The 57,194-nt window shown below is 61.6% G+C and carries 49 protein-coding genes, 1 pseudogene, 2 riboswitches and 1 other annotated feature; of the genes and pseudogenes, 30 read left to right on the top strand and 20 right to left on the bottom strand.

The features are described from left to right. Positions 1 to 472: pseudogene (locus EVC45_RS10495) on the bottom strand (transposase); the annotation flags it as partial. Then, positions 75 to 191, bottom strand: a sequence feature (AL1L pseudoknot). It overlaps the preceding pseudogene by 117 nt. 90 nt (positions 473 to 562) lie before the next feature. Here EVC45_RS10495 and EVC45_RS10490 point away from each other — a divergent pair. From EVC45_RS10490 to EVC45_RS10480, 3 genes are read left to right on the top strand one after another with little or no spacing between them, the layout of a single operon-like run. Beyond that, positions 563 to 2,299, top strand: a complete 1,737-nt coding sequence (locus EVC45_RS10490; RefSeq protein ID WP_129957922.1) for a protease pro-enzyme activation domain-containing protein — start codon at positions 563 to 565, stop codon at positions 2,297 to 2,299. Between the two features lie 58 nt (positions 2,300 to 2,357). After that, a complete protein-coding gene (locus EVC45_RS10485) occupies positions 2,358 to 5,768 on the top strand; it encodes a LodA/GoxA family CTQ-dependent oxidase (protein WP_129957921.1) in 3,411 nt (1,136 codons plus the stop codon). Further along, on the top strand, positions 5,755 to 6,888 hold the full coding sequence (locus EVC45_RS10480) for an NAD(P)/FAD-dependent oxidoreductase (RefSeq protein WP_129957920.1): 1,134 nt from the start codon (positions 5,755 to 5,757) through the stop codon (positions 6,886 to 6,888). The genes EVC45_RS10485 and EVC45_RS10480 overlap by 14 nt, the downstream gene beginning before the upstream one ends. A gap of 99 nt (positions 6,889 to 6,987) precedes the next feature. Here EVC45_RS10480 and EVC45_RS10475 read toward each other — a convergent pair whose 3' ends face one another. Continuing rightward, complete coding sequence (locus tag EVC45_RS10475) at positions 6,988 to 8,187, bottom strand: heme-binding protein (protein WP_211193399.1); 1,200 nt, start codon at positions 8,185 to 8,187, stop codon at positions 6,988 to 6,990. A gap of 625 nt (positions 8,188 to 8,812) precedes the next feature. Between EVC45_RS10475 and EVC45_RS46155 the strand changes: the two genes are divergently transcribed. From EVC45_RS46155 to EVC45_RS10450, 4 genes are all read left to right on the top strand, one after another. Beyond that, positions 8,813 to 9,379 carry a hypothetical protein gene (locus EVC45_RS46155; RefSeq protein ID WP_211193398.1) on the top strand — a complete coding sequence of 189 codons (567 nt, stop codon included), beginning with the start codon at positions 8,813 to 8,815 and terminating at the stop codon, positions 9,377 to 9,379. Positions 9,380 to 9,427: 48 nt separating this feature from the next. Beyond that, positions 9,428 to 10,603, top strand: coding sequence for a hypothetical protein (locus EVC45_RS10460; protein ID WP_129957919.1), 1,176 nt, complete (start codon positions 9,428 to 9,430; stop codon positions 10,601 to 10,603). Positions 10,604 to 10,736: 133 nt separating this feature from the next. Then, positions 10,737 to 12,182 (top strand): hypothetical protein, encoded by a 1,446-nt coding sequence (locus EVC45_RS10455; RefSeq protein WP_129957918.1) that lies wholly within the window; start codon positions 10,737 to 10,739, stop codon positions 12,180 to 12,182. A gap of 54 nt (positions 12,183 to 12,236) precedes the next feature. Then, positions 12,237 to 12,599, top strand: coding sequence for a cytochrome c family protein (locus tag EVC45_RS10450; protein WP_129957917.1), 363 nt, complete (start codon positions 12,237 to 12,239; stop codon positions 12,597 to 12,599). Between the two features lie 564 nt (positions 12,600 to 13,163). Here the strand turns inward: EVC45_RS10450 and EVC45_RS10445 are convergent. The 7 genes from EVC45_RS10445 to EVC45_RS10415 form a co-directional block, all read right to left on the bottom strand. After that, positions 13,164 to 13,733, bottom strand: a complete 570-nt coding sequence (locus EVC45_RS10445) for an OmpA family protein (protein ID WP_129957916.1) — start codon at positions 13,731 to 13,733, stop codon at positions 13,164 to 13,166. A 648-nt stretch (positions 13,734 to 14,381) separates the two neighbouring features. Next, complete coding sequence (locus EVC45_RS10440) at positions 14,382 to 14,945, bottom strand: hypothetical protein (RefSeq protein ID WP_129957915.1); 564 nt, start codon at positions 14,943 to 14,945, stop codon at positions 14,382 to 14,384. Between the two features lie 310 nt (positions 14,946 to 15,255). Beyond that, positions 15,256 to 15,504 carry a hypothetical protein gene (locus EVC45_RS10435; protein WP_129957914.1) on the bottom strand — a complete coding sequence of 83 codons (249 nt, stop codon included), beginning with the start codon at positions 15,502 to 15,504 and terminating at the stop codon, positions 15,256 to 15,258. Between the two features lie 312 nt (positions 15,505 to 15,816). Further along, the gene (locus EVC45_RS10430; RefSeq protein ID WP_168991439.1) at positions 15,817 to 16,278 is read right to left on the bottom strand and encodes a hypothetical protein; all 462 of its coding nucleotides are present in this window, start codon (positions 16,276 to 16,278) and stop codon (positions 15,817 to 15,819) included. Between the two features lie 174 nt (positions 16,279 to 16,452). After that, positions 16,453 to 16,890: a hypothetical protein gene (locus EVC45_RS10425; RefSeq protein WP_129957912.1), complete on the bottom strand. Its 438-nt coding sequence runs from the start codon at positions 16,888 to 16,890 to the stop codon at positions 16,453 to 16,455. Positions 16,891 to 16,901: 11 nt separating this feature from the next. Then, positions 16,902 to 17,453, bottom strand: coding sequence for a hypothetical protein (locus tag EVC45_RS10420; RefSeq protein WP_129957911.1), 552 nt, complete (start codon positions 17,451 to 17,453; stop codon positions 16,902 to 16,904). 1,301 nt (positions 17,454 to 18,754) lie between these two features. Beyond that, a complete protein-coding gene (locus EVC45_RS10415) occupies positions 18,755 to 19,966 on the bottom strand; it encodes an MFS transporter (protein WP_129957910.1) in 1,212 nt (403 codons plus the stop codon). Positions 19,967 to 20,263: 297 nt separating this feature from the next. Beyond that, positions 20,264 to 20,363: riboswitch (guanidine-I (ykkC/yxkD leader) on the top strand. Between the two features lie 57 nt (positions 20,364 to 20,420). Between EVC45_RS10415 and EVC45_RS10410 the strand changes: the two genes are divergently transcribed. The 8 genes from EVC45_RS10410 to EVC45_RS10375 all read left to right on the top strand — a co-directional run bounded on the left by EVC45_RS10410 (position 20,421) and on the right by EVC45_RS10375 (position 30,578). Then, entirely contained in the window at positions 20,421 to 21,491 is a 1,071-nt protein-coding gene (locus EVC45_RS10410) for a putative urea ABC transporter substrate-binding protein (RefSeq protein WP_129957909.1), read from the top strand. A 76-nt stretch (positions 21,492 to 21,567) separates the two neighbouring features. Further along, on the top strand, positions 21,568 to 22,380 hold the full coding sequence (locus EVC45_RS10405) for an ABC transporter permease (RefSeq protein ID WP_129957908.1): 813 nt from the start codon (positions 21,568 to 21,570) through the stop codon (positions 22,378 to 22,380). Then, positions 22,377 to 23,168, top strand: a complete 792-nt coding sequence (locus tag EVC45_RS10400) for an ABC transporter ATP-binding protein (protein WP_129957907.1) — start codon at positions 22,377 to 22,379, stop codon at positions 23,166 to 23,168. The genes EVC45_RS10405 and EVC45_RS10400 overlap by 4 nt, the downstream gene beginning before the upstream one ends. A 13-nt stretch (positions 23,169 to 23,181) precedes the next feature. Continuing rightward, the gene (locus EVC45_RS10395) at positions 23,182 to 23,898 is read left to right on the top strand and encodes an urea amidolyase associated protein UAAP1 (RefSeq protein WP_129957906.1); all 717 of its coding nucleotides are present in this window, start codon (positions 23,182 to 23,184) and stop codon (positions 23,896 to 23,898) included. Positions 23,899 to 23,913: 15 nt separating this feature from the next. Further along, a complete protein-coding gene (locus EVC45_RS10390) occupies positions 23,914 to 24,555 on the top strand; it encodes an urea amidolyase associated protein UAAP2 (RefSeq protein ID WP_129957905.1) in 642 nt (213 codons plus the stop codon). Between the two features lie 172 nt (positions 24,556 to 24,727). Next, on the top strand, positions 24,728 to 28,327 hold the full coding sequence (gene uca / locus EVC45_RS10385; protein ID WP_129957904.1) for an urea carboxylase: 3,600 nt from the start codon (positions 24,728 to 24,730) through the stop codon (positions 28,325 to 28,327). A 17-nt stretch (positions 28,328 to 28,344) separates the two neighbouring features. Next, on the top strand, positions 28,345 to 30,186 hold the full coding sequence (gene atzF / locus EVC45_RS10380) for an allophanate hydrolase (protein WP_129957903.1): 1,842 nt from the start codon (positions 28,345 to 28,347) through the stop codon (positions 30,184 to 30,186). A gap of 65 nt (positions 30,187 to 30,251) precedes the next feature. Then, positions 30,252 to 30,578, top strand: coding sequence for a hypothetical protein (locus tag EVC45_RS10375; protein WP_129957902.1), 327 nt, complete (start codon positions 30,252 to 30,254; stop codon positions 30,576 to 30,578). Positions 30,579 to 30,654: 76 nt separating this feature from the next. Here EVC45_RS10375 and EVC45_RS10370 read toward each other — a convergent pair whose 3' ends face one another. Further along, entirely contained in the window at positions 30,655 to 31,098 is a 444-nt protein-coding gene (locus EVC45_RS10370) for a MarR family winged helix-turn-helix transcriptional regulator (protein ID WP_129957901.1), read from the bottom strand. A gap of 136 nt (positions 31,099 to 31,234) precedes the next feature. Here EVC45_RS10370 and EVC45_RS10365 point away from each other — a divergent pair, with 136 nt between their 5' ends. After that, positions 31,235 to 32,770, top strand: coding sequence for a DHA2 family efflux MFS transporter permease subunit (locus EVC45_RS10365; RefSeq protein ID WP_211193397.1), 1,536 nt, complete (start codon positions 31,235 to 31,237; stop codon positions 32,768 to 32,770). Between the two features lie 23 nt (positions 32,771 to 32,793). Here EVC45_RS10365 and EVC45_RS10360 read toward each other — a convergent pair whose 3' ends face one another. Continuing rightward, positions 32,794 to 33,537 carry a FadR/GntR family transcriptional regulator gene (locus EVC45_RS10360; RefSeq protein WP_373683011.1) on the bottom strand — a complete coding sequence of 248 codons (744 nt, stop codon included), beginning with the start codon at positions 33,535 to 33,537 and terminating at the stop codon, positions 32,794 to 32,796. A 181-nt stretch (positions 33,538 to 33,718) separates the two neighbouring features. On the opposite strand from EVC45_RS10360, the gene dgoD reads away from it, so the two are divergent. The 4 genes from dgoD to EVC45_RS47610 all read left to right on the top strand — a co-directional run bounded on the left by dgoD (position 33,719) and on the right by EVC45_RS47610 (position 36,183). Next, positions 33,719 to 34,867: a galactonate dehydratase gene (gene dgoD / locus EVC45_RS10355; RefSeq protein ID WP_129957900.1), complete on the top strand. Its 1,149-nt coding sequence runs from the start codon at positions 33,719 to 33,721 to the stop codon at positions 34,865 to 34,867. A gap of 126 nt (positions 34,868 to 34,993) precedes the next feature. Next, positions 34,994 to 35,380 carry an MFS transporter gene (locus EVC45_RS10350; protein ID WP_129957899.1) on the top strand — a complete coding sequence of 129 codons (387 nt, stop codon included), beginning with the start codon at positions 34,994 to 34,996 and terminating at the stop codon, positions 35,378 to 35,380. 239 nt (positions 35,381 to 35,619) lie between these two features. Continuing rightward, positions 35,620 to 35,922 (top strand): hypothetical protein, encoded by a 303-nt coding sequence (locus EVC45_RS10345; RefSeq protein WP_129957898.1) that lies wholly within the window; start codon positions 35,620 to 35,622, stop codon positions 35,920 to 35,922. 24 nt (positions 35,923 to 35,946) lie between these two features. Then, positions 35,947 to 36,183, top strand: a complete 237-nt coding sequence (locus tag EVC45_RS47610; protein WP_129957897.1) for a YodC family protein — start codon at positions 35,947 to 35,949, stop codon at positions 36,181 to 36,183. A 204-nt stretch (positions 36,184 to 36,387) separates the two neighbouring features. Here EVC45_RS47610 and EVC45_RS10335 read toward each other — a convergent pair whose 3' ends face one another. Together EVC45_RS10335 and copC are read right to left on the bottom strand one after the other, a co-directional pair. After that, on the bottom strand, positions 36,388 to 37,317 hold the full coding sequence (locus EVC45_RS10335; protein ID WP_129957896.1) for a CopD family protein: 930 nt from the start codon (positions 37,315 to 37,317) through the stop codon (positions 36,388 to 36,390). Further along, the gene (copC, locus tag EVC45_RS10330) at positions 37,314 to 37,688 is read right to left on the bottom strand and encodes a copper homeostasis periplasmic binding protein CopC (protein ID WP_129957895.1); all 375 of its coding nucleotides are present in this window, start codon (positions 37,686 to 37,688) and stop codon (positions 37,314 to 37,316) included. Before copC ends, EVC45_RS10335 begins: the two co-directional genes overlap by 4 nt. Before the next feature lie 397 nt (positions 37,689 to 38,085). Between copC and EVC45_RS10325 the strand changes: the two genes are divergently transcribed. The 4 genes from EVC45_RS10325 to EVC45_RS10310 all read left to right on the top strand — a co-directional run bounded on the left by EVC45_RS10325 (position 38,086) and on the right by EVC45_RS10310 (position 42,707). Continuing rightward, entirely contained in the window at positions 38,086 to 38,817 is a 732-nt protein-coding gene (locus tag EVC45_RS10325) for a c-type cytochrome (protein WP_129957894.1), read from the top strand. 21 nt (positions 38,818 to 38,838) lie between these two features. Continuing rightward, entirely contained in the window at positions 38,839 to 40,140 is a 1,302-nt protein-coding gene (locus tag EVC45_RS10320; RefSeq protein WP_129957893.1) for a cytochrome c, read from the top strand. Between the two features lie 132 nt (positions 40,141 to 40,272). Then, on the top strand, positions 40,273 to 40,893 hold the full coding sequence (locus EVC45_RS10315; RefSeq protein WP_129957892.1) for a hemolysin III family protein: 621 nt from the start codon (positions 40,273 to 40,275) through the stop codon (positions 40,891 to 40,893). Between the two features lie 224 nt (positions 40,894 to 41,117). Next, on the top strand, positions 41,118 to 42,707 hold the full coding sequence (locus tag EVC45_RS10310) for a DEAD/DEAH box helicase (RefSeq protein WP_129957891.1): 1,590 nt from the start codon (positions 41,118 to 41,120) through the stop codon (positions 42,705 to 42,707). A 59-nt stretch (positions 42,708 to 42,766) separates the two neighbouring features. Here EVC45_RS10310 and EVC45_RS10305 read toward each other — a convergent pair whose 3' ends face one another. The 4 genes from EVC45_RS10305 to ggt all read right to left on the bottom strand — a co-directional run bounded on the left by EVC45_RS10305 (position 42,767) and on the right by ggt (position 47,825). Continuing rightward, positions 42,767 to 43,300 (bottom strand): hypothetical protein, encoded by a 534-nt coding sequence (locus EVC45_RS10305; RefSeq protein ID WP_168991438.1) that lies wholly within the window; start codon positions 43,298 to 43,300, stop codon positions 42,767 to 42,769. A gap of 111 nt (positions 43,301 to 43,411) precedes the next feature. Next, entirely contained in the window at positions 43,412 to 44,239 is an 828-nt protein-coding gene (locus EVC45_RS10300) for a ferritin-like domain-containing protein (RefSeq protein WP_129957889.1), read from the bottom strand. Positions 44,240 to 44,626: 387 nt separating this feature from the next. Then, on the bottom strand, positions 44,627 to 45,997 hold the full coding sequence (locus EVC45_RS10295; RefSeq protein WP_129957888.1) for an MFS transporter: 1,371 nt from the start codon (positions 45,995 to 45,997) through the stop codon (positions 44,627 to 44,629). A 187-nt stretch (positions 45,998 to 46,184) separates the two neighbouring features. Then, entirely contained in the window at positions 46,185 to 47,825 is a 1,641-nt protein-coding gene (gene ggt, locus EVC45_RS10290) for a gamma-glutamyltransferase (protein ID WP_129957887.1), read from the bottom strand. 340 nt (positions 47,826 to 48,165) lie between these two features. Here ggt and EVC45_RS10285 point away from each other — a divergent pair, with 340 nt between their 5' ends. The 3 genes from EVC45_RS10285 (at position 48,166) to EVC45_RS10275 (ending at position 50,293) form a co-directional block, all read left to right on the top strand. Further along, positions 48,166 to 48,945 (top strand): DeoR/GlpR family DNA-binding transcription regulator, encoded by a 780-nt coding sequence (locus tag EVC45_RS10285; protein WP_008919600.1) that lies wholly within the window; start codon positions 48,166 to 48,168, stop codon positions 48,943 to 48,945. Positions 48,946 to 49,253: 308 nt separating this feature from the next. Continuing rightward, positions 49,254 to 49,451 (top strand): hypothetical protein, encoded by a 198-nt coding sequence (locus tag EVC45_RS10280; RefSeq protein WP_168991437.1) that lies wholly within the window; start codon positions 49,254 to 49,256, stop codon positions 49,449 to 49,451. A 188-nt stretch (positions 49,452 to 49,639) separates the two neighbouring features. After that, positions 49,640 to 50,293, top strand: coding sequence for a TetR/AcrR family transcriptional regulator (locus tag EVC45_RS10275; protein WP_129957885.1), 654 nt, complete (start codon positions 49,640 to 49,642; stop codon positions 50,291 to 50,293). Positions 50,294 to 50,354: 61 nt separating this feature from the next. On the opposite strand, the gene EVC45_RS10270 is transcribed toward EVC45_RS10275, so the two are convergent. After that, positions 50,355 to 50,729 (bottom strand): hypothetical protein, encoded by a 375-nt coding sequence (locus tag EVC45_RS10270; RefSeq protein WP_211193396.1) that lies wholly within the window; start codon positions 50,727 to 50,729, stop codon positions 50,355 to 50,357. Between the two features lie 182 nt (positions 50,730 to 50,911). On the opposite strand from EVC45_RS10270, the gene glpD reads away from it, so the two are divergent. From glpD to EVC45_RS10255, 3 genes are all read left to right on the top strand, one after another. Then, positions 50,912 to 52,459: a glycerol-3-phosphate dehydrogenase gene (glpD, locus tag EVC45_RS10265; protein ID WP_373683010.1), complete on the top strand. Its 1,548-nt coding sequence runs from the start codon at positions 50,912 to 50,914 to the stop codon at positions 52,457 to 52,459. A 259-nt stretch (positions 52,460 to 52,718) separates the two neighbouring features. Continuing rightward, the gene (gene glpK / locus EVC45_RS10260; protein WP_129957884.1) at positions 52,719 to 54,218 is read left to right on the top strand and encodes a glycerol kinase GlpK; all 1,500 of its coding nucleotides are present in this window, start codon (positions 52,719 to 52,721) and stop codon (positions 54,216 to 54,218) included. Between the two features lie 131 nt (positions 54,219 to 54,349). Then, the gene (locus EVC45_RS10255; RefSeq protein WP_129957883.1) at positions 54,350 to 55,036 is read left to right on the top strand and encodes an HAD family phosphatase; all 687 of its coding nucleotides are present in this window, start codon (positions 54,350 to 54,352) and stop codon (positions 55,034 to 55,036) included. A 93-nt stretch (positions 55,037 to 55,129) separates the two neighbouring features. On the opposite strand, the gene ribB is transcribed toward EVC45_RS10255, so the two are convergent. Both ribB and EVC45_RS10245 read right to left on the bottom strand, forming a co-directional pair. Further along, on the bottom strand, positions 55,130 to 55,849 hold the full coding sequence (gene ribB / locus EVC45_RS10250; RefSeq protein WP_211193395.1) for a 3,4-dihydroxy-2-butanone-4-phosphate synthase: 720 nt from the start codon (positions 55,847 to 55,849) through the stop codon (positions 55,130 to 55,132). 148 nt (positions 55,850 to 55,997) lie between these two features. Next, a riboswitch (FMN riboswitch) is annotated at positions 55,998 to 56,179 on the bottom strand. 138 nt (positions 56,180 to 56,317) lie between these two features. Continuing rightward, positions 56,318 to 57,025, bottom strand: coding sequence for a helix-turn-helix domain-containing protein (locus EVC45_RS10245; RefSeq protein ID WP_129957881.1), 708 nt, complete (start codon positions 57,023 to 57,025; stop codon positions 56,318 to 56,320). Positions 57,026 to 57,194: the final 169 nt, after the last annotated feature.

The following is a 57,194-nucleotide window of genomic DNA, read 5'->3' as shown; positions in this document are numbered from 1 at the left end:
CGTTCATCGCGGATTGCGCGAACAGAGCGCCGCGACGGATCACGAAGCTGCGCGGCATGGCGTCGGTAACCCGACGGGGCAATCCGCAAGACCTTGCAGATCGGCTCGACCCCGAAGGTGTCGCGATGCTGATCGATGAAGGCCTTCACGACTTGAAACGGCGGTCGAGCTCCGCCTGGGCGAAAAACGCGCTCGCGACCTTGAGAATCTCGTTGGCACGACGCAACTCCTTGACTTCGCGCTCCAGGGCCTTAAGGCGCTCGCGCTCGTCTGTGGTCACGCCATCGCGCTCACCGTGGTCGACCTGGTCGCGCTTGACCCACTCGTGCAGTGTCTGCGGTGTGCAGCCGATCATCGGCGCAATCGATTCGATCGCCGCCCACATCGACGGATGTTCGCTACGCTGCTCGCGCACCAAGCGCACCGCGCGCTCTCGGACTTCCGGGGAAAACTTGGTTACCTTCTTGTTCATGGCTCCATTCTCTCAAGAGTTGGAGCCTCCACAAAATCCGGGGCGGTTCAATGATGCGGCCAGGTCGCCGATTTGGCGCGAAGGAAAACCATGGACAAGACTGCAGAACAACCGTCTGGCCGGATTGCCATTCGTGGAAGCAATCGTGCGGCTGTGCCCGACGCCACGAAGCTGAAGAGCCCCGACCCTAATGCCAAGATTCGGCTTAGCATCTTCGCCCGCCGAAACCCTCGTCCCTCACCGCAGGCCTTGAAGAAGGTCAACGCGCTGGACACTCAAGCTGTCACAACGCGTGCTTACCTCCAGGACGAAGAGTTCAACCAAGTTTACGGGGCATCGGCAGACGACCTTGCCGCGATTGAGAAGTTTGCCCAAACCGCCGGCTTGAGCGTGATTGACGCCAGCATCCCGAGGCGACGGGTCCTCGTTGAAGGCACGATCGCTGACATCGAGAAGGCCTTCGGTGTCGAATTGGGCGAATTCGAACACCCGGAGCTTGGTCACTTCCGGGGACGAGAGGGCAAGGTCTACGTTCCCGATGAGATGTATACGATCATCGCGACCGTGGAAGGTCTGGATACGCGACCAGTCGGCCGACCGAGGCGCGTCTGCACGCACTTCGCCCCCAATCTCCCGGCGTTGGACGCCGCCCCAGCGCTGACGAACCAGTGGCCGGGAACGTTCTTCCCGGGCCAAATAGCCACTTTGTACGACTTTCCTAACGAATACGCTGGCGAGGGCCAGAACATCGCAGTGTTCGCGTTCAATGGCCGAGACAGCACTGACCCAAACTCTGACCCACGCGGGGGCTATAGCGGGGCTGCGCTGGAAACCTACTTTACGAAGGCGCTTGGCGGCCAAATGCCTTCCATTACCCCTGTCGTTGTGCAGGGACCGGGCAACGCCCCAGGCCCTGACTCACCGCAATCGTCACAGCGGGGCGATTCGACCGGAGAGGTGATGCTGGATCTGTGCGTCGTCGGCGCACTGGTGCCTGCCGCGAAGATCTTTGTCTACTTCACCGAATTCAGCGCGCAGGGTTGGGCGGAAGCGATCTCTCAGGCCATCACGGACGGGAACCAGATTTCTGTTATCTCGATTAGTTACGGAAACCCCGAGAGTGGTCCGTTGGGCCGGTGGACCGACGCGAGCATCAAGGTTGTGAATGAGGCTCTCGAGGCGGCACGTGGCAAAGGCATTACTGTCTGCGTGGCCTCGGGCGACGACGGCTCGCGGGACGATGAGTCATCGGGGGCGCACGCCGACTTTCCTGCTTCGAGCCCGTGGGTACTCGGTGTCGGCGGGACGACCTTAAAGGTGACGAACGGGACCGTGCCACGTATCGCAAGTGAAGTCGTCTGGAATGACTATGCTCGCGTACCGTCCGGTGGCGCGGGAGGTGGTGGTATCAGTTCAATCTTCGGGCTGCCGCCGTATCAGCAGGGTGTGGGGGTGCCCGTCTGCGCGAACCCACCCCACAACATCGGCCGCGGCATCCCCGATGTGGCGGCAGTCGCCGACCCCTACACTGGCATTGTCGTGATGCACGTAAGTGGCAAGCATGTCGAACCCATCGGCGGCACGAGTGCATCCGCACCGCTGTGGGCCAGCCTGATTGTCAGGATCAACCAAGCGCTCGGCACGCGAGTCGGCTTCCTCAACCCGACGCTCTACGCCAGCTGTGCTAGTGGTGTTCTCAACGATATCACGGTGGGTAACAACGGCGCCTACGCGGCAGGCGTGGGCTGGGATGCCTGCACCGGTCTGGGGACACCGTCGGGAAACAAGTTGCTCCACGCACTGAAGACCGCCCCAGCACCGGCCTGAGCGCGTAAATTTCTCGAGCTTGCACTACGCCAGCGAATCGCGGCGAAGGGACTTTGGCATGCCCAAAATCAAGAAAAATGAAGGAAAAAGCATGGACACAATGTCGCAAGTCTGCAAGGTCATCATCGCACCATCCATTGGTATCGCGAGACTGGGCAACAGCACGGAGGAATATTTCCTTGGTCCAGAATCGGTTGGCCAACCGCCGCGGCCAGCAGGCGGATTCAAGGACAAACACGGCAGAATCAAGCGCCAGGGTGCCCGATTCCGGATCTATGGACTCGACGAAAATGGCGAGGTGGTTGCCGAGCTCACCGCTGACGATGCCCAGATCGAATGGACAGTGGAACTTGCAAACACGAAAGCGTCCTTTTTTGAGTTTCTTGGACGCTTTGGCCGCTTGGACCTGCCGCGGAACCGCGAGGTCACGGATCGCGACTCGCTGGAAATCAGACCCGGTTCTCGTTCGATTGTCGGGCGCAGTGTACGCGGACCGGCTTATCGCTTTGATAACGGCCAGTTTCGCGGCACTAGCGTTCCACTGGGCGAATTACTGACGGACGAAGACGGCCGTCTCGTCGTCCTCGGTGGCTTCGGCCATTCAGCCTCCGTGCCGGAAGGAAAGCTCATCGGAAACTACGCCAACAACAACGACTGGCACGACGACACATCCGATGGCCCCGTTTCGGCGAAAGTACGACTGCCTGATGGTCGGGACTTCGTCGCCGAACCGGCCCGCGTGCTCTGCGTCCCACCGAAGTACACGCCGGAGCTCGAAAATATCGTCACGCTCTACGATGTGATGGAATACGCGTGGGATCCAGTAGGGGCAATACCCCAAGAGGTTTCATTCACCAGGCATGTCTACCCGATTCTCAAGCGTCTTAGCGGATATCCGTGGGTGAACGGCTTGGCCTATCGAGGCCACGGCGCCGGCAAAGGTGGAGATTTCTTCAACAGCAGAAGCCTTGCGGTCCTGTCGACCAATACTGTGGAATCTAAAGAGATTCGTCAGTCCATTTTCGCGCACGTCCGAGATCCTAATTTGCCGCTCGAAAGCCAAGACGCCAAGGACCAGGCAAACTACCAGTTCATGCCTGCGCTCGCCGGCGACAACAACGGACCCACCGAGGGTGATCCAAAGCAATGGCTGCGCTTGCGACCATCGCAGCACGCGATACTCAAGGCGTGGGCGAATGGCAACTTCGTCGCTGACTGGCAAGGGCCTCCGGCTGCGGCGTTCCTGAACGAGCTGAAGCTCTCCGAACGACCAGCTGCACTCACAAGGGCAGCGCTCGAACCCTGCGTCGGTGGCGCGTTCTATCCAGGCATCGAAATGACCTACATCGCCGAAGACAAGGCCATGTACATTGAGCCTTTCCGCCTGAACCCGAACATCGCCGCAGGCGGCATCACCTGCTATATGGCATGCCCCTGGCAGGCTGACTTCTACGAATGCAATACTGCCTGGTGGCCGATCGCCCGACCCGACGACGTGGTCACCGAAGCTGAGTTTGAGCGCGTCATTCGCGATGCAGCGGGTCCCGATCGAAAAAGTCTTCATCCTGACAAAGGCGAATGGTCCGTGGATCCGCAAGAGCTCATGGCCGACAGACTCTCCCTTCGCCAGCCTTGGGCCCGGGGACTTGTCGAATATCCCTCAGCTGCGAAGGATGGCTGGGAGGGTGACGCTGGAATGGTCGAGCTTTGGAGCGGTCTTGGCTTTGTCGTCAGCATGCCAACTCATGTCTCGACACACGAGCGCGTTTTTATCGAAACCGAGCGCGACCCCTATCTGGGGATGGATTACCGGCGTTTTTACTACTATCTGTCGAATATCGACAAGTATCCGGATTTCCTGCCGAAGGCTCGCCAGATCGCGCAAGATTTTCTCGACCGTGCCTGGAAAATGCAGGAGTCGCAGGACTTTGCCGATACAAACAGGTTTTTTGACTACTCGGAAGAAGCTTTCGAGGCCAGGCTCAACGAAATCTACACCGAGCTGGTCGAGGCAAACGATGCCTATGATCCAGGAACAGATGAGTTGTATCGAACGCGGGAAGATGTCCGGTACCGGATACTTCAGATGGCGCCATTCAACCAGAACGACGGAGCGTGGATACACTCCATCACCCCGCCGGGCCCACTCGATGAGGTCGACGCTTGTCTCTTCGAAATCTGGAGCGACGAGGCGGGCAATGGCAACGTGGCGCATAGTCATTGCAATCTCTATACCGATCTCATGCGTCAGGAAGGCATTTACCTTCCGGATCCGCGTTCGCTCGAATACGCTCTGGACCCACGTCTGCTCGACTCGGCATTCACCGTGCCTCTTATGGAGCTTGCCCTTGCGCAATTCCCTCGCCTCTTTTATCCCGAGCTGCTCGGGTTCACCCTCCAGCTCGAGTGGACGGTGGTCAGCCTCAAACCGGGGATCAGGCGGCTGCAGTATTTCGGAATTGATCCACACTTTTATGTGCTTCACGTCGGTATAGACAACGCCGCATCGGGGCACGGGGCGAAAGCCAAGCAGGCGGTGAAGATATACCTCGACAAGGTTCTCCAGCTTGGGGGGCCGGTTGCGATGCAGCAAGCATGGAAACGGATCTGGACGGGGTTCATTGCATTTGGCAACATCGGTGACTTGGGTAGCGACATCAATGCGCGACTCAAGTCGCCGGAGTCGACCGCGAACCAGATCGAAGACCTCATCGTCCAGAAAAAGACCTACGCCTCGCAAAATCACGGTTCACGCAAGTTGGGCGATAACTACATCAACGATTGGTTCGAGCAGCCGGCGGATTTCATGAAAGCGCTCGTCGACGGCGGCTTTTTCGTTCCGGGGCGTGCCGAACAGAGTTCGTTCTTTCGTCGAACCTCCTTCGAGGGCCCAATGTTTAAGGTGTTCACCGACGACGAGCTGGCAATCTGGCGTCAATGGACTCAGGATGGCTGCCCCATGCCTGACAAGCAGAGGCGTTCCCGGCCGACCGTACCTGTTCAGGTCCTGATGGCGGAGACGATTGAGTCCCTGCAGTCTCGCCAGGTCAACGCTGAAGCGCACAAAACTAGGACGCTCGTCGGAATCGATTTAGACGGGCAGCGCGTAGACTGGTCGGTCGCCAAGTGGTTTCAGCATGTCCACGACGATGGGTCTGTGGCAGTCATCGAGTTCATGAAGGCAATTTCAGATCCTGACAACAAGCTCGTCATCAAGGGTGACCCGTCGACTAGTCCGTTCGTGACCACTCTTCTTGCACCGAACGGCACAATGGGACAGGCCTTCGAGGAGATAGCGCCGCACTCTGGCGGAGCGACGCATCGCCAGGTCACTATCGATTGGATCACAGCTGGTTGCCCGCTGCCCCAACTCAACACTGAACGTGGCAAGCGGGTCACGGCCGACCTCCTCCCGGACCCGGCGCTCTATCCGCGGGCTCGCCTGAGGGGCAACGGTGCCGCGCACTGACGACGGCGCGTGGGACGTGCTGGTCGTCGGCCGTGGACCGGCTGGTCTTGCCGCGGCCATTACGTCGCGCCGGGCTGGTCTGTCTGTCGCTGTGGCCGGCTTGGCCGACGCCGTGCCCCGCTGGGGCGAGACGCTATCCGCTTCGTGCCATCCGTTACTCTGCCGGCTTGGCATCGGTGACGAACTCCGTAGCGAGCATCACCTGTCTTTGCGAGGGGTCCGGTCAGCGTGGGGAATGGGCGCCGCCCAGGAGCGCAGCAGCATCTTCCATCCCTATGGCGAAAGCGCAATTCTGGATCGTGCGAGGTTCGATCGACGGCTGGAGAGCGTGTTCCAGAGCGACGGCGGTATTGTCATGGAAGGACGGATGCAGAGTGTCCGCTTCGACGGTGCGCTGCACGTCCTCACGCTTAGAGACGGGCAGTGCGGGAAGCAGCTCAAAGCCAAGGGCATCATTGACGCCACAGGGATTGCCGCGCATGTCGCAAGGCGGCTGGGGGCGAGGCGAATTACGCAGACCCGACAGGTCGCAATTGGCTGTTGCTTCGAAGCGCCACCGGGAATCACAGACCATCCAACGACCGCAATCGTTGAAGGCGTCGAACTCGGATGGCTTTTTGCCGTTCCGGTTCCGATGGGCGGAGTTGCGGTCTGGCTCGTCTGTGATCCTGCTCAGGCAGCACAGGACGGTGCGATGAAGCGGGCTTTACGCGCCTCGCAAGAGGTGTCCCGGTGGCTACGAAGTCTCCAGTTGCAGCTGAGAAGCAAGCTCGTGCTGCGCAATGCCTCCGTCGGGAAACTTGACCGGGTTACGGGCGCGGGTTGGATTGCAGTCGGAGATGCGGCTCTCAGCCTCGATCCGATGTCATCCTCCGGTGTCACGCTGGCGATGCTGTCAGGATTACACGGCGGAGCTGCAATTGCCGCGTGGTTATCCGGCGACTCAGATCAGCTGGCCGGTTATGCTCAAACTCTTCAAAACGCCGCGGAACATCACGTAGAACTGCGCCAGCGGCTCTATCGCGCTGAGCGCCGCTGGCCCAGAGCGGATTTTTGGATGCCTCGCCAAAATCTTGGGTTCACTGCCGAAGATGATTACGACAGTCTGGGCCGATACTGATGTTTGATAGCGGCTCTCGAACAAGCCAATGTCTCTCGTCATTCCGCCTCAATAACAGCCAGACTCAAACTTCAACTGGTGGAAATCGGTAAGCGCAGGTCACCGCGACGGCAAACTCTCCATTAATGATTCCGTCCTCGCTGCGGCCTCGACACGCTCCAACGTATTAATGGATATGTGAGGCCACCTCGCTCTGCCCGGATGTCCGTCCGGTCGGTTGATAAAATCCAAGATGACGTTTTGAGCGTATTGAAGGAAGTATCTCAAGGCTCCGGTTTTTGAGTCCTCTATCTCATATATAGAAAACGTGCAATTCATCGCTGTGGTGTCGGCTTGTCGGGCTATGAATGGCGTGTTTCCGATGCTAGGGTTTATTACCCTATTGATGCCGGAATGATCAATTGTGCTATCAACCCGAAGAGTTGTTACTTGCTTGATGGTTCCTATTTTTTTTAGAAAATTGTCGAAACTTTGTCTCAAAAGAAGAGTGGGATCGACCGGCTCAAATCCGCTAAACCCATTTATTTCCGGATTCTTCCCCTTGAATGGATTCTGATGGAAATATCTGTACGGAGCAAAATAATCCCCATTAATGATATCACCTGCAGAATTTCTTATTGGGTCGAGTGCGCGTTCAGCAGGATTAGATCCGCCACCAACGACTACTCCATTTATGCGAGGAATAGGAGGCCTCTTTTGCTTTTCGTCAAGCTGCTCCCAATTTGATGTGCTTGCAGACCCAACGGCGATAAAGCTATTTCCGTGTGGAATACTCCCCATGCGTGCCACGGACAATTCGACACCGCTTTCATCAGAAATATTTTGATCTGTCATGCAAATCCATAGGCCAGGTTCGTGATGTATCCCTTGGCCGTTGAATTTGTCCGATATATCGGTCTTGCCTAGTGTTGAGTCAGGACCGTTGACGCTCACAAGATAAGAGTCCTCATGTGACCTTTGAGTAATGATTTGACTGTAACTCAACGCAACGGCGGTCTGATCGGTTTGCACCGATGTTCCATCTGGCAGTTGCTTCACCCCACGGTTTGGCACCCCGACATCCGCCACTATAAAGTTCAATACCTCATCATATTGATTCATTTGCAATCTGTATCCATTTGGCGACGTGCTAAACGGAAGTGAAATAATATTGAATCCATGGCCCTCTAGCTCCGAGGTGTTTTTCCATGTGCCCGGCAGCCAGCGCAACGGCCCAAGTTTTGGGTCATGCTCTTCGGCCAGATATATTTTCCGGCCAGCGTCGGCCATTTCTCTGATTAATTTCTTGTCCACTGACATTCTGATTTCCCTTTGGCTGTGATTAGCTATGTACGCTCGGCGCAATACGTATCGAGAAAATCTATCGCTCCAGACCTCTTCCGTCCTGTTCGATCAACTGCACGACTACGGAATTGTTGAGACTGGTACTCCAACATAACGGAAAAGCCGCCGCATGAGAGGGTGGGATCTCGTGCTGCTCAGGAATATGCTTGATCGCCCATGTTTATTGTTCAAATTGGGAGCGTGCGGGAAAGATCGGGTTGTTGAATCGTAGTTGAGCCGGACAGAAACGAAAGCACATCGTAAATCGGACTGTGCGGAAGCGCACACAACATTGCTACCCGACTAAACAACGGCCTCGCGAGACTCCACCGCTCCTCTGGAGCCAACTGCGCGCGGGCGCGGGCTTGGATAAAAGTCGGCAACGCGACGGATTGCTAGTTTGCACACCGTTAACGTTTACCTATACTCCATCGAAATGTGCCGCTGCGGGATTAGAGGGCTCGGACGCTGGCGCTTTAGATCCATCAGCGTGATCCGCCCGAAGCTAGAGTTAGCGTAGGAAAATTCGTTTCATCAAACTTGGGCTTCGAGTCCAGGTCGATCTGTGGTTCTCAATAAAAAGCAAAAAAGGAGCGGTCGAATGAACACAGCCTTTCCTGCGGCAGGGCATCGTTATTTGGTAGATTTCGGTGCGTTTCGAGTAGAATTGTTTTTCACTTCAGCAAGTTCTCTTACTTACACCGATATTCTTTCGGACGGCGAGCGTGGTCAGTCAGAAACCGTAGACATTCGGGTCATACCAATTGGAGACCTCCTTTTTCTAGTCACATGGCAGGAGGCCGACAAAACCACAGTCGTTCACGTCGAGGATTTTAAAAATAGCACGATTATAACAAACATTACAAATCCTGATTTGTCTTTCAACCAATTTAACGGCACCTTTACTGAATCAGCCGGTTCCGCTTTCGCTCAAAATGTCGTCTTGACTTACAGCAAAGACATTCTCCCACTCTTTAGAAATACTGATATACAGTGCATGACCCGCCGAGGTGTTCCACTTAGCGACTCATCGTGGATGTGCAATCCAGACCATGCCAAGAAAGTTTACGCAAAACTATCTTCTGGCGAAATGCCACCCGACGCGCCGTGGCCTCCACAACAAATCGAGCTGTTTAACCAGTGGATAGCTGAAGGTTGCCAAGCCTAGGTTTTTGAGTGAACGATCCCGCCATGTTCGTGGCCTGCGGAGCCGACAATGAAAAGAATTCTGTTGCTTATAGGTGCAGGGGCCCTATGCCTGCAGATCCCGTTTGCCTATTGCCAAGGAACCATACTGCCATGGGGGCAATCGTCCGACCAACTTGCTTGGCAAACCTTCGTGCAAGTCACTGCTCCGTCAGGGAACCCAAATTCGTCTCAAGTTGAGTTCGAGACATGGGCTTCTGATAACGACATTTATCACACGTCACCCCCCCGCTGGCCCGCACCCGGAACTCCCAAGAGACTTCAAGCCAGCTTGTTGGGAACCGCTCATCGGATCGCCGTACAAAAACCGTTAATCATCTCTCCTTCGGAATGCAATCCTCCGTCAAATACAGATCCGAAGCTCGGCTTGCCGGCGAACGTATGCATCGGGGAAGAAGTGCGTCGGAATTGGGCCTCATATCAATATATAGTTTCGAACAATCTATACAACGCGCAAGGGCTAGCGACAGCTTATGCAAATAAGTTGGCAGTTAACCTGCCAACAGACGCTGTTGAGTTCAAGGGGGATTGGATGAAGGTTGCAGACCTAATTGCGTGGCTTAAAAAAACGGAAGGCCTCACTCTGACCGAAGCCGATATTCGTCATAATTTTTACGTAAACACCGCGACAGATGGAAAGACTAATGCGGACTTTGCCCTCCTTTCGTTTCATTTTAGTACTAAGCAAATAAAACAGTGGGTTTGGTCTGATTTCGAAAACAAAATGAACCCCGGGAGATGCGATGATACCGGTTGTCACGACTCGTTTGGCGCCGTGTCATCGAATACACCTCCGAATGGTCTTGCCAACCAGAACTACGGCGATTGTAAGAAATCCGAATCCCTCTTGGCCATGTTTAAAAATGCAGCTATTGACCCGGTCTGGCAAAATTATTGTCTGAAAGGCTCTCAGACAGACTACATAGAAGCAAACAGCAGCACGCCGACGATACTTGGGAACTCCGTCATCGAGCGAATCACAGCGAATGTACCGATCCTTCGATCATCTTGCATTAGTTGCCATGCGTACGCCTCCTTTGATAAAGACGGTAACCACGGGCTTGATCAGATCGTGCTTGATCCGAAGAAATATCCTGTTGGGCCCATCGATTCAAAGATACTAGTTCCCGGTGAATATGTTCAAAATGATTTTATTTGGGGGATTATTGCTGTACCTTCCAAGTGACGCAACATAGATGCCGTAGCTTTTCCTGCGCTACTCTTTGTTTTCAGATTCGCTAAGGGGCCGCTTTTTCGCGACACGTTGTAAGGATGCCGTTGAGAGCGGCAGTTGAATAAAGAATATTTTGGGAGAGGAAATGAATACCAACCCCTGTATCCCTGTGCCGTCGCCCACCGAAATCGGAATGAAATTGTTCCCCAACGGTCGCCTGCAACCCCCTACGCTCGCAAACGCCTGGACTGCAACGGTATTGCTAACTCCACCTGGCGGCCAAGTTGGTCCAGTTAAGCCAAGTGATCAGTTAGCGGTAGCTTACGTCACTTACAAAGAAACCGATCCCAGCAACCGCCAAATTCGATATCAGATATTTTTGCTGGAAAGTTTAAAATATTTTGACGTCCTTTTTCGGACTGAAGGCGATGTAACCAGTTGGTGGAGCTTGGTTTCCACACCTGACCAGCTCGGCGGAGTGCCGAGCAATGCGTTTGGTCCGTTCAGCACATCGGTGGTTGTCCCGGGAGCCAATTTCCTCGCTGATTACGGATTTACGCACGTAGGCTCTTGGAACGTGATTGGGCGAAGCAGGGATGCATTTGTTCTTAAAAATAAGATCCCACCGGCAGATAAGAATAATGGTCCCGGGGGCACGTGGGTTTGGTGTGACACCGCATCAAACGCGTTGGCGCGAGTGATGACGACAAGGCAAGATAATGAGGCGTTAATCCCGATTTTCGGCGCCTATTATCTGTCTGATTTTTGTGAGATCTCCAACAACGCCAATACCGATTGGCCAGGAATATTACAAGTCTGTGATCGCGCGAAGAGCGTCGGCTCGGTGACGAGTACGATGCTGACACTTGTTGACCTCTTGCAAGGTATGTCCGAGGTGCCGCAGGAGGCGTTTACCAGTTGTGTGTTCGGCGATATCCAAAGATTGATACCCGGAATCCTTCCGGATTTGAATGGAATACCCGTGCCAACGTGGACCAACCAGGTTAATAGCGAATGTATTATGATGGGACAAGAGTTGGCACCGTTGTATTGTCAGCTTTGGTACGACTGGGACAAAGGGGCGCAGGTTACCGTTTTTGTGTCTCCCGACGATGAGGGGTCTTATACGAGCCGCTTTGACGAAATGCTACCTAAGGGACACGTTGGTCCAGAAAATGACTACGTTTGGGATGGCATCCAATGGAAATTAAGATGTTATAAAAAGTCCCGCGGATTCGTACCAATGCCTGTACCAAACTTCGTTGCTGCTGGCCAGGGACGCTGTCGGGCCGCATTCAAAAATGACCCTTATTTTTCGAGTAGTTCCATCTGGAGCGTTCCACTGAATGCCGCCGAGGATGTAGCGAATTTTTGGTATGTGTTCAGTGATCAGCAAAAGGGCGTAATTTTCTCGTTGTCTCCAGCTGCCAGCTTAACTCTCATTGATTATCAAACATTTGTGCAGAATGCACAAATACAAGATTGTGTTTTCTATGATCCGCAGGGAAATATTCCAATGTGCCCGGATGAGAAGATGTCAACGATTAAAAACATCGGATTTTTGCCAGGAAATACCGGCATAGATAAGTGAGGCGTATTTTAATTTTGCAAATAGGCCAAACAAGTGACGAACTAGGAGGCAATAATGTTAAAATTGATCAGCTTACTCGTCGCGAGTGGAATTTGTGGCGCTCTTCCAGTTCAAACGTCGGCCCAGACCAATGGGAAATCCGTGTTTCAAGCCGAATGTGTAAAATGCCATCAGAGTGGTCCGACTCCAAATAATTCTATGGCACCTTCTCTTTCGGGCGTATATGGCCGGAAAATCGCAAGTACGCATTATCCGTATTCGAATGCTTTAAAAAGGAAGCCAGGCGTGTGGGATGATCAGGCGCTTAATGACTATCTAGAAAATCCGCAGAAATATGTGCCCGGAGGAAAAATGACGGAGGCTGTGCCCGACGCCAGTAACCGTGCTGCTATCGTTCAGTATCTGAAAAGCCAGTAGCTAGCTACCGTCTGTTGATCAACGCACCCCTTCTTGAATTAGGTGTAGCGCCGGGCAAATGCGTCCGCTGCGATCCCTAACCGGCCATTCGGCGATCGACACGTCTAACGGCTGCTTGGGGTCGGTTTGATGCATTCGCCGACGGCCCGGTGGCGGCCAGGTGCCAGCGTTCGCCATTAGGCAGAACCCGGCCATAAATGGTCGTTCCAAGTCGCATGGCAGACGTCTGCCGATACGCGACGCACTGCCATTTGGTCAAGCGCCGAGCTGCCGGTAGTACGTCCGACGAGCCTGCTTGGTTTATCTAGCGCCGTGTACGACGGCTCAGATTTGAATGGCGATTCCGGCCGTTGACGCCTTTGTCTGGAACAATTCGTCCCCTTTGCTGGGGGTGCGCCGCACATCGCGTAAGACTGAAATCACTTCAGCCAGTCGCAGAAATTACTTCCCTCTGAACCAACGGCGGGGATGGTGAGAGAACGACAAGGCAGAGCACAGTTGCCGCGCCTGTCGCACTTAAAATTCGTTGACCGTGGCTGCGCGACGAACCGATACAGCAAGCTGTTATGGCGGGTTCTGGTTGGTCTGGGGTCTATACCATATTTCGACGCGTCGATTTGGCTTTTCGCAGTCTTTCCTTTTCTCTGGATTGGATTCCCTAGTGCACTGCTCCGCGCCTGTTATCGGATTGTCGGCCCCGATTCCAATGGCCTGCACGTCTTCCTTCTTGAACCCTGCCACCTCAATGATTTTGTCACGGACTGCAATTGCGCGCTTCTTAGAAAGCTGCAAGTTGTATTCGGCAGACCCGATTGAATCGGCGTGTCCAATCACAAGAATCGAGGTATGCTCCCCGGTTTTTTTAAGCTTTGTCGCAATAGACGATATCAGCTGTATCGCGTCGTCTCTTAATATGGGCGAATCGAAATCGAAAAGGGAATCGCTAGGAATTTCATAATGTGAGGAGTATTTTGCTGTTTCGACATAGACAACATTGTCAGGGCGAGGCGGATCGATGGGGAGGAAAAACGAGGCAGCCACGACAGATGCCACGACGACGCCAACTGTCCACACGGGCAGGTACTTGGTGCCAGAATCATAGACATCTACGTTGTTTGCATTGAAGATCGCCATATGGACTCCCCTCTCGGCCCTGAAGACTGACGAGGATGCGCAACAAGATCGGAATCAACTAAGTAACACTCGCTCCACCGGATCCTCTCGAATCCGCCGCCCCACTCGTTCCGCCAGATCCTCCCGCGTCTGCCGTCCCGCTCGTTTTGCCGGCTCCCATAGCGGCGGCGGATTGCGCTGTTCGAGAGCCAAAGTAGAATCCCACAACAGAGGACAGCAGAGTGACGATGGGCCCGACAAGCACGTCAAGAACCCCCTTCAGATTCTGGAAAGCATCTTTGGGATCGGTATGAAGACGGTCGATCAAAAAAAGCGCAACGAAAGTAAGTGCCACTATGGTACAAAGGAGCCCGACAAGCCAAAGAGCGATCCATTCCCTGGTCCGGCCTTGTGATGGCGGTTCGGCCCCTGTAGCTTCACCAATGGGACTAACCTTATCTTGAAATACCCTGGAACTTCCGATTGGTTCGAGTGGTGGCGGAACCTCGACCTTTTTGTCATTTGCCATCGGTCTGCCTCATCCGGAATGAGCCAGAGAGGCTGGGTTACTACCTCTCAGAGCGAAATCACGTAATAATTTCTCGCCTTGAGGGCGCAAACCCAGCGTGGATTCATTCGTCCCTTACCTCGCGTGGATTCATTCGTCCCTTAACCCTTCTCCTTGAGAAACGTTGGCGCAGGAAGGTTCGGAGTCGAAATCTGGACAAAAGTGTCCAGACTTGAATCCGTAGCGACGACCGTCTTACCCTTCGCCGTTTGATCCACAACCCATTTGTAGACCGCAAGGGCGTCACGACCGATGTCGGTCGCCGAGAGCTCCTTTCCGGTGCCACCAGTGATATTTTTTTGAGCTATCTTAAGTTCATCATTAATTGCGGAGATAACGTCTGAAGGAATGTTAAGTCGAAGTTCAGGCATGCTGCCTCCATCAGGTAACGTAAAGGCGGACCGCTGGGACTCTGGCAGGTCCACGGTTACTCCAATATTAGTCCACTTTTGATCCATTCCCAAGGCGTTATTTCCGAGATAGCCGGCAGACCTTGTGCAACTGCGTTTGGCATGGCGCTTGTTCTCGCCCCGATAACAGTCAAAGATACAGGTGCATGAACCGGCGAGGTCCGACGCCGGCGGTGTGGGGCCGCTTTCGAGCGAGGCTGTGACATTCGGAGAAACTGACTCAACGACGGGAATGGGTCGATCAGCGACGCTCACGGTGCACTCCGTGAGCGCCTGGCGTACGAAAAAATCCCTTTATTGACGGCACCCCGATTTCTGCTCGAGCGGTTGCACAGCGGGCCACCCTTCGCCGGCAGAGGGCGCGGTCAGATCGCATTGCGCGAACATGTCGTTCTGTGCGATTTTTCTGCGTGTCCTTGGGAAGCCGTCACGCTGTCAAGCGCTTGTATTGCCGCATCGAGCCTGCGACGTTCCGATCTTGAAAAGGCGATACGCACGAGCCACAAGGCCGCCCCAATGGCGGTCGCCAGGTGGATTAGCCTGCGTTCGATCATGGGCGCCCCTATCACTTGTCGTCGGATGCGCTCTTCCACCGGTCGGGTGATACGCTGGTATGCAACCCGAGCTGCTTGGCCGTTGCGACCGGCAGGCGCAGCACAACATCCGCGCCACCTTGCTCCCGCGTGTGCAGTTCGACGCTGACACCCTGCAGCTCCAGATACACCACGCCCGCTTCGAACACTTCTTCATAGAAGTGCCAGGATGGTTCACCAGTCTCGGAACGATGATGTGCGAGAGTCGCTTTGGTGCTCATAGCGTGCCAGTGACTGTCAGGGGTACAGCGAGCAGTGTAGCGTGCCAGGCAGCGATTGTGTGCCACTAGCCTTTGTATAAAGCGATTTGAGTATAGGTGCCAACATGTCGCTTTCGGTGCCAGTTCGCCAAGGAGACCCTGGCTGAGGGGTACGTTACTGGTGCGTGACGGATATGCCGACTGTCGCGACGGCAATGCGCGGCGATCGGATTGCGCGCGACGCGATGGGAAATCAACAGCTAACCTTCAGTTAGCCGTTGCAGTTCCGAATTGATGCTGACCGACTCTTGCTGCTGTTCTAGCGACGGTACGTCAGCGTTTTAAGAGCCCCAGCATGTATTGGCGAAGTGGATCCTTTACGCCGAGGCGATAAAGCCTGATGAAGTCATCGTACGGCCTCGGCGGCCTTTCATCCATCGGCCACTTTTTAGGCCAAAAATTCATCGCGGCAAAAAAGCACCAGACGACAAATCTTTGCATGTGGCCGTTTCCGTTGGCATACGGGTGAATCGCCAAAAAATCGACCATCCTGTCAAGGACAACGTCTAGCCGACTTACGAGCGCTTCGGCAGGGGGCAAGTTCGATGGTGCTCGCACTGCCGTCAGGTCTTCCTGAATCTGCGTTGCAAGTTTCGCCATTGCTACGGCGACATTCGACGAGGGCTCCGTGCTTGCGTTGCCCACGTGCACCTCGTAGTTAACAAGGCAGTCGCGTGAGCCCCGGTACTGCCCAGCGAAATACGGGCAGTCCGGGTGCGTCAGATTCTTGAACATGGCCGCGTGAATAGGACGAGTATCTACCGCCGCGCTTGGCGACAATCGCTTCGTCCGCAAATTCACAAGAAGATCAAAACATCGCGTCTTGACCGTGGCGCCTTTGTCGTACTTATCGTAGTCCCAGTCGTTACATGCGCAACTGGCACATGCGCCAGTGTGTGATGCGTGCATTTAGCTGAACATGCCCTCGACCAAGGAACGCGCCCACGCGTCAATATCGTCGTGCTCGTCATTTTTCTGGTCGGAAATAACTTGGAGCGCGAGAGCTCGCACATCATCCGACATGGTCGGCGCGATACCGGCTTTAAGCAGATCGCTCGCGCTCGCATGCCATTCATTAGTGAGCAGCGACACCATCCGCCGTGCACCCGTTGCCTGTGTGGCATCGGCAGATCTGAGCAACTGCAGATCTTCGGCAGTTCCGCCCTGAGCATTGCCGCCTGCCATAGCCAGCGTTGAGGTAGCCGTGGCGGTCGCCATCAAGACAGACGCAACAATTTTCCACGAGCCTGAGCGACGCTTAGGCTTCGTCTCTTGAATGTGCTTCGGTTGCGTGGTAAGCCCACTTTCGGTCCACGCGCTAACACTAAATTTTTCGAAACCAAACATTTCCTGTCTCCCTAGGCGGCGACGTTAGCCTGAGATTCAATCCGCTCAAGCTCGTCGATCATCGCCATGAGCAGCGATAAGCGGATGTCAACCCGAACGACAGGCTCGACGCTCAACTTCTTACTGAGATGCACAGAGCGCAATGCGAACGGGGAGGCGTGGTAGAAATCCAAGCAAGCCTCCGCGCCAACAATTGCCGCAGCTACGAAGTTCGCGGCAAACGACACTGCTTGATCAGGCTCAACCAAATCAACAGACAGTTTTTCGGACTCAACACCGACTGTTCCCGCGATGTCCGTAAGCGAGGGGCTCATCGCGACAAACGACTGCAAGCACTGCTTGGCACCAAGCTCCGACATCTGGACGATCAGCATAGAGCGAAGCGATGACGTTCCAATGCGCTCCTGTCCGAAAATCAACTTCACTTCACCGCGCGACTGAACCACGCATCCTACGTCCGCAATGTAGCGACGCGAGGGCACAGGCACCTCGTTAAGGTCAAGCCCGAACTGGAAAGAACCGTCCGACGAATCTGTTCCAGGTCTGTGAACCACATCGATCACGACGCCATCTCCTTTGCGGGGAGCGGGGACCTTCGCTGGGTGTTGCGAGCCTTTTGCCATCAAGTTTTAGCTTTCGTGAATCCGTGCGACGCCGCTACGCACATTGTCTGCTTCTCTCGCAAATAACATTGTGCGCCACACTGCATTAATTAACGCAGGTCACTGAAAATTCAATGACTACTGCGGCCCACTTTGCAGTCACGCGGCGAAATGGTTGCCGGTCTAACGGCACTTCAGCGCAAAAATTGAGCCGAAACCGACAAATTATAGTTAGCTGAAATCGTGACACGATTGAAAATACCTATCGCGTTCCGCTGCGGAGCAACAAGAATTCCGGTTACATGGCGGTTACACAAGCGTCAGAAAAGAAAAAGAGTTACAGACCTAAACTGGTAACCCTTTGATTTCTTTGGCCGGAGCGATCGGATTCGAAGCAACCACAAATTCCCAACAAATCAATAACTTAGCTTTCTGCAGGGCTCCCAAGTTACGAAGAGGCCTACCTAGGCGCCTGCGCGAATTCTACCCGCTCCGCTGCTCGCGGACGCTGTAAGCCGCATCCGCGTTCCCGGCCTGACGCGGCCTAGCTCTGCGCAGTTCCCTACCGACCTAGGCACGACATTGGAGACGTGGAGTCATCGACATGGCGCGCTTCGAGCAATGGGCTCGCGATCCTCGCCGGACGTGCGAAGATCTCGAAAACATGAAAAATAGCGCCCTTTCAAAGGGGCAGCGCGACTTTGCGAGGATGCTCCGAGGACCTAGAAAACACGGGCAGAGTGATGGCAGTCGGTCGCCAGCAGACGTTCGTCGACAAAGTGCGAGGGACATTCTTGGCCGTATTCGGTCCAATGACGACAGGCGGAACGCGGCCCCTTTGGTTCATCCCTCGGGGCTGGAGACGGCCTCTCCTAAATGGTCCAGCGGTCATCCACGTACATGAGGTCGCGGCGCTCGTTCGGTCTTACGGTCAGCCGGATATTTCGTGGTGCGCGCCTTGCGGCCTCCAGCTTTTCGGTGCAGCGGCAGTACAGTGCTCAGCTTTTCTGACCTGACCGAAATTACGCTAAACTACTGATGCTAAACAACTTTCTATTTGTCTTGTTTACGGTTAGATAGTCTTAAATTTCAACGACTTACCGCGTTCCACGCCGAATCATAATCCGCAGGTCCGGGGTTCGAATCCCTGATTCGCCACCAGCTTCAAGAAAAAGCCGCTGTCCCACAAGGACAGCGGCTTTTTTGTTTTGCAGCAGCCTCCGCCGTCCGCGTGCAACGCGCCACTACCCGGATAGGCCACGTCAGCCGAACTCGTCACCAGATTCGCCCGGTGTCGGATGAAAGAGCAGCAGCACCACGGTCATCAGACCGAAGACTGCGCCCGCATAAAACGTCGTAGCCGCTCCCAGACGTTCCCACAACTGCCCTGCGATAACGCTCGAAACCAGCGTCACGATGCCGCTCAGCAGGTTGAAGAAACCAAACGCAGTCCCGCGCAGATGCGCAGGCGCCGTGTGCGCGACCATCGTGGAAAGCAGGCCTTGCGTCATCCCCATGTGCAGCCCCCAGAGCGCTACGCCCACGACGACGATGCTCCAGTGGGTGCCGTGCGCAAGCACGAGGTCGGCGCCGATCAATACGACGAGACCACCTATCAGCAGCCGCGTATGACGCATCGTGTCCGCGAGCTTCCCGAAGGGATACGCGGCCAGCGCGTAGACGACATTCATCACCACCATGACCAGCGGAACGAGCGCAATCGGTACGCCGCTGCCCATCGCGCGAAGAACCAGAAAGGCCTCGCTGAATCGCGCCAACGCGAAAACAGCGCCGATCCCGACGACCCACCAGTAGTCCGATCCAAGGTCCCTGAGACTTTGCCACCGCACAGGTTTGCTTCTTTTGGCGTGAGACTCGTGCTGAGGCTCGGTGATACCCAACGTCAACAGCGCGACCGCGAGCACACCGGGAATGACGGCAAGCCAGAACGCAAACCGAAAATTGTCCGCCCACACCAGCATGATCAGAACGGCCAGCAGCGGTCCGAGGAACGCACCGACCGTATCGAGCGACTGGCGCAAGCCGAAGGCCGCGCCACGCAGATGCTGCGGCGTGACATCCGCGATCAGTGCATCACGAGGCGCACCGCGAATCCCCTTGCCGACCCGGTCGATGATGCGCGCCGTCACCACGACGCCCACCGACGACGCAATGGCAAAAAGCGGCTTGCTCATCGCACCGAGCGAATACCCGGCGACTGCCAGCCACTTCCGGTTGCCGAGATAGTCACTGAGCGTTCCCGAAAACACCTTGACGATTTGGGCAGTGGCCTCCGCGATGCCTTCGATGAGCCCAATCGCGCCGGCACCGGCACCAAGGCCTGCGAGCAGAAACATCGGCAGCAGGCTGTGGATGATTTCGGATGAGATGTCCATGCAAAGACTCACCCATCCCAGCACCCACACGCTGCGCGGAATCTGCCGGACGACATTGACTTGCGATTCGTTTCGCATTCGATAGCGATGGCATCAAATAACACGTTCGAACGGCGCGGCCGCACGCGAGCGCCAATACGGCGTGCTGCGACCGCTACATCTTATCCGGCATCGCCGGGTCGGATACCTGTCCTCCGCGCCCGAATCGAGTGCACGCGCTGACACACATCAGTGCACACGCTCCCCGCCCCAGGGCAATAACTTCCCCTTCGCCGCACCAAGCCCCGACCAATCCAGGACATCTCACCTGGCACGCTTCCCGCTTTAAAGAGCGTGCAAGGAGCCGGCGCAACCTCCGGTTCGACGAACAATCTGGAAATGGACGGCTAGGGTTCCGGCCTGCTTCACGCAGGTGCTGGTCCGAGAGCTGTCGACCTCTGGCGAGGTTACACGGCGGGACAAAAGCCCGGGAGAGAACGCGATGTTTGCGCTGCTCCCTGCCGTCGCTAACCGTCCCCTCCGAGGTCAACCCATGTTCAAGCTCGTTCGCTGTCTTGGCATCGCCGCCGTCTCCCTCGCCACCTTCGCCTCGAGCCCCACGTTCGCCGCGGGCCGCAACGACTTCAAGGTCTGCTGGACCATCTACGCCGGCTGGATGCCGTGGGGTGAAGCGAAAACCCAGGGCATCGTGTCCAAATGGGCCAAGAAATACGGCATCAATGTCGATGTCGTGCAACTGAACGACTACGTCGAATCGATCAATCAATACACCGCCGGCAAGTTCGACGGCTGCGCGATGACCAACATGGATGCGCTGACGATTCCCGCCACCGGCGGCGTGGATTCGACGGCCCTGATCGTCAGCGACTATTCGAACGGCAACGACGGCGTGCTGATGAAGGGCAAGGGCAAGCAGATCGCCGACCTGAAGGGACAGCAGGTCAACCTCGTGCAGTTCTCCGTCTCCCACTACCTGCTGGCACGCGCACTCGAAAGCGCGCATCTGAGCGAGCGCGACCTCAAGGTCGTGAACACCTCGGATGCCGACATCTCCGGCGCATTCGCAACCCCCACAGTTCGCAACGCGGTCACCTGGAATCCGATGCTCGCCGATCTGAAGTCGCAGCCGAACGTCAGCGAAGTGTTCGACTCGAGCAAGATCCCCGGCGAAATCATGGACATGATGGTCGTCAACACGAAGACGCTGCAGCAGAACCCCGCCCTCGGCAAAGCGCTGACCGGCGCATGGTTCGAAATGGTCGCGCTGATGCACACCGACTCCGCGGCCAGCACGACCGCGTTGACTGCAATGGCGAAGGCCTCGGGCACCGATCTCGCCAACTTCAAGGGCCAACTGTCGACAACCGCCCTGTTCTATTCGCCGCAAGCCGCGCTCGACTTCGTCACCAGCGCCGACATGCCGAAGATCATGACGCGCGTCGCGAAGTTCTCGTTCGATCACGGCCTGCTAGGCCAGGACGCGAAGAGCGCGGACGCGGTCGGCATGGCGTTCGACAAGGGCGTCGTGGTCGGCAACAAGAGCAACGTCAAGCTGCGTTTCGATCCGACCTACGTCGCGATGGCGGCCGCGGGCAAGCTCTGACACGGACCAGCCTGCCACTCGCCGCGGGCTCGCTAGCGCGGGCTCGCATTCCCAGGTTTCCAACCGGGCGCTCACCATGCGACTGATCAATCGACATCCGAGCCGGATCGGCGGCTTGATGCTGCTCCTGCTGCCATTCGTCGTGCTGTTCGCGGTCTACTTCACCGGATCCTCGATGCGGCTCTCCATCAATCCCGATGACAAGCTGCTGCCGAGCGCGGCGCAAATGAGCGACGCGGTGAAGCTGGCCGCCTTCACCGAGGACAAGCGCACCGGCGAATATCTGTTGTGGACCGACACGCTGTCGAGCTTGCGGCGGCTCGGCATCGGCCTCGTCGTGAGCGCGGTGATCGCGCTGGTCGCCGCGATCGCGACCGGTTCGTTTCCGCTCGTCAGCGCGACGCTGTCGCCGTTCATCACCGTGATCTCGATGGTGCCGCCGCTGGCGGTGCTGCCGATCCTGTTCATCGTGTTCGGGCTCGACGAGCTGTCGAAGGTCGTGCTGATCGTGGTCGGCATCACGCCGGTGATCATTCGCGATCTGCATGCCCGTACCCGCGAGATTCCGGTCGAGCTGTGGGTCAAGGCGCAGACGCTCGGCGCCACCAGCTGGACCTTGATTCTGCGTCTGGTGCTGCCGCAACTGCTGCCGCGTCTGCTGGTGGCGACGCGTCTGTCTCTCGGCGCGGCGTGGCTCTTTCTGATCGCCGCCGAAGCCATCGCGTCGACCGATGGCCTCGGCTATCGCATCTTTCTCGTGCGCCGCTATCTGTCGATGGACCTGATCCTGCCGTACGTCGCGTGGATCACGCTGCTCGCGTGGCTCACCGACGAGCTGCTGCGCCGGATCACACAGTGGTGCTTCCCGTGGTACGGAGGCGCGCGATGATCGAAGTCCGCAACGTCTGGAAAGAGTATGGCGACCAGGTCGTGCTCGAACGTTTGAATCTGACCGTCAAGGAAGGCGAGTTCTGTTCGATGGTGGGCGCATCCGGCTGCGGCAAGTCGACGTTTCTGCGGCTGCTGCTCGGCCAGGAGCGCGCGACGCGCGGCGAGATCCTGCTGGACGGCAAGCCGCTGCCCAGCGAACCGGACCGGCATCGCGGCGTGGTGTTTCAACGCTACTCGGTGTTCGACCATCTGAGCGTCTTGCGCAACGTGATGCTGGGGCTTGAGCTTCCCCACGCGAAGTTCACCGGCCGGCTGTTCGGTGCCCGTCGGCGCGTGGCGCGTGACGAGGCCGCGGCGATGCTCGAGCGCGTCGGACTGGGCGCTGCGTTGAACAAGTTCCCGCAGCAACTGTCGGGCGGCATGCAGCAACGCCTCGCGATCGCGCAGGCGCTGATGATGAAGCCTCGCGTGCTGCTGCTCGACGAACCGTTCGGCGCGCTCGACCCCGGTATTCGCAAAGACATGCACGAGCTGCTGTCCGACCTCTGGCGCGAAGCGAAGCTGACGATCTTCATGGTCACGCATGACCTGAAAGAAGGCTTCATGTTGGGAAGCCGTGTGCTGGTTTTCGACAAGGTGCGCGTCGACCCGCAAGCACCGGGTGCCTACGGCGCACGCATCACCTACAACATTCCGCTCGATCGCAGCCGCGATTCCGTGTCCGCCGTGCATCTCGCCGAAGCGGCCGTGCGAGGCGCAGCGCATATCGAACTGGTCTCCGACTGAAGGGAACTCAGGTATGAACCCAGATACGACCTTACTGCTTGAAGAAATCGTCCCGGGTGGCGGTCATACGTCGCTGATCGTCAAGCGCGGTCAATCGCTGCGTATTACCGACCTGCGCGGCGGCGCGAACGTCAGCGTGATGATGGTCAACGCGACGGAAAAGAGCGAACGGCTGAATCTGCCGGATTCGCTGAAGTGCCAGCACACGGCGAGGCTCACGGTCGGGCACTGCCTGTATTCCGACATGGGCCGCGTGCTGGCCGCGATCGTCGCGGATACCTGCGGCTGGCACGACAGCATCGGCGGTGTTTCGAACGCCGACGAGGTTCGCGAACGATACGGCGCAGGCCGCTACCAGGAGCTGCGCAACGCGTTCTATCGCAACGGCACGGACAACCTGCTCGTCGAAATGGGCAAGTGGGGGCTCGGCATCACGGACCTGTTGATGACGCTCAATCTGTTTAGCCGTGTCGACGTCAGCGACGACGGCGTGCTCAGTTTCGTGCCCGGCAACTCGAAGGCCGGCCACTACGTCGAGCTCTACGCGCCGATGCACACGCTCGTCGTGCTCACCGCGATCCAGCACCCGCTCGACCCGAACCCCGAGTACGCGCCAAGGCCCGTCAAGCTCGAACTGAGCGCCGCGCGGCCCGAGGTCGCCGAAGTTTGCCGTACCGCATGCGACGAGAACGCACGCGGTTTCATCAACACAGACCGCTTCTTTCTTTGAGCGAAGGCCACGCTTATGACCAGCACGCTTATCGTCAGCGACAAACGTCCGGAATCCGCGGTGCATCGCGAGACACTCGCCGCGGGTGAACCGTGGCTTCACGAGGTGAAGGCCGGCCAAACGCTGCGCATCGTCGATCTCGAAGGCAATCAGGCGGTCGACACGCTGTTCTACAGTGTCGCCGATCCGCGTGAGCGCTTCGACCCGCAACGCACGTTGCGCCGGCAAAAGAGCCTCTATCTGACGACCGGCTCGGTGCTGTATTCGAACCTCGGCAGGCCGATGCTGACGATCGTCGCCGACACCTGCGGGCGCCACGATACGCTCGGCGGCGCCTGCGCGCAGGAGAGCAACACGGTGCGCTATGCGCTGGAGAAGCGCTACATGCACAGCTGCCGCGACAACTTCCTGCGTGCCTGTGCTCACGACGGCCGCCTGTCGAAGCAGGACATCGGCGCGAACGTGAACTTCTTCATGAACGTGCCGGTGACGGCGACGGGCGGGCTCAGTTTCGAAGACGGCATTTCGGCGCCGGGCAAATACGTCGAATTGCGCGCCGAGATGGACGTGATCGTGCTGATCTCCAACTGCCCGCAGCTGAACAATCCGTGCAACGCCTACAACCCGACGCCCGCGGAGCTGCTGATATGGAACTGAAGCGCATCCGCCACTGGCTGTTTCTGCTGATGCTGGTTCGCTCGGGCCGCTACTTCACCCGTACGCGCGAAGAACTGACCCAGACCGATCGCTGACGCGACTTCGGCCGTGGACGACCACGGCCGGCCAATCCCACGGCGGGACGGCCCGCCTCCGAATCAACACACCTTCCATGTTCGAGAAGATTCTGATCGCCAATCGCGGCGCTATCGCGTGCCGCATTCTGAGGACGTTGCGCGAACTCGACGTCACCGGCGTCGCCGTCTATGCGGAGGCCGACAGAGCGAGCCGCCACGTCAGCGAAGCGCCGGTCGCGCATGCGCTCGGCGAGGGTCCCGCCGCGCTGACTTATCTCGACGTGGACAAAATCCTCGCGATTGCGCGTCGCGAAGGCGTGCAGGCGATCCATCCCGGCTACGGCTTCCTGTCGGAGAACGCGGCGTTCGGCGAAGCCTGCGAAGCGGCCGGCATCGCGTTCATCGGACCGACGCCCGCGCAGCTTCGCGCGTTCGGCCTCAAGCACACGGCCCGCGAAATCGCGGCGAAGCAAGGCGTGCCGATGCTCGAAGGCACGGGGCTGCTCGCGGACCTGGCGGCGGCGCTCGCGGCGGCACAGACCATCGGCTATCCGGTGATGCTGAAAAGCACCGCGGGCGGCGGCGGCATCGGCATGCGGGTGTGCTGGCACGCCGACGACCTCGGCGCCCATTTTGACGCGGTCAAGCGCCTAGGCGAAAACAACTTCAGCGATGCCGGCGTGTTTCTGGAGAAGTACATCGAACGGGCGCGGCATCTGGAAGTGCAGGTATTCGGCGACGGCAAAGGCGACGCGCTCGCGCTCGGCGTGCGCGACTGCTCAGTGCAGCGGCGCAATCAGAAGGTGCTCGAGGAAACGCCGGCGCCCTGCCTGCCCGACGGTATTCAGGCCGCGTTGTGCGCGGCGGCGGTCAAGCTCGCGAAAGCCGTCGACTATCGATCCGCCGGCACCGTCGAGTTCGTCTACGACAGCGCCGCTGAACGGTTCTACTTCCTCGAAGTCAATACGCGTCTGCAGGTCGAGCACGGCGTCACCGAACAGGTGTGGGGCGTGGACCTCGTGCGCTGGATGATCGAACTCGCGGCCGGCACGCTCGCGCCGCTGAAGGACCTGGCCGCGGGCCTGACGCCGCGAGGGCACGCGATCCAGGCGCGGCTCTACGCGGAAGACCCGGGGCGCGATTTCAAACCGAGTCCGGGCCTCCTGACCGATGTCGCGTTCCCGCACGCGGACGGGCGCGCATTGCGCATCGATACATGGATCGAGGCCGGTTGCGAAGTGCCGCCGTACTTCGACCCGATGCTCGCGAAAGTGATCGCGTGGTCGACGACTCGCGATGAAGCGCGCGAAGCGCTCGACGACGCGCTGCGCAACACCCGCCTCTACGGCGTCGAAACGAATCGCGACTATCTGCGCCAGATTCTGCGCGACCGGCCGTTTGCGTCGGGCGAACCGTGGACTCGATGTCTGGAAGAGCTCAGGTATCAGGCCAGCACGGTCGAAGTCGTCAGCGGCGGCACGCAAACCACGGTGCAGGACTATCCAGGGCGCCTGGGTTACTGGGCGGTCGGCATCCCGCCTTCAGGGCCGATGGACGACCGGGCGATGCGGCTCGGCAATCGCCTGCTCGGCAACGCGGCCGACGCCGCCGCGCTCGAAGTCACGATGAGCGGGCCGACGCTGCGCTTCAATACGGATGCCGTGATCGCCATCACCGGCGCGCAGATTCCGGTGCTGCTCGACGAGGTCGCGCAGCCGCTGAACACGACCATTCACGTAAAGGCGGGTTCGACGCTCGCGCTCGGCACGATCCGCGGCGCGGGCGCGCGCGCTTATCTATGCGCGCGCGGCGGCTTCGACGTCGCGCTGTATCTCGGCAGCCGCAGCACCTTTACGCTCGGCCAGTTCGGCGGGCATGGCGGCCGCGCGATCCGCGCGGGCGACGTGCTGCATCTCTATCCGCTCGACGACGCGCAAGCCGGCGCGGCGCTCGTCGACGCACCGACGCTCGACGGCGTGCGCACCCTTCGCGTGATCTACGGCCCGCACGGCGCACCCGAATACTTCAGCGCCCGCTATATCGCGCAACTGCTCGACACCGAGTGGGAGGTTCACTTCAACTCCAGCCGTACCGGCGTGCGCCTGATCGGACCGAAACCCGAGTGGGCGCGCGAGGACGGCGGCGAAGCCGGACTGCATCCGTCGAACATTCACGACAATCCGTACGCGGTCGGCGCCGTCGACTTCACCGGCGACATGCCCGTGATTCTCGGGCCCGACGGCCCGAGTCTCGGCGGCTTCGTGTGTCCGGTGACGATCATCGAGGCGGACCTCTGGCAGGTCGGCCAGCTAAAAGCGGGCGACAAGATCCGCTTCGCGCCCGTCGAAGTCGACGAAGCGCGTGCGGCTGCGGGTGAGCGTCGTCGGGAACTGGAGAGCCTCGACATTGCACCGGGCGCGCGAGTCGAAACAAGCGCAACGCTGACCTCGCCGATCGTGCTCGACACCGGCGCGGACCGCGACAGACTCGTCGCGCGCGTCTCCGGCGACACGCATCTGCTGCTCGAAATCGGACCGGCGGAACTCGATCTCGTGGCGCGGTTTCGCGGGCATGCGCTGATGCAGTCCCTCGAAGCGAAGCATCTGACCGGCGTCATCGATCTGACGCCGGGCATCCGTTCGCTGCAGATCCACTACCGGCCCGAGGATCTGCCGCTCGCCAGATTGCTCGACCTCGTCGCGCAGGCCTGGGACGAGGTCTTGCTGCACAAGGACCTGCGCGTGCCATCGCGAATCGTTCATCTGCCGCTGTCCTGGGACGACCCCGCGTGCCAGCTCGCGATCGAAAAATACATGACCACCGTGCGCAAGGATGCGCCCTGGTGCCCGAGCAACCTCGAATTCATTCGCCGCATCAACGACCTCGACTCGATCGACGCGGTCAGGCAGATCGTCTTCGATGCGAGCTATCTGGTGATGGGCCTCGGCGACGTGTACCTCGGCGCACCGGTCGCGACGCCGCTCGACCCGCGTCACCGGCTGGTCACGACGAAATACAACCCGGCGCGCACGTGGACCGCGGAGAACTCGGTCGGCATCGGCGGCGCATATCTGTGCGTGTATGGCATGGAAGGGCCGGGCGGCTATCAATTCGTCGGCCGCACATTGCAGATGTGGAATCGCTACCGCGATGTCGCGGATTTCGCCGGACAGCACTATTTGCTGCGCTTCTTCGACCAGATTCGCTTCTACGAGGTGTCGGCCGACGAACTGTTGCGGATCCGCGCGGACTTCCCGCTTGGGCGTTATCCGTTGCGGATCGAAGCGTCCGAGCTTTCGCTGCCGGACTATCAGGCGTTTCTCGCGAGCGAATCCGTCAGCATCGAGCAGTTCCGTTCAAGGCAGCAGGCGGCCTTTCAGGCGGAGCGCGAGCGGTGGCGTGAAGCCGGCACTGCGGAAGTCTCGTTCGAGACGCCGGTCGCCGAAGACCTTCAGGCGGCTCCGCTGAAAGACGGTGAAGTCGCCGTGGACAGCGAGATCGCCGGCAGCCTGTGGCAAGTGAAGGTCAAAACCGGCGACACGGTCGACGCGGGCGATGTGCTGCTGATCATCGAGTCGATGAAGATGGAAATCTCGGTGTGTGCGCCGTGCGCCGGAATCGTCGGCGAGATCCACGTGGCACCGGGTTCGCCCGTGCGCGCGGGACAGCGCGTCGCGGTCGTCGAACGTCACTAATTATCTGGACGCAAACTATGTCGTCATTCTCGTCATCCTCGTCATTCGATCTTCGCCTGCCGACGCTTCGCGCCGCTTATCGCGCGGGAACGCTCACGCCGCGCGGGCTCGTCGCTGAACTGCTCGAAAAAGCCGCGGCGCTCAATCCGTCGTTCAATCTGTTCATCCATCTTCTGACCGAAGACGAAGTCGCGCCCTACCTGGACCGGCTCGACACGCAAGACGTCGAAAGCCTGCCGCTCTATGGCGTGCCGTTCGCGATCAAGGACAACATCGATCTCGCCGGCATCCAGACGACCGCCGCGTGTCCCGCGTTCGCGTACACGCCGTCGCGATCGGCAAGCGTCGTCGCGCAGTTGATCGCGCTCGGCGCGATACCGCTCGGCAAGACCAATCTCGATCAGTTCGCAACCGGCCTGAACGGCACCCGGTCGCCGTATGGCAAGTGCCGCAATAGCGTGCATCCCGACTATCCGTCGGGCGGCTCGAGTGCGGGGTCGTCGCTCGCGGTCGCGCTCGGCGTCGCCAGTTTCGCGCTCGGCACCGACACGGCCGGCTCCGGTCGCGTGCCTGCCGCGCTGAACAATCTCATCGGTCTGAAGCCGACCAAAGGGCTGCTGTCCACCGCTGGGGTGGTGCCCGCGTGCCGCACGCTCGATTGCGTGACGTTCTTCACGGCGACCGCGCAAGAAGCGAGCGAACTGCTTGCGTTGAGCGCGCGCCCCGATCCCCGCGATGCATACAGCCGCGCGAATCCGCAATGGAATACGGCACGCGCGTTCGGCAAGCCAACGGCGTTCAGGTTCGGCGTGCCGGCGCAACTCGAATTCGCCGGCTGCGCCGAGAGCCCCGAGCTGTTCGCGAAGGCGCGCGCGTTGCTCGAAGCGGCAGGAGGCGAAGCTGTCGAAATCGACTTCACGCCGTTTGTCGAAGCCGCCAGGCTGCTCTATCAGGGGCCGTGGGTGGCTGAGCGTTACAGCGTGGCGGGCGAGTTGATGACGGAGAGGCCCGCTGCGGTTTTGCCCGTGATTCGCGACGTATTGGCGAAGGCGCCCGCCGCGACCGCGGTCGAACTGTTTCGCGCGCAGTATCGCTTGCAGGAATTGAAGGCCGTCTGCGACACATCGATCGACTCGCTCGATTTCGTTCTGACGCCGACCTATCCGCGTGCCGTGACGCTCGACGAACTGGAGCGCGACCCGATCGGCCCGAATTCCCTGCTCGGCTATTACACGAACTTCATGAATCTGCTGGACTATGCCGCGGTCGCTACGCCGACCGGTTTCATGAAGAATGGTCTGCCGTGGGGCGTGACCGTTTTTGGCCGCGCATTCACCGACCAGTACCTGTTGGGCGTGGCCGACCTGCTGCAACGAGAGAGCGGCGTGCATTGCGTCGGAGGCCTGAGCGTCGAGCCGGAACAGCCTGGCGATCGACGCGCGGCGACCCACGACCGCATGCGGATCGCGGTCTGCGGCGCCCACATGCAAGGTTTGCCGCTCAACCGGGATCTGCTCGCGCGACGCGCGCGGCTCGTGCAGGCCACGCACACCGCGGGTCGGTATCGGCTGTCGGCGCTGCCTGAGTCGGCCGACGGCACGCGGCGCCCAGGCCTATGGCGCGTCACCGAGGGCGGCGCAAAAATTGCCATCGAAGTGTGGGAAATGCCTGGCGCGGAGTTCGGCTCGTTCATCGCGACCGTTCCGTCTCCGCTGGTTCTGGGGAAGGTCGAACTGCTGGACGGTTCGTGGGTGACCGGCTTCCTGTGCGAGCCGTACGGCGTGAAGACGGGAACCGATATCTCGGAGTTGGGCGGATGGCGAGCATGGCTTGCCAGCGAGCGTGGCGCAAGCTTCTGATGGAACGAACGGTGAGCGGCGGCGTCGCAGGGTATATTCGGCCGCAACTTCGAGGAGGTTCCTGAATGACGTTCCGCACCGTCGCGCTCGCCGCAACCACCGCTGCGCTCACGACCGCCGCCCTCACCGCACACGCCCAAACTCCGACCCCGTCCGATAGTCAATGGCGCGCCAGTTCGACGATGCTCGCGACGCTGCTGCAGGACGGCTACAAGATCGTCGCCGTCGTCAACAACGGGCCCGCCGACACGATCTTCGTGCAGCGCGATCAGAGCGCGTTCAAATGCATCGATCCGCAGCAAGCGGATGGAAAAGCGAAAACGTCGGTAGCGCCGGGCTGTTACGAGCTGGTGCCGCCGAGCGGCACCGCGCCGGCGTCAGAATCCAAATAACATGAACTGAAGCGCGAGCCCACCGCTGCCCCGGCTCGCGCGAAAGACGACGGCGTCGCGCCGCCACCGCGACGCTTCAGCGATCCACCAGCCGGCTCAGATTGCCGCGCACCCGCTGCAGCAGCGCGATCAACTGCGCCGCTTCTTCGTCGCTGAAACCATTGAGCGCTTCGAGCGCGACCTCGTCGCCGACCTTGCGCGCCTTGCCGAGCGTGCGCTCGGCCTTCGGCGTCATGCGCACCTGGCGTTCGCGGCGATCCTGCGGATTCGCGGTCCGCTCGATCCAGCCGCCCTCCTCCATCCGGTCGAGCAGCCGTCCAGCCGAGATCGGCGCGACCTCGAGCAGATCCGCGAGCCGCGCCTGATTGATGTCGCCGTAATGGCCAAGATAGGCCAGCACGCGACACTGCGCGCGCGTCAGATCGACCGACGACTTCGCGAGATCGTCGAAACGCTTGCCCGCCAGCCGGCCGACGTCGTAGATCAGAAAGCCGAAGCGCTCTTCGAATTGGGTTTTCATGCGCGGATTATACGGAAGCGCTTCGGCGTACGACGCGACCGCGCATGCGTTCCAGCGTCAGCACAACTCCCGATAGCGCAAACCCGCATGGCCGATATACTAAGCATGCTTACGATATCGACCCTCCCCACCGTTCATGTCTTCCGCCTCTACGCCGGCGAGCGCCACCGAGCTGCTCAACCGGCCGATGATCACGATCTCGATCATGCTCGCGACGCTGATCCAGACGCTCGACAGCACGATCGCCAACGTGGCGCTGCCGCATATGCAAGGCACGCTGTCGGCGTCGCAGGACGAGATCACGTGGGTGCTGACCTCGTACATCGTCGCCGCCGCGATCGCCACGCCGCTGACCGGCTGGCTGTCGGACCGCCTCAGCGTGAAGCGGCTGCTGCTGATCGCGATCGGCGGCTTCACCGTGTCGTCGGCGTTGTGCGGGCTCTCCGAGACGCTGTCGCAGATCGTCGTGTCGCGGCTGTTGCAAGGGGTCTTCGGCGCGTCGCTGGTGCCGCTGTCGCAATCGATCCTGCTCGACATCAACCCGCGTGAAAAGCAGGGCCAGGCGATGGCCGTGTGGGGCATGGGCGTGATGGTCGGGCCGATTCTCGGTCCGACGCTCGGCGGCTGGCTCACCGACAGCTACAACTGGCGCTGGGTGTTCTTCATCAACGTGCCGATCGGCGCATTCGCGCTGTTCGGCGTCGCCACCTTCCTGCCAACGCGCGAGCCGAAGCACGATGTGAAGTTCGACGCGTTCGGCTTCATCACGCTCGGCCTCGCGATCGGCGCGTTGCAGGCGATGCTCGATCGCGGCGAGCAGCTCGACTGGTTTTCGTCGACCGAGATCGTGATCGAGGCGCTCGTCGCGGCGATCAGCTTCGCGTTTTTCCTCGTACACACGGCGACGGTCGGCGAGCGCTCGTTTTTCAAATACAAGTTGCTGAAGGATCCGAACTTCGCGACCGGCACCTTCTTCATCTTCGTGATCGGCGCGGTGATGTACGCGACGCGCGCGCTGCTGCCGCCGATGCTACAAAATCTGATGGGCTATCCGGTCGCGACCACCGGCCTCGTCACGGCGCCGAGCGGCGCCGGCACGATGGTCGCGATGCTGATCGCCGGCCGGCTGCTGAAGCGCGTCGACGCCCGGCTGCTGTTGCTCTGCGGCTTCCTGATTTCGGCGTTCGCGCTGTGGCAGATGATGCATTACACGATCGTGCTGTCGGCGTCGAACATCGTATGGCCCGGCGTGATCCAGGGCTTCGGGCTGGGCCTCGTGTTCGTGCCGCTGTCCGCGCTGACGTTCTCGACGCTGGCGCCGGAGCTGCGCGCGGACGGCACCGCGACGTATAGCCTGATGCGCAATATCGGCAGCAGTATCGGCATTTCGATCGTGCAGACGCTGATGACGCGCAACACGCAGATCTCGCACGCGGACCTCGCGGCGAACGTCACCGCGTTCAATCCGGCACTCCAGTCGATGCTCGACGGCGGCTCGAACTACGACATCGCGGCGCTGAACGCGTCGATCACGCAGCAGGCGGCGATGGTCGCGTTCCTGAACGACTTCAAGCTGATGTTCGTGGCGACGCTGCTGGTGATCCCGCTGCTGCTGATCCGCCCGTCGCACAAGGCGCCGGATGCGTCCGCCGCGCATGCGGCGATGGATTGAGATCCAGTCCGGCGACGTCCGCCTCAGCCCTCGATCCGCCCGCGCGTCACGCCGAGCAATGCCGCCATCGCCGCGTACGCCGCGGTGGCGTCGCGCGACCGGATCGCGTCGAACACCGCCGTGTGCTCGGCGAGCGACGCGTTGAACACGTCGGCGCGTTTCGCATTGAGCCGCAACTGTGCCTCGAGCGTGCGTTCTATCAACGCGCCGAGCGGAATCAGCAATTCGTTGCTGCACGCGGTGAGCACGCACAGATGGAACTGCAGATCCGCCCGCACCCATTCGTCGACGTTACGCGCCGCCACCATCGCGGCATGCGCGGCCGTCAGCGCGCCCAACGTGTCGTCGGTGTACGCGGCGGCCGCGAGGCCGGCGGCATAAGGCTCGATCATCTCGCGCATTTCCTGCAGCTTGAGCGCGAATGTCATCGGCTCGGCGACCCGCGAATACCAGTCGAGCAGATCGGCATCGAGCAGATTCCACGCGGACTTGACCCGCACGCGCGTACCGACGCGCGGCCGCGACTCGATCAGCCCTTTCGACGTCAGCGTGCGCAGCGCCTCGCGCAGCACCGTGCGGCTCACGCCGAACGTCTCCATTAGCTCGGCTTCGCGAGGCAGGATCGATTCGGGCGCGTAGTCGCCGCGCAGAATCGAGGTCGCTAACAGTTGGGTGACTCGCCCGTGCAGATCGTGCGGAATGATTTTCTCCTCGCGGTTGGTGGTGTCGTAGTTCGACGCGGCGACAAGTATTCCAAATCCAACCACCAATTCCAAATCTCACCACTATGTGGCAAATAATACTATTAATAGTACTTTAGCGCACTTTTGTTGTAGCATGGAATCCTCGAAAACTTTTCGCAGGCGCCGAGGCCTGCTGCAACCATCTCGCATGGCTCGGAGTAGGCGCCGAAGCGCCAGCTCCGACCGGCATAGGAGACACACCGTCATGAAAATCACCAAGCTCGAAACCTTCATCGTCCCGCCGCGCTGGTGCTTCCTGAAGATCGAGACCGACGAGGGCATCGTCGGTTGGGGCGAGCCGGTGGTGGAAGGCCGCGCACATACGGTCGCCGCGGCCGTCGAGGAACTGTCCGATTATCTGATCGGCAAGGACCCGCTGCTGATCGAGGACCACTGGCAGGTCATGTATCGCGCGGGTTTCTATCGCGGCGGCCCGATCACGATGAGCGCGATCGCCGGCGTCGATCAGGCGCTGTGGGACATCAAGGGCAAGCATCACGGCGTGCCGGTGCACGCGCTGCTCGGCGGCCAGGTGCGCGACAAGATCAAGGTGTACTCGTGGATCGGCGGCGATCGTCCCAGCGATGTCGCGAACAACGCGCGCGCGGTGGTCGAGCGCGGCTTCAAGGCCGTCAAGATGAACGGCTCGGAAGAACTGCAGATCATCGACACCTTCGACAAGGTGCAAGGCGTGATCAACAACGTCGCGGCCGTGCGCGAGGCAGTCGGGCCGAATATCGGCATCGGCGTGGACTTCCACGGCCGCGTGCATAAGCCGATGGCGAAGGTGCTCGCCAAGGAACTCGATCCGTACAAGCTGCTGTTCATCGAAGAGCCGGTGCTGTCGGAAAACGCCGAGGCGTTGCGCGACATCGTCAATCAGACCAACACGCCGATCGCGCTCGGCGAGCGTCTGTATTCGCGCTGGGACTTCAAGCACATCCTGTCGGGCGGCTACGTCGACATCATCCAGCCGGACGCGTCGCACGCGGGCGGCATCACCGAGTGCCGCAAGATCGCCGCGATGGCCGAAGCCTACGACGTCGCGCTCGCGCTGCATTGCCCGCTCGGCCCGATCGCGCTGGCAACCTGCCTGCAGATCGACGCGGTCAGCTACAACGCGTTCATCCAGGAACAGAGCCTCGGCATCCACTACAACCAGGGCAACGATCTGCTCGACTACATCAGGAACCCGGAAGTCTTCAAGTACGAAGACGGCTTCGTATCGATTCCGCAGGGCCCGGGGCTCGGCATCGAGGTCAACGAAGAGAAGGTGCGCGAGATGGCGAAGGTCGGTCATCGCTGGCGCAATCCGGTGTGGCGTCACGCGGACGGCAGCGTCGCCGAATGGTGATCCTCGGCACCTGAGCGAATCAGAAGGAATGCCGCCGGCGGGCGGCATTCCGGCTTCGGGCGGCTTGCGCCGCACCCATCACCCGCCGTCGTCGGGATTCTGGGCTCGGGGCTGCTGTCGGACTGGATGATCCGGCGCGGCGTGTCGGCCACCGTCGCGCGCAAGGTGCCGATCGTCACCGGCCTGCTGCTGTCGACGGCGATCGTCGGCGCGAACTACGTCGACACGCCCGCGATGGCGATCCTCTTCATGGCGATCGCGTTCTTCGGCAGCGGTTTTTCGTCGATCACGTGGGTGCTGGTATCGTCGATGGCAAAGAAGGAACTGCTCGGCCTGACCGGCGGCATGTTCAACCTGATGGGCAACCTGTCGTCGATCTGCGTGCCGGTGGTGATCGGTTTCATCGTCAAGAACAGCGACTTCAAGCCCGCGCTGATGTTCATGAGCGCGGTCGGCGTGGTCGGCGCGCTGTCGTATCTGTTCCTCGTGGGCAAGATCGAGCGCATCCGCTGACGCTTCGTTCGTCATTGCGCCTGCGCGTCACGGTCACCTGACGCGCGGGCCGTCGCAGTAACGTGACATCCTGGACCGCGGCGGCACGAACAGCCGTTCGAGCGCCGCGGCTCGCACTGCCTCATTCCCCGCCAAGCCCTATCCCGCCTGGCTTTCGTGACGTTTGTTCGGTATCGGACATACGCATGGCCTGCTCCTTGCTGAAATGCGTGCAAACAACGCATGCAGCGGGGAACACCATGGGCGAATTCCTTCCTGACTATCTGATTCGCGAACAGGCGGCGGTCGGTGCGCTGGTCGCGTTCGGCGTGCTGCGCGTCATCGGTGCGATGCTCGCGTATGAGCGCGGATGGAACATCTCGGTGGTCGAGAAATGCTTTATCGCCGCGGCGGTGCTGTACTGCCTGCCGCAGATTTTCGATCTGCTCACGCAGATGGTCGGCTCGCACGCGGCCGTCGCCGAACTCGAAGGCAAGACCGCGGGCTGCGCGATCGCGTTGTTCTGCGCGCCGATTCTCGGCCATCGACTCGGCTTCGAGTAAGCGGGCTTCGCACCGGGCCGCGCGATGCGACTGACGCCACCACTCAGGATCAGATCCGCGAAACGGGCGTTTCGCGCGGGCGACGTGCTTCGGCTGAAGTCCGGCGGCCATCCGATGACGGCGACCTGGCGCGGTCGCGTGCTGTTCGCGCCGGGCAACTGGCTGATCTGCCAATGGTTCAGCGACGCGGGCGAACTACAGCAGGAGATGTTTGCGGAGGAGACGCTGGAATGGGCGCGCGACGACGCGTCCGTTGCCTGACGAGTAGTAGCGGATGCGCTGGCCATCGCCAGGCGACCGTGTGTATTGCGCCGCACGTGTTTGGAGTGCGGCGCTTTTTTATGCGGCGCTGTCGCGCGGGCTATGTCGCAGAACTGATGCGTGATGGACGCGCGCGGCCATCATGCAGCCATCACGCAGCCATCGAACATCGGTCGAACCCGCACGCCGCGCCGCCGTTTGCGCTCAACCGAGCGCCGCGAACGCCGGCACGCTATGCGACAACGCGGACGCGACGACGAACACGCCGATCATCACGAGCGCTTCCAGATACATCACGTTGACGAAGGTGTGCGCATCCATCGTCGACGCGGTGCGACGCAAACGCGGCAGCGCCGAGCTCCGGTTCAGTCCGCCGAGCACAAGCGCGAGCGCGACCAGCACGAACTTCAGCGTCAGCACGTGACCCCACGTGCTCACCTGAATCGCTTCGAACGAACCGCCCGAGCCGCGCACCGCGTTGAAGACGCCCGACAGCAACACCAGCGCGACCGCGACGATCGACACATTCGACACCTGGGTCGCCGTGCGGATCAGCATGCCGCGCGCGGTCGATGCGCCGAGCGCCGGCAGCACCGCGAAGCCGGAGGCCATCGCGAGTCCGCCCCATACGCTCGTCGCGAGCACGTGCAGCGTCTGCATGCCGATCGCGGCCGACATGGCGCCGGCATCGGCAGCATGACCGAGCGACGCCTTGCCCGCTGCGATTGCGAGCACCGCGAGCCACAGCAGCGTGGTGCGCAGCATGCCGGTGCCATGGCTCAGCGCAGTGCCGAGCAGCACCAGCGCGCCGCCGAACGCAACGCTCCAGCCGTAGCCGACATGCGTTTGCGTCAGCACCGTCGGCACCACGCCGAACGCCGCGGGCAATGCGACGCCGCTCATCGACGCCGCCTGATACAACAGCCAGCCGAGATCCGCGAGCACCAGCACGAGGGTGGCCGCGAGCATCGAGCGTTGCGCACGCAGCAAGCCGGGGCGCGCCGGCGACGTGGCGGCGTGGCCGTCCTTCGCGAGCCATGCGCCGAGCAGCGCCGAGCCGACCGCGAAACCGAATGCGACGTTCATGAGCGCGGCCATTGCGACCTGCCCGATCCACAGTCCGTCGAAGTTCATTTGACGTTGAACGCGAAGTCGCCTTGGGTACGATGGCCGTCGGTGGCCACCGCGATCCAGTGCACCGCGTAGCGGCCGCTCGTCAGCTGGGGCAGCGCGAGGTGCATCACGCGGGCGTCCGCGCTATCGACCGTCGACGCGCCCGGCGTCGCGGGCTTGCCGCTCGCATCGGCGAGTGTGATCTTGCTGAATGCGGGCTCGAGCGGCTCGGTGAAATGGATCGTCACGTCGGCGGGCGCGTCGGTCTCGGCGTTAGCGGCCGGCACGCTCGAGATCAGATGCGCATGCGCGAACGCAGTGGACGACATGGCCAGCGCCAGCGCGCCGGACATCAACGCACGCAGCGTCGAGGAAAAATCGAATAGCTTCATGTAAGGCCGATAGCGGATGAGAACGAACGGAACATAGCCGGGCCGGCGACGCGTAGCGTCTCTACGACGGCCGGCGAGCCCGGAAGTGTACGCTTCGATGACGCGCGCGGGGATCGGTTCAACCTGGCTCGAGCGAATGTGCCGCGCGACATCGTGCTGGCGGCGACGTGGCGGCGATCATTTTTTAGGCACGGAAGTGCGTTGACCACGACGCACGACGCATCAGAAGTCCGCAACCGGCAAACGCTACAGACTGTCGCATGGCGGTCACACCTGAATCCGCATCTAATGCGGCAAATAGTCACCATCACCCTTCGATGATAGAATGCTGCGTCGCCGCAGCGACGGCTGTCCTTCACACCGAGCCGCCCGAAGTTCGGTCAGGTCCCCGATTCTGATGGAGTTACGCGTGTCTTCAAGACGCCTCTTCCGCCCGTTGCTTGCCCTTCTGCTGATCGGCTCCGCGGGTGTCTATAGCGCTGCGAAAGCGCAGACCCAACCGAAGGCCCCCGACACGATGGAAGCGCGCGTGCAAGGCTGCACGGCCTGCCACGGCTCGCATGGGCAAGGTACCGACAACGACTACTTCCCGCGTCTCGCGGGCAAGCCGGCGGGATATCTGTTCAATCAGCTGCAGAATTTCCGTGATGGGCACCGCAAGTACCCGCCGATGAACTACCTCGTCACGTATCTTTCCGACGACTACCTGCATCAGATCGCCACGTTCTTCTCGCAGCAGCGCCCGCCGTATCCGACGCCGGCCAAGCCGACGGTCTCGCCCGCCACGCTCGCACGCGGTCAGGAGATCGTGCTGCACGGCGATGCCGCGAAGCAGGTGCCCGCTTGCGCGGCCTGCCACGGCAAGGCGTTGACCGGTATGGAACCGGCAATCCCGGGTCTCGTCGGCCTGCATGCCGACTACATCAGCGCGCAGCTCGGCTCATGGCGTTCGGGCACGCGTCGCGCAATCGCGCCGGACTGCATGCACACCATCGCGACGCGCCTGTCCGACGAAGACGTGAACGCCGTCGCGGCCTGGCTTTCCACGCAGCAGGCTCCGCAAAACCCCGTGCCGGCTCCGGCCCGCTCCTTGAAGACTCCGCTTGCCTGCGGCAGCGAACCGCAATAAGGCGCCGGGAGAGACATTCAAATGAAACGCAAGTCTTTGTTCGCCCTCTCGGCAGTCGTCGTGGTCGCGGCCGCCGCACTCGTTCCCGTCCTGTGGTCGGGCGGCGACCATCTGCATAGCAGCGGCGTGGCCGTGGCGGCAACGCCCGCCGACCAGGCCGACCTGATCAAGAAGGGCGAGTACCTCGCCCGCGCCGGCGACTGTATCGCCTGCCACACGGTGCGCGGCGGCCAGCCGTTCGCGGGCGGCCTGCCGATGGCCACGCCGTTCGGCACGATGTTCACGCCGAACATCACGCCTGACGACCAGTACGGCATCGGCAAGTGGACCCAGGACGACTTCTATCGCGCGATGCACACCGGTCGCTCGAAAGACGGCAGCCTGCTCTATCCGGGCTTCCCGTTCACGAGCTACACGAAGGTCACGCGCGCCGACTCGGACGCGATCTACGCGTACCTGCGCTCGGTCACGCCGGTCAACGTGCCGAGCCGTCCGCACGAACTGAAATTCCCGTTCAACCAGCGCAACATGCTGATCGGCTGGCGCACGCTGTTCTTCCGTGAAGGCGAGTTCAAGCCGGATCCGACCAAGTCGGTCGAATGGAACCGCGGTGCGTATCTGGTCGAAGGCCTCGGCCACTGCGGCATGTGCCACACGTCGATCAACGCGATGGGCGGCCCGGTCAACTCGGCGGCGTTCGCGGGCGGTCTGATTCCGTTGCAGAACTGGTACGCGCCCTCGCTGACGTCGAACCGTGAAGCCGGCCTCGGCGACTGGGACCTGAAGGACATCGCCGATCTGCTGAAGACCGGCGTGTCGAACCGCGGCGCGGTGTTCGGTCCGATGGCCGAAGTGGTTCACAACAGCCTGCAGTATCTGTCGACCGAAGACATCAACGCGATGGCGACGTATCTGAAGACGATTCCGCAGAAGAGCGAAGCACCGGAACAGCTGCAGCTCGAAACCTCGGAAAAGTTCGGCGGCGAACTGTTGAAGCAAGGTCAGAAGATCTACGCTGACAACTGCGCGAAGTGCCACGCGGAAAATGGTCTCGGCCAGCCGCCGGCGTTCCCGCCGCTCGCGAACAACCCGTCGATCCAGATGCCGTCGGCGGTCAACCCGATCCGCATGGTGCTGAACGGCGGTTATCCGCCGAGCACGGAAGCGAACCCGCACCCGTACGGCATGCCGCCGTTCGCGCAGGCTCTGTCGAATCAGGAAGTCGCGGCGGTCGTGACGTACATCCGTATGTCCTGGGGCAACCACGGCACGGCCGTGTCGCCGCAGCAAGTGGCCGAGCTGCGTTCGGCGCCGCTCGACTAAGCAGGGTTTGACGCACCCCGGGCGCGGCCTGCGAAATTCGCGGCCGCGCCCTTCGTTTTTTCAGGACCGGTATCATGTGGGCCTGTTTGTGTTGGTGGTCGCCTTCGCGGGACCGTGCAGGAGGAAAGAGTCGTGCCCTTTGGTGAGCGTTTGAACAGCATCACCCACCTCGTCGGCGCCGTGCTGTCGGTGGTGGGGCTGGCGGCGCTCGTCACGATGGGCGCGCTCGACGGCGACGCGTACAAGGTCGTCAGCTTCAGCGTGTATGGTGCGATGCTGTTCGTGCTGTACGCGATTTCGACGCTGTATCACAGCGTCAGTCATCCGCGTCTGAAGTCGATTCTGCAGAAATGCGATCATTCGGCGATCTACCTGCTGATCGCCGGCAGCTACACGCCGTTCACGCTCGTCACGTTGCGTGGACCGTGGGGCTGGTCGCTCTTCGGCGTGAGCTGGGGGCTCGCTGCCCTCGGCATCGTGCAGGAACTCACGCTCGGGCGACGCACCCGCAGCGTGTCGATGGTGCTGTATGTGTTGATGGGATGGCTCGCGCTCGTAGCCGTCCACCCGCTGGTGCAGGCTCTGCCGGCCGCGGGGACCGCGTGGCTCGTGGCCGGCGGCGTCATCTATAGCGCCGGCATCTATTTCTTCATCAACGACGAGCGCATCCGCCACGGACATGGTATCTGGCACCTGTTCGTACTGGCGGGCAGTCTGTGTCAATTCGTCAGTGTCGCGCGCTATGTCGCGTGACATTCCACGGCGACGAATTGCAACTTAAGGCCAGTCGACGTGTCTGCATAGCGCGTTGAAACATTCGGCACATCTGTGAGCGTGCCGCCGATTTCTCCGTGAACGGAACCGGGCTTCGGCCTCGCACACGCCATGCGGGCGTGTCGATGCCGCGCTGGTTTTCCGCGTTGGGGTCCGTTGGGCCCAGCGGGGCCGTTCGCGAAACTGCATTGCAAAGAGCTTTTATGTCTTTTGATTCCCTCGGCTTGTCCGAACCGCTGGTCCGTGCTGTCAATGAACTCGGCTACACCAGCCCGACTCCGATCCAGACTCAGGCGATCCCGGCCGTGCTCAACGGCGGCGATCTGCTCGCCGGCGCGCAAACCGGCACCGGCAAGACCGCCGGTTTCACGCTACCGATCCTGCAGCGCCTCGATTCGATGTCGCCGGCGGCCGGCGGCAAGCGCGTGGTGCGCGCGCTGATCCTCACGCCAACGCGCGAACTGGCCGCCCAGGTCGAAGAAAGCGTGCGTGCGTACGGCAAATATCTGAAGCTGAAGTCGACCGTGATGTTCGGCGGCGTCGGCATCAATCCGCAGATCGATGCGTTGAAGCGCGGCATCGATATCGTCGTCGCGACGCCGGGCCGTCTGCTCGATCATATGCAGCAGAAGACCATCGACCTGTCGCATCTCGAGATCCTCGTGCTCGACGAAGCCGACCGCATGCTCGACATGGGCTTCATCCACGACATCAAGCGCGTGCTCGCGAAGCTGCCGCCGAAGCGTCAGAACCTGCTGTTCTCGGCGACCTTCTCCGACGAGATCAAGGCGCTCGCCGACAGCCTGCTCGACTCGCCGGCGCTGATCGAAGTCGCGCGCCGCAATACGACCGCCGAAACGGTCGCGCAGAAGATTCACCCGGTCGATCGCGACCGCAAGCGCGAGCTGCTCACGCATCTGATCCGTCAGCACAACTGGTTCCAGGTGCTCGTGTTCACGCGCACCAAGCACGGCGCGAATCGCCTCGCCGAGCAGCTGACGAAGGACGGCATCAGCGCGCTCGCGATCCACGGCAACAAGAGCCAGTCGGCGCGCACGCGCGCGCTCGCGGAGTTCAAGGACGGTACGCTGCAAGTGCTGGTCGCGACCGACATCGCCGCACGCGGCATCGATATCGATCAACTGCCGCACGTGGTCAACTTCGATCTGCCGAACGTGCCGGAAGACTACGTGCACCGCATCGGCCGCACCGGGCGCGCGGGCGCGACGGGCGAGGCGGTGTCGCTCGTGTGCGTCGACGAACTGCAGTTGCTGAAGGACATCGAGAAGCTGATCAAGCGTCCGGTCCCGCAGGAAGTGATCGCCGGTTTCGAGCCGGACCCGACCGCGAAGCCTGAGCCGATCCAGCGACGCGGCCAGGGCGGCGGCGGCGGGCGTTCGCCGCGCCAGGGACAAGCTACGGGGCGTCGTGATGGCGCGGGTGCGGGTGGCGGCGCATCGGCGAAGCCGGCAAAAAGCGCGGCTCAAGGCTCCGCTCAGCGTTCGGGACAGGGCACGGGTCAGCGTGCATCGAACGGTCAGCCCGCTCCGCGCCCGCAAGGCGCGAAGCCGGCCGGCAACGGTGGGCAGCCGCGTCGCGAGGCGCAGCGTCACGACGATCGCCCGCGCACGGCGGCACATGATGGCGGTGCCGCGCATCATGCCCCGCGCAAGCCGCAGGGCAATCGTTCGCACAACGGCGGCAATCCGGGCGCACTGCTCGGCGGCGGTGCGAAGCGCAACGATGCGCCGCGCAGCGCGCAACCGTCGCGCAACGGCGAGCGCGGCCGTTAAGCGTCGCTGTGTCTGAAGGCTGCCGTTCGATCAGCCGTTAGCGCTTCACTGCTCGAAGACTAACGGCTGCTCGCGGCGGCGGCCCGCTTCAAATGCTCGACCTGCTGTTCCCATCGTTCGAGCACCTCACTCCCCTCCCCCTGCAACTCGAATGTGATGCCGCCCGTCAGGCGCGCATAACGGACGCTTTGCGCCTCCGCCGTGTCGATCGAGCCGAGCAGATAGACGAGGCCGCTGTCGTCGCCGGTAACGCCAGGCAGCGGCGCGACACCCAATTGCACCTGATAGAACGCCTCATCGCAGACGAAGCTCAACGCCGCGCGCCCGCTTTGAGAGATCGCGCGCGCCGCGCGCGCCTGCGGCCATAGCGCGATGCACAGCGTGCGCGAGTCGGGTGCGTAGAGTTCGCCGACGCTCAGCAGCGAGGTGCGCACGTGGCCGTTCGCATCGACGCTCAGCAGCGACGCGGTGAAGCCCGCCTTGTCCGCCAGCGACGAACCGTCGAACAACGCGCGCACGTTGGCCGGCCATTCGTCGAACACGTTCTGTTCGAGCGGACGCGCGGACCCGGATGCGGAAGAGGAATCGCTCATGTCATCGGTCCAGTCGAAGTAGTCAGCAAAGCTCAATCATGCCTCTAAAAGACCAAAGCCCGCGTCAGCGGGCTTTGCTTCCTGTTTCTCTTCGGCGGGTCCATAGAAGGCTCACCGAAAGAACACGTGCTGAGTGATCTTCGCGAGCGGGTAATGCACGCCAGGCTGAATGCGCGCAGGCAGATCGAGCGGCTTGAGCAGCATCTTGATGCACATGTCGGCGGACAGATTGCGCCGCACCAGCTTATTGATGCGCGCGGCGCGCTCGCGGTTATACGCGGAGTCGTGCACGCGCTCCGGATAGCGAATCGCGAACACGTGCCGCAACGCGATCTCCGAATCTTCGTTCTTGATCTCCATCACACGACGCATCAACGCGCCGAGCACCGCGAGCCGGCCGTTGCCCTCGATCCGGTTGTACTTCTTGAAGTACTTGAAAAAGTGCTTGTAGTGACGGACTTCGTCGGTGCGGATGTTGTCGGTGATCTGCTTGAGCACGGCTTCGTCCGAGCACTCGTTGATCGCGCGATACAGTGTCGCGGTGCCCGTTTCGACGACGCAACGCGCGACCATCTCGAGCGCGCGGGTCTTTTCGAAATCCTCGACCGAGCATGTCAGCGAATACTCGCCCATGAAATTGCGGAACGCGGTGTCCCAGTCGAACTCGGGCCATACATACGCGATATAGGTCTTCAGCGCCCGGCCGTGCTGCATTTCCTCGGGCTCCCACTCGTGGTTGAGCCAGGCCGAGACCTCGGGGTCGTCGTTGAAAAACGTACTCAGATTGCTGGTGTAGAGATCGGTGCCGCTTTCGATGAACGAAGCCGCGCACAGCAACAGCAGCAGGTCTTCGTTGGCCGCGGCCTTCTGCCGGTCAATGCGCGTCAGATCGATGTCCTCGATCCGCCAGGGCATGACATGCTTCAGCTCTGTGTGCATCGTGTCTTGCTCCCATGCTGTACCGACCCGTGGAGTTCTTCGCAACTGCCCCCGCGCTCGCCATGATGTTTCTGCGTGTCGGATACAACGCCGTGAATTAGAGTTGGGCCCTTGTACTCTGCATGTTAGCCGGAGATATCCGACCATGCAGATCACACAGCACAGACCATGCCGCCTCGACGCAGTTCCGATTCCAAGATAGTCGAAATCTTCCAACGTATTAAAACGTCGTGCACGAGATAAAAAAAAGCCAGCCCAAAAGGCTGGCTTTACGTACAGATGTCAGGCCCGGCGGGGTTGGCGGCCCGGGCAGGTGCCGCCCGGCGGGTCCATCGGCGGGGTCCATCGGCTGACCCCGCGGCGCCCCCTTAGCGGGCTCCCACGCCCTCAGGCAGGTTGTACTTCGCCCGGGACTGCAGGCACCCGACGCATGCGCAGCGCGACGATGATCAGCGACACGCCCGACAACACCGCCGCAAGCAGCACGTAATAACTCGGCGCGAGTTTGTCGCCGGTCAAATGAATGAAGGTTTCGACGATGGTCGGCGCAAAGCCGCCGAAGATCGTCACGCCGATGCTGTAACCGATTGAAAGGCCTGTCGAGCGCACCTGGGTCGGGAAGATCTCCGACATCAGAGCGGGCATCGGTCCCGAGTAAGAGGCCTTGAAGATACCGGCGACGCCTTGCAGCACGAGCAGCCAGCCGATCGTCGGGTGGGTCTGAAGCCAGGCGAACATCGGATAGATCAGCAGGCCCATCAGGATCGACGTGGTCAGCATGATGCGAATGCGGCCGATGCGATCGGACAGCGCGCCCATGATCGGCGAGAAGATGAACTGCATGCCGCCGTTCAGCACGACCACGCCGAACGACGCGGCGGCCGCCATATGCAGCTGCTTGACCGCATAGAGCGGCATGTAGAGCTGCAGCACGTACACGCCGACCGTCGACTGCGCAACGATGCCGATCGCGAGCAGCAGGTTGACCCAGTGATTCGAGAACGACGCGTCCTTCGTTTCGTTCACGACCTTGTGCTCGCCGGCCGCCTCGCTCGCCGCGCGTTCTTCACGCATGGCGAGGAATTCGGGCGTCTCGTCGAGATGCGAGCGGATGTAGTAGCCGACCGGCCCGACCAGCAGACCGAACACGAACGGCACGCGCCAGCCCCAGCTGTTCAGATGCTCGGCCGGCAGCCACGCGGTCAGCAGTGAACCGAACGCCGCCGCGGTGATCGCCGCGAGACCCTGGCTCGCGAACTGCCAGCTTGCGTAGTAGCCGCGCCGCGTCGCGCTGTGTTCGACCATGAACGCGGTCGCGCTGCCGAACTCGCCGCCGACCGCGAAGCCCTGCACGAGCCGCGCGAGCAGCACCAGCAGCGGCGCCAGGAGACCGATCGACGAAAACGGCGGCATCACGGCCATCGTGAAAGTACCGATCATCATCAGCGCGATCGCGAGCGTGAGCGCCGCCTTGCGGCCCTTGCGGTCGCCGTACACGCCGAGCACGATCGCGCCGAGCGGGCGCATCAGGAACGAGATGCCGAAGGTGGCGATCGCGAGCAGCGTGGACAACCATTCGTCCTGCATCGGGAAGAACTGTTTCGCGATGATCGTCGCGAAGTAGCCGTAGACCAGGAAGTCGAACCACTCGAGCGCGTTACCGATCGACGACGAAAAAACGATCCGCCGCACCATCGCTTTCGAAAGCGGCGCGGCGTGAGGGGAAGCGGTCGTCGCATGCGACGCGGTGGTGTTCATGATGGTCTCCTGCTGGTTTGCTGCGTGATATGTGTTGTAAGTGCGGCGCCGCCTGCGTCAGCGAGGGGGCGCCGCGGGCGCGCAAGAGCGCGGCATGCGGGATGCCGCGGCTTGCGTGTTGTCTGCCTGCGTGCCGGGAGCCAGGTTGCTGCGCGGACCTCGGCTCCGGGCGTTGTTTCGTTGCGGCCTAGAAACCGGCGGCGAGTCCGTCGCGGCGGCTGTCGCTAGCCGCCACGTAGCCGCGCTCCGGCTCGTTGCGATCGAGCTTCCAGATGAACTGGCCGGAGCCGAAGTCCATGTACGGATCGTCGACCGACTTGATCGTGTGGCCGAGCTTCTGCAGGCCCTCGGTGGTCTTCGGGTCGAGCGTCGACTCGATATCGACCGTGAAGTCGCGGTTGACCTTCCAGCGCGGCGCATCGCACGCGGCCTGCGGCTGCTGGCCGTAGTCGAGCATGCGCACCACCGTTTGCAGATGGCCTTGCGGCTGCATGTCGCCGCCCATCACGCCGAAGCTCATCACCGCTTCCTGCTGGCCGTTGACCTGCTGCGTGAGGAACGCCGGAATGATCGTGTGGAACGGCCGCTTGCCGCCCTCGACGACGTTCGGCGACTTCGGATCCATCGAGAAGCCGCAGCCGCGGTTCTGCAGCGCGATGCCGCTGTCCGGCACCACCACACCCGAGCCGAAGCCCATGTAGTTCGACTGGATGAAGCTGACCATCATGCCGTTTTCGTCCGCAGCCGACATGTAGATCGTGCCGCCCGCCTTCGGCATGCCGAAGTCGAAGTGCGTCGCGCGCTTCGGGTCGATCAGCTTCGCGCGCGATGTCAGATACGCGTCGTCGAGCATCTGCTCGGGCGTGACTTCCATCGAGCGCGGATCGGCGACGTAGCGGTACAGGTCGGCAAACGCGAGCTTCATCGCTTCGATCTGCAGATGCTGCGACTCGACGCTGTCGACCTTCAGCGACTTCACGTCGAACTTTTCGAGGATGCCCAGCGCCACCAGCGCCGCGATGCCCTGGCCGTTCGGCGGAATCTCATGCACGGTGTAGCCGCGATAGTCCTTGCCGATCGGCTCGACCCAGTCCGCGCGGTAGTTGCGCAGATCGTCGGCGTTCAGCGCGGCGCCGCCTTCACGCGCGAACGCGGCGATACGTTCGGCGATCTCGCCTTCGTAGTACGCGCGCGGGCCTTGCTCGGCGAGCAGGCGCAGCGTCTTCGCGTGACCGGGGAAGCGCACCAGCTCGCTGACCTCGGGCGCGCGGCCGCGCGGCATGAAGGTCTGCGCGAAGCCCGGCTGGTCCTTCAGTTCGGGAATCGCATTCGCCCATTTGTACGCGACGATGCTCGCCACCGCGTGACCGCGCTCGGCGATCTCGATGGCCGGCTCCATCAGGTCGGCGAACGGCAGCTTGCCGAACTTCTGATGCAACGCTTCCCAGCCGGCGATCACGCCCGGCACCGTGACGGCATCCCAGCCGCGCTTCGGCTGCTTCGCGAGACCGTTTTCCTCGCCGTATTTGCGCTTGAAGTAATCGACGTTCCACGCCGCCGGCGACACGCCCGACGCGTTCAGACCATGCAGCTTCTTGCCGTCCCACACGAGCGCGAACGCGTCGCCGCCCAGGCCGCACGACACCGGCTCGACCACCGTGATCGCGGCGGCCGCGGCGATGGCGGCATCGACGGCATTGCCGCCCTTCCACAGCATGCGCAGCCCGGCCTGCGCGGCGAGCGGGTGCGAAGTCGACACGATATTGCGTGCGAACACGGGCAGACGTTGCGTCGGATAGGGGTTTTGCCAGTTACTGAAGCCAGTCATGTCGAACACTCTCGAAAGCGCGGGCCGGCACGAAAAAGTCGCCGGACATCATGGGAAAGGTTGTAAAGCAGGTAAATCGCGGAACCCAGGATTGCATCGCGAAGCGGGCCAAAAAACAAATTCATTTATCAAATGAATAAATGCGTATCGCGCCTGAATGAGGATTCGGGGCGGATTCGAAACCTCTGCGTGAAGTTTATGCGCACTGCGTCAGTTGGCGGACAAGGGGCCCGATGGTCTTACAATAGCCGCAACCGCGCTCTTCGTCGGCCCCGCTTCCGGCCGGCCGGTCGATGATCGAATCAAAGCACGCCGACACCATAGCCACCCCCCGAGACCCATGACACGAGACCCCCGCCTGACTCTCAACGCCCGGCAACAGGAATTGCTGGAGTGGGTGCAACGCGACGGCTTCGTGACCGTGGACGACCTCGCGAGCCACTTCGACGTCACCCCGCAGACGATCCGCCGCGACGTCAACTGGCTCGCCGATATGAATCTGCTGCGCCGCTATCATGGCGGCGCCAGCCTGCCGACCAGCTCCGAGAACGTCTCCTACACTGCGCGTCAGCGCATGTTCCATGAGGAGAAACGACGCATCGCGGCGCTGGTGGCCACTCACATTCCCGATCAGGCGTCGCTGTTCATCAACCTCGGCACGACCACCGAGGAAGTGGCACGCGCGCTGAACCGCCACCGTGGACTGCGCGTGATCACCAACAATCTGAACGTCGCGAGCATGATGAGCGGCTACCCGGATTGCGAAGTGCTGGTGACGGGCGGCATCGTGCGGCCGTGGGACAAGGGCATCGTCGGCGAACTGGCGATCGATTTCATCCGGCAATTCAAGGTCGATTTCGCGATCATCGGCACATCGAGCATCGAAACGGACGGGACGCTGCGCGATTTCGACACGCGCGAAGTGCGTGTCGCCGAGGCGATCATCGAGCATGCGCGCACCGTGTTCCTCGCCGCCGATCACTCCAAGTTTGGCCGCCCGGCGCTAGTTCGCCAGGGACATCTGGAGCAGATCGACGCGCTGTTCACCGACGCCGCACCGCCCGCCGACATGGCCGAAGCGCTGAGCGCCGCCAATTGTCAAATCTATATTGCCGGATAATTCCAGGCATTCTCCGCCATGCTGCGGTGCACGCAAAACTTCGAGTGAAATCAAGAATTTGACGCCGGGGCCGGACCGCCGGTCGCGCATCCAATTGTCAAATGGAAAATTTACGGGGACCAGGTTGGCGTTTCATCGGTGCTCGCCTACACTCCAGTTCCCCAGCGTGCGTTGCGAGTTTCGCACGGCGTCGGTTGTGTGAATCTGTCGTGTAAGCCGTACCTCCCGCCCTGATCCTGTAGCGGACGCCACGCCGGCCTGCCGGTCGACTGCAAGGCTGTCCGCGATTTGCTGACATGGAGAGAACGATGCTGAGTCCGCATGAATTCGCCACGTTGTTGCTCGTCAAGGACGCCCCCAACCAGGTCGAAATGGACCGAGAAGAACTCGATGCGTTGCTCGAACGCCAACTGGTGCAACTCGAACGCCTCGCATCTGGCAACGAAGAATGGCGCGTGACCGAATCCGGCGACACCGCATTGCGGGCCATCAAACGTTATTCCTGAGTTTTACCGGCAGTTGCTTCGGGAGTCGTTGGCGGCGTGTTCACGCCGCCCTCGCGGTTGCGCGCGCGCTCTCATCTTCCGACTTCGCGTCATCCCATTGAACTGACAGCGGGCCGCATTCGCGGCCCTTTGTTGTGCGCATCTCATTTACACAGTAAATTCACGCGACGGACTTCCCGCCATCGCGCATGCCCAAGACCCTCTCCGCCGACCAGATCCAGCAGTTTCGCGAAGCCATGCGGCGCGTCGCCGAAAATGCGTTTGCGACGCGCGGCGCGCAAGGCGTGACGATGCGCGAACTGGCGAAGGAGCTTGGCTGCAGCGCGATGACACCGTATCGCTATTTCCGCGACAAGGAAGAGATTCTGGCGATGGTCCGCGCCGCCGCGTTCAACCGTTTCGCCGCGCGGCTCGAAGCGGCCGCGCAAGCCATCCCCGCGAACGCCCCCGCCATCGATCACAGCGCCGTCAGCCGGGCCTACGTCGCCTTCGCGCTCGATGAGCCGCACGCTTACCGTTTGATGTTCGATCAGACACCGCAACAGCAAGGCGCTTACCCCGAACTGGCCGCGGCGTCGCAGCGTGCGTGGCGTCTGCTCGAAGCGCACTTCGAGCGGCTCGTTGCGGCGGGCGTTCTCGAAGGCGATCCGCGCCTGATCGGCTATGCGTACTGGACGAGCCTGCACGGTTTCACGATGCTCGCGCTCGCGAACCAGTTGCCGCCCCCGGCGACGCAACAGGCCGAGTCCATCGGCGACAGCGGGCAGCAACCATCGCGCGAAGCCGTGTTCGCGCAAATTTTGCGCATGCTGTGGCGCGGAGCGTTGGCGCCGCACAAGTGAACCTCGGCGCCGGGCGGGCCGGCGGCCCGAGAAGCAGGCTCGTCGGTCGACCCGCCGCCGCTTATCCGCTGCGCAAAGTCGGATCGACCGCCGAACGCCAGCTGATCGCCTGTGCGCGCTGCTCGTTGAAGAACTCGACCCACTGGTTGCGCACCTTCGGATCGCTGCTCCCCGCCTCGCTCGCATGGCGCTGCGCAATCGATGCCTGGAACTTGCAGAAGTCGTCGTTCGACAGCCGGCCGCGCCGGTTCGCCACGTAGGCATCGAAAAACGTCTCGTAGACGATCTGCGCGTCGCTACCGTAATCGACGGTTTGCGGCGAGCACATCTTCTGCAACGCCTCGAACGACGTCGCGCCCCTCGTCCCCTCCAGACTCGGCGTGCTGACGCATCCCGCCATCAGCGCCGCCGCGCCGATCATCAAAAATCCACGCATACATCACCTCGAAATGGCTGCTGCCGAGAGTATCGTCCGCGGCCGCACGTTGCGCCACTCCCTGGCCATTCGGCCCGGGCTCGCTCGGATCAAGCGAACTTTACTTTTTCGAATATGTTCATTAAAGTTCGAAAACGAACATGAACCGTTCGATTAGCTTTCCAACCCAACTTCCAGATTCGATGCAGAGGACTCAGCCGGTGGCACAAGGCACGAAATACGATTTGCTCGTCGTGGGTGGCGGGATCAACGGCGCGGGTATCGCCCGCGACGCGGCAGGCCGTGGCCTGTCGGTGCTGCTGTGCGAGCAGGACGATCTGGCCGCGCATACGTCGTCGGCGAGTACCAAGCTGATCCACGGCGGCCTGCGCTATCTCGAGTACCGCGAGTTCGGGCTCGTGCGCAAGGCGCTGCAGGAGCGCGAAACGCTGCTGCGCGCGGCGCCGCACATCATCTGGCCGCTGCGCTTCGTGATGCCGCATATGCCGGATCTGCGCCCCGCGTGGCTGATCCGCGCGGGTCTGTTCCTGTACGACCATCTGGCCAAGCGCGAGCTGCTGCCGGGCTCGCGCGGCATCGTGATGAGCCGGCATCCGGCCGGCGCGCCGCTCGTCGAGTCGATCACGCGCGGCTTCGTTTACTCGGACGGCTGGGTCAACGACGCGCGCCTCGTCGTGCTGAACGCGCTCGACGCGCACGAGCGCGGCGCAACGATCCTCACGCGCACGAAGCTGGTCAACGCCGAGCGCGCCGGCGGCGAGTGGCGCGCGCGACTGCAACGCGCGGACGGCACGACGCTCGACGTGCGCGCTTCGGCCATCGCGAATGCGGCGGGCCCGTGGGTCGGCGAGCTCCTGAAAGGCGCGCTCGGCCTGCCGTCGACGCATAGCGTGCGGCTCGTCAAGGGCAGCCACATCGTCACGCGGCGCCTGTTCGAGCACGACCACGCGTACATCTTCCAGAACCCCGACAAGCGGATCATCTTCGCGATTCCGTACGAGCACGACTACACGCTGATCGGCACCACCGACCTCGAATATCGCGGCGACCCGTCGCAAGTCGCGATCGACGCCAACGAAACGCAGTACCTGTGCGATTCGATCAACCGCTACTTCAGGCAGAAGATCTCGCCCGCCGACGTGCGCTGGAGCTATTCGGGCGTGCGCCCGCTGCTGGAGGACGAGAACGCGGACAATCCGTCGGCGGTCACGCGCGACTACTCGCTCGAACTCGATGCGCCCGCGGCCGAAGCACCGCTGCTGTCCGTGTTCGGCGGCAAGATCACGACCTTTCGCAAGCTCGCCGAGCAAGCGGTCGATACGCTCAGCGAGGCACTGCGCCACGACGCGGCCGCGTGGACTGTCGGCGCGCCGCTGCCGGGCGGCGACATCGCGCAGGCGAACTTCAATCGCTTTCTCGGCGAGTTCTCCCGCGAGCATGCGTGGCTGCCGGCATCGCTCGCGCATCGGCTCGCACGCGCGTACGGCACACGCGCGAATCGCGTGATCGGCCTTGCGCGCTCGCGCGCCGAGCTGGGCCGCGAGTTCGCGCCGGGACTGCACGAAGCCGAGCTGGTTTATCTGCGCGATACCGAATGGGCGCGTAGCGCGCAGGACGTGCTGTGGCGGCGCTCGAAGCTCGGCCTGCACGTCGCGCCGGGCACGCTCGAGCAAGTCACGCGAGACATCGACGAATGGTTCGCGCGCGAGCCGGCCCGGCAGAGCGCGTAGGCGGCACGACCGGGCAAACAGGCATTCCCCGTCAAAAGCGGCAGCCAACGCAACTTGGCGCGATCCCGGGCGAAACAACCGGGCGCGAGCCGACGGAAACGGCGCACGCCGCCCGCAAGCCCGCGGCCGGCCCCCTCGCAGCTTCGGCTGGACGACACCGGGACGCGCCCTCACACTATGGCGGCCCGCTCACAACAACACGCCGCTTGCGCCGCCGGCCAGCAACCCGGCAATCCGCAACATGCATGGAGAAGAGACAATGCAGGATCAGTACGTCCTCGCGCTTGACCAAGGCACCACCAGCTCGCGTGCGATGCTGTTCGACCGGCGCGGCAACGTCGTGTCGATCGCGCAGAAGGAATTCCAGCAGATCTACCCGCACCCGGGCTGGGTCGAGCACGATCCACAGGAAATCTGGTCGACGCAGGCCGGCGTCGCCGCCGAGGCGGTCACGCGAGCCGGCATGAACGGCACGTCGATCGCGGCGATCGGCATCACGAACCAGCGCGAAACCACCATCGTGTGGGATCGCGAAACCGGCCACCCGGTCTACAACGCGATCGTCTGGCAGGACCGCCGCACCGCCGACTTTTGCGACGAGCTGAAGGCGCAGGGTCTCGAAGCGAGGGTGCGCGCGAAGACCGGTCTGCCGATCGACTCGTATTTCTCCGCGACCAAAATCCGCTGGATTCTCGACAACGTCGAAGGCGCGCGCGAAAAAGCGCGTCAGGGCCGGCTCGCGTTCGGCACCGTCGATAGCTGGCTCATGTGGAATTTCACGAAGGGCGCGCTGCACGTCACCGACGTGACCAACGCGTCGCGCACGATGCTGTTCAACATCCGCACGCTGAAGTGGGACGACGAGTTGCTCGCCGCGCTCGACATTCCGCGCAGCATGCTGCCGGAAGTACGGCCGTCGTCGGAGGTGTACGGACCGACGGTGACCACCGTGTTCGCGTCGAAGATTCCGCTCGCGGGCATCGCCGGCGACCAGCACGCGGCCCTCTTCGGCCAGATGTGCACCGAGTCCGGCATGGTGAAGAACACCTACGGCACCGGCTGCTTCCTCGTGATGAACACCGGCAGCCAACCGATCGAGTCGAAGAACAATCTGGTCACGACGATCGCGTGGCAGATCGGCGATCGTATCGACTACGCGCTCGAAGGCAGCATCTTCATCGCCGGCGCGGTGGTGCAGTGGCTGCGCGACGGCCTCGGCATCATCAAGAACGCGGCGGAAATCGAAACGCTCGCGCGCGGCGTGCCCCATTGCGACGGCGTGTATCTCGTGCCCGCGTTCGCCGGGCTCGGTGCGCCGCACTGGAATGCGCATGCGCGCGGCACGCTGTTCGGCGTCACGCGCGGCACGACCTCCGCGCATATCGCCCGTGCGGCGCTCGATTCGATCGCGTATCAATCGCTCGATGTGCTGAAGGCGATGGAAGCCGACTCGGGTATTCGCATCGGCGAGTTGCGGGTGGATGGCGGCGCCTGCGCGAACAATCTGCTGATGCAGTTCCAGGCCGACATTCTCGGCGTCGACACCGTGCGCCCCCAGGTGTCGGAGACGACCGCACTCGGCGCCGCCTATCTGGCCGGTCTCGCGGTCGGCTACTGGAAGGACATCGACGAACTGAAAAGCCAATGGAAGCTCGAACATCGCTTCACGCCGGCGCTGCCGCACGCGGAAGTCAAAACCTGCCTTGACGGCTGGCAGCGCGCGATCCGCGCGGCGAAGGCCTGGGCCGACACGCCGTAAGGCGGCAAGGCCACGGGCGCGCGGAACGCCCAAAGGACGAGCTCCGAAAGCACGTATGATGACGCTTTTCACCCCGGTGAGCGGGCCCGCAACCCGCCGCCCGCGCGCCTTGCGCTTACCGCTTCTCAGGCATGATCGACCACCTCATCTGTGACTGCGACGGCGTGCTCGTCGACAGTGAAGTCATCGCCGATCGCGTGATGTTCGACACGCTGACGGCCACCTTCCCCGGCCTCGATTTCGCCCCGGTCGTCAAAACCGCGTTCGGCCAGCAAACCTCGCGCTTTCTTGCCGGCCTCGAAAAGCAGTTCGACATCACGCTGCCCGCGGACTTCCTCGATACGATCGAGCACCACGTCGAGATCGCGCTCGCCGCGTCGCTCGGTCCGATCCACGGCGTGCGCGACGCGCTGCAACGCGTGACGCTGCCGGCCGCGGTGGTGTCGAACAGCCGCATGACGCGGGTCGCCGCATCGGTGCGGCGCGCCGGTTTGCAGCAGATTTTCGGCGAGCGCGTGTTCAGCGCCGAGCAGGTCGCGCGGCCGAAACCATATCCCGACGTCTATGTGTTCGCGGCCACGACGCTCGGCATTGAGCCGGCGCGCTGCCTCGTCGTCGAGGACAGCGTCGCGGGTTTGAACGCTGCGCGCGCGGCGGGCATGAAGACGATCGCATTCGTCGGCGCGAGTCATATTCCGGATGGCTACGCGGATGCGCTGCGCGCGATGGGCATCACGCGAATCATGAAGCACATGGATGAATTGCCGGCGCTCGTCGAGGCGGGCGTGCGCGGCGAGTTCGGCGACGTGCAGTCGTAGCGGTTTCTACGAGGCCAGTAAAAAAGCCGGTTCTTCTTCCGAAGAACCGGCTTTTTGCGTAGTGGGATCGCTTACGACTTGAAGGATGCCCCGTCAAGCCTCGGCCATCGCGCCCTCGCGCACCTGCGCGAGCGCCTCGCGAAACTCGACGAGCTCGGCGATCGTCAGCATCGGCAGATCGTGTTGCGCGGCGAAGCGCTCGACGTCCGCGCCGCGCGTCATCGTGCCGTCGGCGTTCATCAGTTCGCACAGCACGCCGGCCGGCTTCAGGCCCGCGAGGATCGCCAGATCGACGGTGCCTTCGGTGTGGCCGCGCCGCGCCAGCACGCCGCCGGGCATCGCGCGCAGCGGGAACACGTGGCCGGGGCGCACGATGTCGGCGGGCTTGGCCGTATCGGCGATCGCGGCGCGGATCGTCGTCACGCGATCCTGCGCGGACACGCCGGTGCTGACGCCTTCGCGCGCTTCGATCGACACCGTGAACGCGGTGCCGTGGCGACTTTCGTTGTTGACGGCCATCGGCGGCAGTTCGAGCGCGCGGATCTTGTCGTCGGGCAGGCACAGGCACACGATGCCGCTGCATTCGCGGATCAGCAGCGCCATCGTTTCGACCGACAGGCGCTCGGCCGCGACGATCAGATCGGCTTCGTTCTCGCGGTCGTGGTCGTCCTGCAGCACCACGGCGCGACCCTCGCGCAGCGCCTGCAAGGCGGCGGCGATACGCGGCGGAACGGCTTCGGTGGCCAGCAGAGGGAGATCGGCGAAGGCATCGTCTGCGATCGTCGACGGAGCGGGAAAAGTAGCAAAGGACATGGTTGAAACGCTCATCGCAAAAGTTGGGCGAGAAACGTTTCAGGGCATTGCAAACAGACTGACACGCGCCGCCCAGGCGCCGCGCGAAAGCGGACGCTCATCCGCCGCCCAGGCCACAGGCGGCGTTGCGGAACGCACATGACTATCTGCACATCTTCTTCCATCCGGACTATGACCGTCGGCTCTGGCTTCTAACCAGATCTGCTGACCCCGCAGTGGTCTTCGCTATTCCGAAGACCACGACGCGGGCGCTCGCGGGCTTGCCGGCTCGCGCTGTCGCGCTGCCGGCTTACCGCCGGTGGGGAATTTCACCCCGCCCTGAAGACGCACTGATTGCCGGATCGACCGGCCGGCGAAGCATACAACAGTCGCGCGAGCGCTGCAGCGCGACGAAAAAAGACCCTACTCACCGCATTGGACCTGCATCGACGCGCTGACCTGCGTCTGAACCTCGGGCGCCGTCGATCCTCAACCCGGCACGCCTTCGCGCGCGGCTTCGTCGCGGGCGACGCCCGCGGCCGGCACGTCCCAGCGCGGCGGCGTCTCGGCCCGCAGCGTCACGCGAAACGCGCGCGCCTCGGTGTCGCCGGGATTGCGCAGGCTGTGCGGCTGGTCGGCGTCGAACACGATCGCGTCGCCGGTCGCGAGCAACTGGCGCTGGTCGTGCACGCTGACTTCGAGCGTGCCGTCGCTGACCACCAGATTCACCGTCGTGCCAGGCGCGCGGCGCACGCCCGCTTCGGTATGCAGCGGCGCGATCCGCAGTTCGTGAAACTCTGCGGCGATCGACTCGTCGTCGGGATAGAGCGGGCGCACCGAGTAGCGCCCGTTCGCGCTGACCACGCGGGCCGAGCGCTCGGCCGGCAGATGCTCGAAGCCGTTGGTCGCGTGACGGCGCAGGAACGCCGCCACCGACACCTTCAGCGCCGCCGCCACCTTGCACAGCACCTTGATCGACGGCACGCTGCGGGCCGACTCGATCTGCGCGAGCATCGCGCGCGACACGCCGGACGCGCGCGCCAGCGCATCGAGCGAAAGCTGCCGTTCGGCGCGCAGCCGCGCGAGGTTCACGCCGACCAGCTGTTCGAGCGCGTCGAAGGGTTCGGCGGAGCGCGCCGTCGCATCGGTATCGGCATCGGCCGAGGGATCGCGGACCAGCGCGAGCGGGGAATGCATATTGGCCTCCAGAGCGCCGCCCGGCGGCGCAAGAGCAGTAAGTGGAAGCAAGATAGCATCGGCCTTCGCCGCGCCCAACGAAGTTATCTTCACACTGAAATTCGTTGGGCTCTCATAAGAATCTCCCAAGCTCCCCCAAGTGCCTGTAAACACAAGGGTTTGCTGGGCT

It is taken from the genome of Paraburkholderia sp. UYCP14C (assembly GCF_004197395.1).
In the GTDB taxonomy this organism is placed as follows: domain Bacteria; phylum Pseudomonadota; class Gammaproteobacteria; order Burkholderiales; family Burkholderiaceae; genus Paraburkholderia.
Note: the sequence above shows the minus strand (reverse complement) of the source record. Positions and strands in the feature narration are given on the sequence as shown.

Excerpts from the sequence above, each read along its gene's own strand:
- EVC45_RS10490 (WP_129957922.1), top strand. The coding sequence starts at position 563 with ATGGACAAGACTGCAGAACAACCGTCTGGCCGGATTGCCATTCGTGGA.
- EVC45_RS10485 (WP_129957921.1), top strand. The coding sequence starts at position 2,358 with ATGCCCAAAATCAAGAAAAATGAAGGAAAAAGCATGGACACAATGTCG.
- EVC45_RS10475 (WP_211193399.1), bottom strand. The coding sequence starts at position 8,187 with ATGTCAGTGGACAAGAAATTAATCAGAGAAATGGCCGACGCTGGCCGG.
- EVC45_RS46155 (WP_211193398.1), top strand. The coding sequence starts at position 8,813 with ATGAACACAGCCTTTCCTGCGGCAGGGCATCGTTATTTGGTAGATTTC.
- EVC45_RS10460 (WP_129957919.1), top strand. The coding sequence starts at position 9,428 with ATGAAAAGAATTCTGTTGCTTATAGGTGCAGGGGCCCTATGCCTGCAG.
- EVC45_RS10455 (WP_129957918.1), top strand. The coding sequence starts at position 10,737 with ATGAATACCAACCCCTGTATCCCTGTGCCGTCGCCCACCGAAATCGGA.
- EVC45_RS10450 (WP_129957917.1), top strand. The coding sequence starts at position 12,237 with ATGTTAAAATTGATCAGCTTACTCGTCGCGAGTGGAATTTGTGGCGCT.
- EVC45_RS10445 (WP_129957916.1), bottom strand. The coding sequence starts at position 13,733 with ATGGCGATCTTCAATGCAAACAACGTAGATGTCTATGATTCTGGCACC.
- EVC45_RS10435 (WP_129957914.1), bottom strand. The coding sequence starts at position 15,504 with ATGAGCACCAAAGCGACTCTCGCACATCATCGTTCCGAGACTGGTGAA.
- EVC45_RS10430 (WP_168991439.1), bottom strand. The coding sequence starts at position 16,278 with ATGTTCAAGAATCTGACGCACCCGGACTGCCCGTATTTCGCTGGGCAG.
- EVC45_RS10425 (WP_129957912.1), bottom strand. The coding sequence starts at position 16,890 with ATGTTTGGTTTCGAAAAATTTAGTGTTAGCGCGTGGACCGAAAGTGGG.
- EVC45_RS10415 (WP_129957910.1), bottom strand. The coding sequence starts at position 19,966 with ATGCGAAACGAATCGCAAGTCAATGTCGTCCGGCAGATTCCGCGCAGC.
- EVC45_RS10410 (WP_129957909.1), top strand. The coding sequence starts at position 20,421 with ATGTTCAAGCTCGTTCGCTGTCTTGGCATCGCCGCCGTCTCCCTCGCC.
- EVC45_RS10405 (WP_129957908.1), top strand. The coding sequence starts at position 21,568 with ATGCGACTGATCAATCGACATCCGAGCCGGATCGGCGGCTTGATGCTG.
- EVC45_RS10400 (WP_129957907.1), top strand. The coding sequence starts at position 22,377 with ATGATCGAAGTCCGCAACGTCTGGAAAGAGTATGGCGACCAGGTCGTG.
- EVC45_RS10395 (WP_129957906.1), top strand. The coding sequence starts at position 23,182 with ATGAACCCAGATACGACCTTACTGCTTGAAGAAATCGTCCCGGGTGGC.
- EVC45_RS10390 (WP_129957905.1), top strand. The coding sequence starts at position 23,914 with ATGACCAGCACGCTTATCGTCAGCGACAAACGTCCGGAATCCGCGGTG.
- uca (WP_129957904.1), top strand. The coding sequence starts at position 24,728 with ATGTTCGAGAAGATTCTGATCGCCAATCGCGGCGCTATCGCGTGCCGC.
- atzF (WP_129957903.1), top strand. The coding sequence starts at position 28,345 with ATGTCGTCATTCTCGTCATCCTCGTCATTCGATCTTCGCCTGCCGACG.
- EVC45_RS10375 (WP_129957902.1), top strand. The coding sequence starts at position 30,252 with ATGACGTTCCGCACCGTCGCGCTCGCCGCAACCACCGCTGCGCTCACG.
- EVC45_RS10370 (WP_129957901.1), bottom strand. The coding sequence starts at position 31,098 with ATGAAAACCCAATTCGAAGAGCGCTTCGGCTTTCTGATCTACGACGTC.
- EVC45_RS10365 (WP_211193397.1), top strand. The coding sequence starts at position 31,235 with ATGTCTTCCGCCTCTACGCCGGCGAGCGCCACCGAGCTGCTCAACCGG.
- dgoD (WP_129957900.1), top strand. The coding sequence starts at position 33,719 with ATGAAAATCACCAAGCTCGAAACCTTCATCGTCCCGCCGCGCTGGTGC.
- EVC45_RS10350 (WP_129957899.1), top strand. The coding sequence starts at position 34,994 with ATGATCCGGCGCGGCGTGTCGGCCACCGTCGCGCGCAAGGTGCCGATC.
- EVC45_RS10345 (WP_129957898.1), top strand. The coding sequence starts at position 35,620 with ATGGGCGAATTCCTTCCTGACTATCTGATTCGCGAACAGGCGGCGGTC.
- EVC45_RS47610 (WP_129957897.1), top strand. The coding sequence starts at position 35,947 with ATGCGACTGACGCCACCACTCAGGATCAGATCCGCGAAACGGGCGTTT.
- EVC45_RS10335 (WP_129957896.1), bottom strand. The coding sequence starts at position 37,317 with ATGAACTTCGACGGACTGTGGATCGGGCAGGTCGCAATGGCCGCGCTC.
- copC (WP_129957895.1), bottom strand. The coding sequence starts at position 37,688 with ATGAAGCTATTCGATTTTTCCTCGACGCTGCGTGCGTTGATGTCCGGC.
- EVC45_RS10325 (WP_129957894.1), top strand. The coding sequence starts at position 38,086 with ATGGAGTTACGCGTGTCTTCAAGACGCCTCTTCCGCCCGTTGCTTGCC.
- EVC45_RS10320 (WP_129957893.1), top strand. The coding sequence starts at position 38,839 with ATGAAACGCAAGTCTTTGTTCGCCCTCTCGGCAGTCGTCGTGGTCGCG.
- EVC45_RS10310 (WP_129957891.1), top strand. The coding sequence starts at position 41,118 with ATGTCTTTTGATTCCCTCGGCTTGTCCGAACCGCTGGTCCGTGCTGTC.
- EVC45_RS10305 (WP_168991438.1), bottom strand. The coding sequence starts at position 43,300 with ATGAGCGATTCCTCTTCCGCATCCGGGTCCGCGCGTCCGCTCGAACAG.
- EVC45_RS10300 (WP_129957889.1), bottom strand. The coding sequence starts at position 44,239 with ATGCACACAGAGCTGAAGCATGTCATGCCCTGGCGGATCGAGGACATC.
- EVC45_RS10295 (WP_129957888.1), bottom strand. The coding sequence starts at position 45,997 with ATGAACACCACCGCGTCGCATGCGACGACCGCTTCCCCTCACGCCGCG.
- ggt (WP_129957887.1), bottom strand. The coding sequence starts at position 47,825 with ATGACTGGCTTCAGTAACTGGCAAAACCCCTATCCGACGCAACGTCTG.
- EVC45_RS10285 (WP_008919600.1), top strand. The coding sequence starts at position 48,166 with ATGACACGAGACCCCCGCCTGACTCTCAACGCCCGGCAACAGGAATTG.
- EVC45_RS10280 (WP_168991437.1), top strand. The coding sequence starts at position 49,254 with ATGCTGAGTCCGCATGAATTCGCCACGTTGTTGCTCGTCAAGGACGCC.
- EVC45_RS10275 (WP_129957885.1), top strand. The coding sequence starts at position 49,640 with ATGCCCAAGACCCTCTCCGCCGACCAGATCCAGCAGTTTCGCGAAGCC.
- EVC45_RS10270 (WP_211193396.1), bottom strand. The coding sequence starts at position 50,729 with ATGCGTGGATTTTTGATGATCGGCGCGGCGGCGCTGATGGCGGGATGC.
- glpD (WP_373683010.1), top strand. The coding sequence starts at position 50,912 with ATGCAGAGGACTCAGCCGGTGGCACAAGGCACGAAATACGATTTGCTC.
- glpK (WP_129957884.1), top strand. The coding sequence starts at position 52,719 with ATGCAGGATCAGTACGTCCTCGCGCTTGACCAAGGCACCACCAGCTCG.
- EVC45_RS10255 (WP_129957883.1), top strand. The coding sequence starts at position 54,350 with ATGATCGACCACCTCATCTGTGACTGCGACGGCGTGCTCGTCGACAGT.
- ribB (WP_211193395.1), bottom strand. The coding sequence starts at position 55,849 with ATGTCCTTTGCTACTTTTCCCGCTCCGTCGACGATCGCAGACGATGCC.
- EVC45_RS10245 (WP_129957881.1), bottom strand. The coding sequence starts at position 57,025 with ATGCATTCCCCGCTCGCGCTGGTCCGCGATCCCTCGGCCGATGCCGAT.